Genomic DNA, 56,695 nt, shown 5'->3' on the forward strand with positions numbered 1-56,695 from the left:
GACGAGCAGGAGGCGACGAGCAGCGACGTGGCCGGCCAGGTCACGAAGATCTCGCCGCTCGAGACGACCTCCGGCAGCACGGTCACCGTCACCTACTACGGGGCGTCCACCACGCCCTCGGCCCCGAAGTCGGCGCCGACAACGGCGAGCAAGACCGTCGCGCCGGGGCAGACGTTCACGGTCAACTGGCCGACCTACAACTGCCCGGCGGGCTCCGGCGGATCGCTGTCCGGCTACACGCTCCGGGTCGCGGGCGCCGCGGCGGACACCGGCGACACCGCCCTCGACACCGTGCAGAGCGCGCCGGTCACCGCGGGCCAGAACCCGGGCACGATCACGATCAGCTACTCCGCGAACTGCGGCGCGGTGGAGACCGCGGGCTACTCCCCGACGCTGCGCGTGACCGTCAAGGCCCCCGCCTCCGCCTCGACCCCGCCGTCGACGGACCCGAGCCCGACCCCGACCGACACCGCCGCCCAGCAATGAGCACCGACGAGGGCACCCCGACCGCCGCGCTGACCGGGCCGATCCTGGCCCTCACCGGCGGCGAGCGCCTGCTCGCCGGCCGCTACCGCGTCGAGCAGCACATCGGCCGGGGCGGCATGGCGGAGGTGCACGTCGGCACCGACACGCGCCTCGGCCGCAAGGTCGCGATCAAGCTGCTGAAGTCCTCCCTCGCGAACGATCCGACGTTTCGGATGCGGTTCCGGCAGGAGGCGCAGGCCGCCTCGCGGATGACCCACCCGACGATCGTCCGCGTCTTCGACGCCGGCGAGGAGACGGTGCTCGAGTCCGGCGGCGGCGAGGCGCAGCTGCCGTTCATCGTGATGGAGTTCGTCGACGGCAAGCTGCTGAAGGACCTCATCAAGGACGGCCCGATGACGGCGCAGGAGGCCGGCCACATCGTCGGCGGCATCCTCACCGCGCTCGAGTACTCCCACCGCGCCGGCGTCGTGCACCGCGACATCAAGCCCGGCAACGTGATGGTCACCCGGTCCGGGCAGATCAAGGTCATGGACTTCGGCATCGCGCGGGCGATCAGCGACTCCTCCGCGACCGTCGCTCAGACGAGCGTCATCCTCGGCACCGCCCAGTACTTCTCGCCGGAGCAGGCGAAGGGCGAGACCGTCGACCTCCGCAGCGACCTCTACTCGACGGGCGTCGTGCTCTTCGAGATGCTGACGGGCCGGGCGCCGTTCCGCGGCGACAGCCCCATCGCGGTCGCGTACCAGCACGTGTCGGAGCGGCCCGAGGTGCCGAGCCGCCTGAACCCGGCCCTCACGGAGGCGATGGATGCCGTCGTCCTCCGCTCCCTCGAGAAGGACAAGGCGCGCCGCTACCAGTCCGCCGAGGAGTTCCGCGACGACGTCGACGCGGTGCTCGCGGGCCGGACGCCGACCGCGCGCCTTCCCACGGTCGAGATCCAGCAGGAGCTGTTCGGCGGGGCCGACTCGACGCCGGAGTCGACCGTGCGTCGCCTCGCGTTCGACGACCCCGGCCCCTCGGGCACGACGAGCCGGCCGCCCGCCGCGTGGATCTGGGCCGGCGTGGTCGTCGTCGCGGCGATCGTGCTCGCCGTCGCGCTCTGGGTGGTCTCGATCGCGACCGGCGGGTTCGGCGCGGACAACCGCACCGTGCCGAACGGCCTCGCGGGCGCGACGAGCGCGACCGCCGAGAAGGCGCTGACGAGCCTCGACCTCCGCGCGCTCATCCACGAGCAGGCCAGCAGCACGGTGCAGAAGGGCGTCGTGATCCGCGCGACCCCCGGCGCAGGGACGGTGCTCACGAAGGGCGACGCCGTCACCCTCGTCGTGTCGACGGGTGTGCCGCAGGCCACCGTGCCGAAGCTCGAGGGCCTCTCGCTCGACGCGGCCAAGCAGGCGCTCAGCGAGGCGAAGCTGCAGCTCGGGGACGTCACGACGGAGCACTCGAAGGACGTGCAGCAGGACGTCGTCATCTCGGCGGCGCAGAAGTCGGGCGCCACGGTCGACGAGGGCACGAAGGTCGACCTGACGGTCTCCGACGGCAAGGTCGACCTGCCCGACCTCACCGGGCAGACCATCGCGGCTGCGCAGTCGACGCTCACCGGTCTCGGCCTGTCCGCGGACGTCCAGCAGGCGCAGAACTGCGGGACGCCCGGCGACACGGTGATCTACCAGGGCACGCCCGCCGGGCCGGTGGACCAGGGCTCGCGGATCGTGCTGCAGCAGTGCTCGGGCAACTCCGTGCCGACCCCGGATCCGACGGACACGGCCACCACGCCGCCGCCCGCCGGTTAGGAGGCGATGCGGGGGCTCAGGCCCTCGGACAGCGCCACGGCCTCCTCGTCGCCCACGACGGCGAGCCAGTTCGCGAGCATCCGGTGCCCGCCCTCGGTCATCACCGACTCCGGGTGGAACTGCACGCCGTACACGGGTGCGTCCTTGTGCTGCAGCGCCATGATCACGCCGCCCTCCGTGCGCGCGGTGATCTCCAGCTCCGCGGGCACGGTGCCGTCGACGACCGCGAGCGAGTGGTAGCGGGTGGCCGTGAACACGTCCGGCACGCCCTCGAACAGGGTGCTCTCGGCATGCACGACGCGGGAGGTCTTGCCGTGCATCAGCTCCTCGGCGTTCGTCACGACGCCGCCGAACGCCTCCGCGATGGCCTGGTGCCCGAGGCAGACCCCGAGCAGCGGGATCCCGGCCTCCACGGCCGCGCGGACGATCGGGATGGAAACGCCCGCGTCGGCCGGCTTCCCCGGGCCCGGGGACACGAGCACGCCGTCGTAGCCGCGGATCGTCGCGGGGAGGTCCTCCTCGGCGACGACGTCGTTGCGGACGACGTCCGTCTCGGCGCCCAGCTGACGGAGGTAGCCGTTCAGCGTGTAGACGAAGCTGTCGTAGTTGTCGACGACGAGCACACGGGTCATCCGAGGGATCCTACGCACCGGCGGTCGGCCCGTCCGTCGGCTCGGCCGGTACGCTGTCGGCCATGGCCCGAGTGAAGACGTCTCCTGCCCGTCGGGAGGAACGCCGAGCCGCGGGCGACGGCGCGAACCCCGTGTGGTTCAAGCCCCTCATGTTCGGCTTCATGCTGCTCGGCCTGCTGTGGATCGTCGTGTTCTACATCTCGGGCGGCACGCTGCCCATCCCGTTCCCGGCTGACCAGTCGAGCTGGAACATCCTCATCGGATTCGGGATCGCCTTCGTGGGCTTCCTCATGACCCTGTGGTGGAAGTAGCCCGAGCCCTCGGCTCCCGCCCCGACCGGGGGCTTGCGCGCCTGCGCGGAAAGACAGGCCTGTGATTCTCCACATGGTGCAGAAGCCTGTGGATAACTCCGTGGACTGCCCGTGGATGAAGCGGGGATGAACCGTGGAGGACCGGCCGTCGACGCCTGACGGACGGTCCTCGGATCAGACGACGGCGGCGGGGACGAGGGCGAGCGCGAGCAGCACCGTGGTGATGCCGACCGCGCCGATCCGCGCCCGCGCATCGCGGCGAGGGCCGCGGTTCGCCACGAACAGCCAGCCCGTCGCCGCGCCGACGACGAGGCCGCCGACGTGCGCCTGCCACGCGATCCCGCTGACCACGAAGCCCAGCGCGAGGTTGACCGCGATGAGCACGACGAGCATCCGGACGTCGATCCCGAGCCGCCGCTGCACCACCGCGACCGCGCCGAGCACCGCGAACACCGCGCCGGACGCCCCGTAGACGCCCGTGTTCACCCCGATGAGTCCGAAGAACGCCGCGTACAGGACGCCGACGGAGCCGCCGAGCGCTCCGATCAGGTAGATCGCCACGAGCCGCGGCGCCCCGATGACGTGCTCCAGCGGGCGCCCGAACGAGACGAGCGCGATCATGTTGAACGCGATGTGGGTGAGGCCGATGATCGATCCCGGGATCGCGATCGGCTGGTGGATGAGCGCCGAGGTGAGCATCCGCCAGGGCTCGAAGGGCGCGCCCGTCGACGGCAGCGAGTAGACCGCGGCGTAGAGGAGCGCGTTCTCGAGCACCGGCGCCGTGAGCAGCTGCACGATGTACGCCGCGACGGTGACGACCGCGATCCAGCCCGTCGCGGTCCGCGGGCGGTACCGCGCGGACCGGCGCCAGACGCGTCGGAGATCGGCGCGGACGTCGCTCATCGGATCAGGTGAGTCGCTGCACGTCCACGCTCGAGAGCACCTGCTGCTCGAGCGGGCGGTCCGCGCGATCGGTCGGCACGGAGCCGAGCTTGTCGACGACGTCGCGGGAGGCCTGATCCGCCACCTCGCCGAAGATCGTGTGCGCGCCCTGCAGCCAGGTGGTCGCCCCGGTGGTGATGAAGAACTGCGAACCGTTCGTGCCGCGTCCGCCGCGCTTGCCGGCGTTGGCCATCGCGAGGATGTACGGCTTCGTGAAGTCGAGGTCCGGCGCGATCTCGTCGTCGAACTCGTAGCCGGGGCCGCCGGTGCCGTTCCCGATCGGGTCGCCGCCCTGGATCATGAAGCCCGGGATGATGCGGTGGAAGACGATGTCCTTGTAGAGCGGGCCCGACTCCTGCGCTCCGGTCCGCGGGTTGCGCCAGGTCTGCTCGCCCGTCGCGAGGCCGATGAAGTTCTTGACCGTCTTCGGCGCGTGCAGCCCGAAGAGGTTGACCGTGATGTCGCCCTGGGTGGTGTGGAGGACTGCGGTCGCGGTGACGTCTGCCATGCCGCCAGTCTGGCATCGACCCGAGCGGCGGCCTGCGCCGCGGACCTCGGCACGAGGGGTCCCCTCAGGCCGGTCGGAGGTCGCTCCCAGCGCACGACCGTCACATCGCGGACTTTCAGGTCGCACGCAGCGCACTCGATGGGAGGATGCTCGTACCCGCGTCGACGACACCGTCGGCGCGCACCGACGACGCCGAGGAGCGCAGGGATGGTCTCGCACAAGAAGCAGGTGAAGCGGTTGAAGAAGGACGCGCAGCGTCTCTGGGACGACCAGCAGGCGCTGTTGACGCGTGCGAACGGCGTCGCGCGCGACGCCTGGCCGCACGCCCAGAAGGCGGCGAAGGACCTGCTCGACCAGGGCGTGCCCGGCGTCCGCACCGCGGTCGTCGACCGCGCGGAGAAGGTCGCGCCGGTCGTCGGCAAGGCGGGCAAGGCGGCCGGCGCGTACGCCGCGTCTACCTCGAAGGACGCGCTCAACGGCGTGCTGCTGCCGGCCGTGACGAGCGCCGTCTCCGCCGCCGTCGCGATCGCGGAGGAGGCGGGCAGTCGGCTCGGGCTCTCCGACGGCGTCGTGAAGCAGGGCGAGAAGGTCACGAAGCGCCTCGACTCGGTGACGAAGTCGGGCCACAAGGCGGGCGTCAAGGGCGGCGCCAAGCTGCGGGCGGCCGCGAAGGCCGGCGGCAAGGCGGCGAAGCACGCGACCGGCCGCGACAAGGGCATCGGCGCCGGCGGCGTCATCGGCATCCTGCTCGGCGTCGGCCTGCTGGCGGGCATCGGCTACGCGGTGTGGCAGACGCTCCGCGCCGACGACGACCTCTGGGTGGCCGACGAGGACCCGGACACCACGTCCAACAGCTGAGCGGTCCGAACGGCTTCGAGGAGGGTCCGGCGCGGTGCGCCGGGCCCTCCTCCGCGTCCGGGGTCAGGCCGCGGCGCGCTCCAGCGCTGCGCGCAGCGCTGCCACCGCGGGCCGGTCGGCGCCGGACACGCGCGCTGCGGTGAACACCTCCCGCTGCGGCGCGCCCTCCGGCACGATCATCCGCCCCGGAGCCCGGCGACCGGACCACACGAGGTCCGGCAGCATCGCCACCGCGTTCCCGGACTCGACGAGTCGCATGTGCACCTCGAGGTCCGCCGACTCGTAGCGCACGTCCGGCTCGAACCCGGCGAGCCGGCACTGCTGATCGGCCCAGTGGCGCGACGCCGCACCGCGGGGTTCGAGCACCCAGGCCTCCCCCTGCGCGTCCGCGAGGGCGCGGACGCCGGAGGCGGCGGGCACCGCCAGTCGCAGCGGGTCGAGCACCAGCGGCCGGTGGTCGAGCCCCTCGTGCCAGGCCGTCGCGTGCCCCGGGTACTGCTCGGCGACCACGAGGTCGAAGTCCCGCGTCGCCGTCCGCTGCAGCGCGGACTCGGGCTCGTGCTGCACGACCTCCACCCGAAGCCGCGGGTGTTCCGTCGCCACGACGCTGAGCGTCTGCGGCAGCAGGGCGAGCGCGGCGGACTGGAAGATCGCGAGCCGCACCGTGCCGGCGACGCTGACGGTCCGCGCCGCGACCTCCGCCTCCGCGCGCTCGAGCAGGTCGAGCACCTCGCCCGCCCGCGCCGCGAGCGTCTGCGCCTCGGGGGTGAGCACCACCCGACGGCCGGACGGCATGAGCAGCGGCACCCCGACCTCGCGCTCGAGCAGCGCCAGCTGCTGCGACACCGTCGACGGGCTGAAGCGCAGCGCGGCGGCGACCTCGGCGAGCGTGCCGCGGTCCGCGAGCTCCTTCAGCAGGCGCAGGCGCCGCACGTCGTACATCGCTTCCCTTCGGTTTCGTCGAAGAGTACTCGTGGTGAATCATCACTGTTCCCGATGCGTCGCTGAGCGGAGAATGCAGCGATGAGCAGCACCGCTGTGGAGACGACCCCGTCCACCGGCCCGGCCTCGTCCATCGAGCAGGTGGAGGCGCTCGTGCGCCGCTGGCTCACCGCCGCGGCCGCGACCCCCGCCGACCCCGCTGCAGCGCGGCTGGCCGGCGTGCTCCGCGACCCGAGGGGCCTCGCGTTCACGGTCGGCTTCGTCGACGGCGTCGTGCGGCCGGAGGACCTCCGCGCCGCCGCCCACCGGCTCGCGGTGCTCGCCCCGGACGTGCCGCGCTTCCTGCCGCTGCCCCTCCGCCTCGCGGTCCGCATCGGCGGCCTCGCCGCCCCGATCCTCCCGTGGGTCGTCGTCCCGATCGCCCGCACCGCACTGCGCCGGATGGTCGACCACCTCGTGATCGACGCCACGCCCGCCCGGCTCGGTCGCTCCATCGCCCGCATCCGATCGCGTGGCGTGCGACTCAACCTCAACCTGCTGGGCGAGGCGGTGCTCGGGCAGAAGGAGGCCGACCGCCGGCTCGCCGGGACGCTCGCCCTCATCGAGCGGCCGGACGTGGACTACGTCTCGATCAAGGTCTCGGCTGCGGTCGCGCCGCACGCGGTGTGGGCGTTCGACGCCGCGGTCGACGACGTGGTCGCCCGCCTCACGCCGCTGTACGAGTCCGCCCGCCGGACCGGCACCTTCATCAACCTCGACATGGAGGAGTACAAGGACCTCGACCTGACCATCGCGGTCTTCCAGCGCATCCTCGACTCGCCGCGCTTCCTCGACTACCGCGCCGGCATCGTCCTCCAGGCATACCTCCCGGACGCACTGTCCGCGATGATGCGCCTCCAGGCATGGAGCGCCGCTCGACGGGCCCGCGGGGGCGCAGCCATCAAGGTGCGGCTCGTGAAGGGCGCGAACCTGCCGATGGAGCGCGTCGAGGCGGCGATCCACGACTGGCCGCTCGCGACCTGGCACGAGAAGGTCGAGAGCGACACCAACTACAAGCGGGTGCTCGACTGGGCGCTGACGACGGAGCGCACCGACGCGGTGCAGCTCGGCGTCGCCGGGCACAACCTCTTCGACGTCGCCCACGCCTGGCTGCTCGCCGGCGAGCGCGGCGTCACGGACGCCGTCGAGTTCGAGATGCTGCTCGGGATGGCGACGGGTCAGGCCGAGGCCGTCCGGAAGGACGTCGGCGGCCTGCTCGTCTATACGCCGGTCGTGCACCCGCGCGAGTTCGACGTGGCCATCGCCTACCTCGTCCGACGCCTCGAGGAGGGCGCGAGCGAGGACAACTTCATGTCGAGCGTCTTCGACCTCGCCTCGAACGAGCGCCTCTTCGCCCGCGAGCGCGACCGGTTCGCGGCCTCGCTGGCCGCGCTGGACACGAGCGTCCCGCCGCCGCACCGCGTGCCGCGCACGACCACGCCCATGCCCCCGGGGGCACCGTTCCGCAACGCGGTCGACACCGACCCGGCCGTGCCCGAGCACCGTGCCTGGGCGTCCGCGCTGCTCGAGCGCGCCGCGCGGTCGGACGAGGGCGCGCGGACGCTCGCCGAGCACACCGTCACCGACGAACGCGCGCTCGACGCCGTGCTCGCCTCCACGCAGGAGGCCGGTCGCGCCTGGGGCGCGGTGCCCGCCGCCGAGCGCGCCGCGATCCTCCAGCGGGCCGGTGACGCGATGGAGGCCGCCCGCGGCCGGCTCGTCGAGGTCATGGTGAGCGAGGCCGCGAAGACGGTCGACCAGGCCGACCCCGAGGTGAGCGAGGCGATCGACTTCGCCCGGTACTACGCGGCGCGGGCGCTCGAGCTCGAGGCCGTCGACGGCGCCCGGTTCATTCCGGCCGCGCTCACCCTCGTGACGCCGCCGTGGAACTTCCCCGTCGCCATCCCGGCGGGCGGCGTCCTCGCCGCGCTGGCCGCGGGCAGCGGCGTCGTGCTGAAGCCCGCCGGGCCCGCGAGCCGCTGCGGCGCCGTGCTCGCGGAGGTCCTCTGGTCGGCGGGCGTCCCCCGCGAGGTGCTCGCGCTCGTGCAGGTCGACGAGGACGGTCTCGGCCGGCGCCTCGTCTCGGACGAGCGCATCGACCGGGTCGTGCTCACGGGCGCCTGGGAGACGGCGCGGCTCTTCCGCGACTTCCGCGCCGACCTGCCGGTCCTCGCCGAGACCAGCGGGAAGAACGCGATGGTCGTCACCCCGTCGGCCGACCTCGACCTCGCGGTGAAGGACCTCGTCGCGAGCGCGTTCGGCCACGCCGGCCAGAAGTGCAGCGCGGCGAGCCTCGCGATCCTCGTCGGCCCGGTCGCGAAGTCGAAGCGCTTCCTCGGCCAGCTCGTCGACGCGGTCGGCTCCCTCGAGGTCGGCGCGCCCTGGGTCTCGACCTCGCGGATGGGTCCGCTCATCGAGCCGGCGAGCGGCAAGCTCCTGGAGGGCCTGGCGGAGCTCGGCCCCGGCGAGCACTGGCTGCTCGAGCCGAAACGGCTCGACCGCGAGGGCCGGCTGTGGACGCCGGGCATCCGCACCGGCGTGCGCCGCGGCTCCGCCTTCCACCTGACCGAGTACTTCGGGCCGGTGCTCGGCATCATGGTCGCCGCCGACCTCGACGAGGCGATCGCCATCCAGAACGAGGTGGCCTACGGGCTGACCGCGGGACTGCAGTCGCTCGAGCCCGCCGAGATCGGCCGCTGGGTCGACGGCGTGCAGGCCGGCAACCTCTACGTCAACCGCGGCACGACCGGCGCCATCGTCGGTCGTCAGCCGTTCGGCGGCTGGAAGCGCTCCTCCGTCGGCGCGGGCACGAAGGCGGGCGGCCCGAACTACCTCGTCGGACTCGGCGAGTGGGTGCGTGCCGATGAGACCGCTCCCGTGAGTGCGCGCCTCGACCCGACCGTGGCCCGCGTCGTGCGCGCGGCGTCGGCGATCGGGGATGAGGCGCGCGCCTTCGTTTCCGCGGGCGCTGCGAGCGACCAGGCGGCATGGGAGGCGGAGTTCGGTGCGACCCACGAGCTCGCCGACCTCGGCGTCGAACGCAACCTCCTCCGCTACCGGACGGTCCCGGTCACGATCCGCGCCGCCGCCGACGCCGACCCCGGGGACGTGCTGCGGGTCGTCGCAGCCGCCGTCCGGGCGGGCGCGCCCGTCTCGGTGGTGGCCGAGGAGGCGCTGCCCGCGACGCTCACCGGCCCGCTCGACGACCTGGGCGTCGCGCACCGTGTGGAGGCCGCACCGGTCCTCGCCGGCCGCGTGCGTCTGATCGGCGGATCGGCCGCCGACCTCCTCCGCGCCGCCGGCGGCGACCCCGACCTGGCGGTGTGGTCGAACGAGGTGACGACGGCCGGCCGCATCGAGCTGCTGCCGTTCCTCCACGAGCAGTCGGTGAGCATCACCGCCCACCGCTTCGGCACCCCGACGAACCTGACCGACGACCTCGTCTGATCCGCGGATCCGGATTCCTCCCACGGATCCGGAGATCCGCGGCGACACCCCGCGTTCCGTGCGCCCGCGGCGGCGTGTCGGGCGGGATCTCCGGATCCGCGAGTGGTTCCGGGAGACGGAGATCCTCAGGTGCATTCCAGGTCCGAGGACAGAATTCCCCCTATCGCACCCGGCCGATAAGGGGATCTCGTTGCCCGATTCGCTCCTCCAGCTTCCCGTTGCGACGCCGACGGGCCTCCGCACCAGATGGCGCGACCGCCGTCGCCTCCAGCGCATCGATCGGCTGGGGGCCAGGCTCGCCCGCCTCGACGCGGTCGGCGACCTCCTCGACCGCACCCGGGCGCGCCTCGCCGCCGGCTGGGTGCAGGACGCCTGGTTCACGACCATCGACGAGCAGGGCGTCCGGCTGCACGTCGGCACCCTCCGGGCGCACGACGGCGAGCGCAGCGAGCGGGCCTGCCTGGTCGCTGCGGTCGCGATCGAGGCCCTGCCCGGCAGCATCACCGGGCCGGTGGGCCAGCGCGCGGTCGGCACGATGTGGAACGTGCTGCACGGCGGTGTCCCCGCCGGCGACTGGAGCACGCCGCCCGGCGTGACCGCGGCACGCGCGTACGACCTCGTCCGGTGGAACGACGCCGCGGACCGCCGCCACGACGACGTGCTCGCCCTCGTCGACGCGTCCCGGTCGTCCGTCGGCCGGTCCGCGGAGTCGCTGCGCTCGGAGCTCGCCGGCGCCTGACGCGCCTCAGTGCCCGCGCGCGAGGATCGGCGTGGGATCGACGACCGCGCCGTAGACCTGCGTCTCGTCGAGCATGCCCTGGAACTGCTGACGCGATGTCGCTCCCGTCCACTTGGACGACGTGACGGCGTCGTATCCGAAGCGCCAGTAGCCGCTGTAGGCGTTCAGGACCGCCACGGTGAGCGGCGGCGTGGGTGTCGAGACGGACGAGCCGTCGACCGTCAACGTGCACCCGTCGCGGTAGCTGAACGAGGCCACCGCCAGATGCCAGCCGTTGTCCGCATACCCGGTGGGCTTCGCGCTCGTGCAGAAGATCGGGTTCCCGAGCAGGCCGGCGACCGACGTGGTCGTCGCGCCGAACGCGAGGTTGCCGTCCGCCTGCATGAAGAGCACGCGATCGATCTGCGTCGAAGGGGACGGGCTGGCGACCGAGCTGGACCCGCCGAAGTCCGCGAGCACGCCGCCGGGGTTCGCCGTCTTGAACCACGTGGCGACGGTGACCGTCCCCGGGTAGGAGCGCGACGTCTTCTCGACGATCAGGCCCTTGCTCGTGCCGCTCGACATGCCGACCTGCGCTGCCGGCGTGAACCCGTCGACGCACGTGACCGGCGCCGCATCGCTGCCGGACGGGGACGTGCCCGCGTCACCCTGACCGCTCAGGTCGGTCACGTCCGAGCCGCTGAGCGTGCCGTAGCCCCAGTAGAGGACGGGGCCGGCGCCGAGGTTCGTCGGCGTGCGGTCCGCGCAGGTCGTGCCCCAGGTGTTCCCCGACACGCTCGACACGGCCGAGTACGCCGCGCGGGCCGGCGCAGGAGATCCCGCAGCGACGGCACCCGCCGGGAGCACGAGGATCGCGACCCCGAGCGCAGTCGCACGATGCGCTCCCGGGAGCCGGACGCCGCGATGGCGGCGCCGCGACCGGTCCTCCGGGTCCTCGAGCAGCCGTCCGAGCCGCACGCCGGCGAGCAGCAGCGCGACCACCCCGCCGCCGACGAGCAGCGGGACCGGCTGATCCGTCCGGACCCAGTAGTTCGGCAGCCCTGCGAAGGGGATGCGCAGGAACGCAGCACCGTGCACCGCGCCGGACCCGACCGTGGTCGAGTCCGCGGCATCGTTCGCGTCCCCCTTGGTCACCAGCTCACCGTCCGACCGCACTCGGACGAGCCGGTGCATCCGGAGCGCGCCCGCGCGATCCGGATCGTCGAACAGCAGCACCTGCCCGTCCGAGAGCTGCCCGGCGTCGACCGGGCGGACGACGACGGCGTCGCCGACCTCCAGACGCGGCGTCATGGAGCCGGACATGACGGTCGTCGTCTGGAAGCCGACGAGATTCGGGAGCACGCCCCAGAGGAGCAGGGCGACGATCGTCGAGAGCGTCGAGCGGCAGACGACCGTGACGATCGCGACCGTCCACGCCGCGCCCCGCGGGAGCACGGGCTGCTCGTCCCGGCGGTGCGCCGGGACGCGGCGCCGGAACGAGCGGACTAGCTGCCCTGCGTTTCCCACGTGAAGGTCGCGGCGGCGGTGGAGCTCATCGGCGTCGTGGAGTCGTAGTTCCAGGTGAACTGGAACTGCTTCGTCTCGGCGGTGGTGCTGGCGGCCTGGGGAGCCCACGTCGTCACGATGCCCGAGGCGTAATCGGTGTGCGCCGATCCGCCCGTCACCAGGTTCGCAAGGCTGCCGGTGTAGACCGTGCTGGCTGCCGTGAAGCCCGAGCAGGTCGACGCGTTCGTCGAACCCGACCCCATCTTCACGACCAGGTTGATGTGCTGACCGAGCGAGTTCGAGTCGCTGAAGCCGGTCGCGTAGAAGCGGACCGTGCTGGCGAGGGTGCCGTCCGACGTGACCGTCACGCACTTCGTACCGGTGGCGTTCATCTGCTGATTCGTGCCCGTGAACATCGCGGTTCCGATGTCGTTCGTCAGGTGCACCGATCCCGTGTTCCACGAGTTTGCCGACACCGAGGTCGGGCTGCTGAAGGCCGAGTACGAGGCGGCCATCACGCCGCTGCCCGTTCCGACGATCGCGACACCGGCCGCGATCAGGCCGGAGAGCCGCCCGATGCGGCGAGTCATCTTCAGCATTGCTTCCCCCGAGAACGTCCGTGCCACCGGCCACCCCTCGCGGCCTGCGTGCATGGACGATGGCAGGCGGGACGACGCGAGGACACGGTGGAACCGCGACTTGCACGAATTGACGCGTGCCCCCCGCGCTGATGCGCGTGGCGACCCCCCATACTTCGCACTCGCGTCCCCCGGAGGGGCGGCACCTGTTCGGGAGGGGGCGGGAGCACGCGGAGCGGCGCGCCGTGCCGTCGAGGAGCGGCCCGAGGAGGGCCGGCGGCGTGCTCATCAGCACGAAGCCCCCTCGACCGAAGCCGTCGACCGGGCGAGCGTGCAGCGAGCCGGTGCGGCACGCTGCACGGCAGCGGCGCAGCCGTCGGCACGGTGGAGACTAGGGGACTCGAACCCCTGACCCCCTGCTTGCAAAGCAGGTGCTCTACCAACTGAGCTAAGCCCCCGAAGGGAAGACCGGGACGAGCCTACGCGACCGGCGCGCGACGTCGTCGTCCCAGGGGCCTGAGCAGGCGGACCGAGCCGGCGCACGCCGCAGCGACGCTGCAGGGGACCTGAGGTGCGACGCCGTCAGCCGAGCGGGCCGTTCAGGCCCGCCGGTACGGCACCGTCTTGGATCCGCTTGCGGATCCAAGACCATGAATGCAGTGGGGCTACCAGGACTTGAACCTGGGACCTCTTCGTTATCAGCGAAGCGCTCTAACCGCCTGAGCTATAGCCCCGTGGGTGGTGCTCTCGGAGCACCGTGGCCCGAAGGCCGCAGACGAGCCTATCAGCCCGTTCAGCCGTTCTTGAATCCGACGAGGATCCCGCCCGTGATCCGGACCGACAGGTTGTAGAGCACGCAGGCGATCGCGCCGAGGACGGTGCCGACGACGACGTTCAGCGCGGCGATGACGAGCGTGAAGCCCATCACCTGCGCGAACGAGACGACGTTGCTGACCGTCAGGCTGTCCTGCCCGGACACGTCCTTCAGGAGCGTCGAGATCTGGTCGAAGACGCCGGTGGAGGCGAGCACCGTCCAGATCAGCAGCACGGCCACGAAGATCACGACCCCGACCGCGGCGGCGATCAGGAACGAGAACTTCACGGCCGACCAGAAGTCGATGTAGACGAGCTTCAGGCGGACCTGCTTCGTCTGAGCCTGCTTCGGCGTCTTCTCGGACAACTTGTCCGCCACGCTATCCTTCGGGCCCGTCTCCGACGGTCGACTGGGGGTCCTGACCGAGCTCATCTGCTGCGTTCTCCTCCACAGTCGTCTCGCTGTTCCGCGCGATGGCGATGATTCTGTCATCCGCTGCGAATCGAGCGAAGACCACGCCCATCGTGTCGCGACCCTTCGCAGGGACCTCGGACACGTTGGAGCGCACCACCTTGCCACTTTCGAGGACGACGAGCACCTCATCGGTCTCACCGACGATCAGCGCGCCGGCGAGATCGCCGCGGGCCTCCTGCAGCTTCGCGACCTTGATGCCGAGTCCGCCCCGGCCCTGCACGCGGTACTGGTCGACCGCGGTGCGCTTCGCGAACCCGCCCTCGGTGACGACGAAGACGAAGCCCTGATCGGTCACGACGCGGGCCGCGAGCAGCTGGTCGTCGTCGCGGAAGTGCATCCCGATGACGCCGGACGTGCTGCGCCCCATGGGCCGGAGCACGTCGTCGGATGCCGTGAAGCGGAGGGACATGCCCTTCTTCGACACGAGGAGCAGGTCGCTCGACTCCTCCACGAGCAGCGCCTGGATCAGCTCGTCGTCCTCGCGGAGATTGATCGCGATGATGCCGCCCGACCGGTTCGTGTCGTACTCGGCGAGCGCGGTCTTCTTCATGAGCCCGCCGCGGGTCGCGAGGACCAGGTACGGCGCGACCGTGTAGTCGCGGATGTCGAGGATCTGCGCGACCTTCTCGTCCGGCTGCATCGCGAGCAGATTCGCGATGTGCTGCCCCTTCGCGTCCCGCGCGCCCTCCTGCACCTCGTACGTCTTCACGCGGTACACGCGGCCGGCGTTCGTGAACACGAGCAGCCAGTGGTGCGTGGACGTGATGAAGAGGTGGTCGACGATGTCGTCGGCGCGCAGCTGCGCACCGCGCACACCGCGGCCGCCGCGGCGCTGCGACCGGTACTGGTCGCTGCGGGTGCGCTTGATGTAGCCGCCGCGCGTGACGGTGACGACGACCTCCTCCTCAGGGATGAGGTCCTCGATGCTCATCTCGCCGTCGTAGCCGGGGAGGATCTGGGTGCGGCGGTCGTCGCCGAAGCGGTCGACGATCTCCGTCAGCTCCTCCGCGACGATCGCGCGCTGGCGCGGGACCTTCGCGAGGATGTCCTTGTAGTCGGCGATCAGGCGCTCGAGCTCGGCGGCCTGGTCGATGATGCGCTGACGCTCGAGGGCCGCGAGACGACGCAGCTGGAGGCTCAGGATCGCGTTCGCCTGCACCTCGTCGACGTCGAGCAGCTCGATCAGGCCGGTACGCGCGTCGTCGGGGGTCGGGGAGCGCCGGATCAGCGCGATGACCTCGTCGAGCATGTCGAGGGCCTTCAGGTAGCCGCGCAGGATGTGCGCGTCGGCCTCGGCCTTCCGCAGGCGGTACTCCGTGCGGCGGCGGATGACCTCGAGCTGGTGCTCGATCCAGGCGGAGATGAAGCCGTCGAGCGCGAGCGTGCGCGGCACGCCGTCGACGAGCGCGAGCATGTTCGCACCGAAGTTCTGCTGCAGCTCCGTGTGCTTGTAGAGGTTGTTCAGCACGACCTTCGGCACCGCGTCGCGCTTCAGCACGATCACGAGGCGCTGCCCGGTGCGGCCGGAGGAGTGGTCCTGGATGTCGGCGATGCCGGCCATCCGCCCCTCCTTGACCATCGTCGCGATCTTGTCGGCGAGGTTGTCGGGGTTGACCTGGTACGGCAGCTCGGTGATGACGAGGCAGGTGCGGCCCTGCAGCTCCTCCACGCTGACGACGCCGCGCATGGTGATCGAGCCGCGGCCCGTCCGGTACATGTCGTGGATGCCGCGCGTGCCGAGGATCGTGGCCGCCGTGGGGAAGTCCGGGCCCTTGACCCGCTCCATCAGCCCGGCGAGCAGCTCCTCGCGCGAGGCGTCGGGGTGCTCCAGCGCCCAGAGCGCGGCGTCCGCCACCTCGCGGAGGTTGTGCGGCGGGATGTTCGTCGCCATGCCGACCGCGATGCCGGCCGAGCCGTTCACGAGCAGGTTCGGGAAGCGCGCGGGCAGCACCACGGGCTCCTGCGTGCGGCCGTCGTAGTTGTCCTGGAAGTCGACGGTGTCCTCGTCGATGTCCCGGACCATCTCCATCGCGAGCGGGGACATCTTCGTCTCCGTGTACCGCGGTGCGGCGGCGGGGTCGTTGCCCGGCGAACCGAAGTTGCCCTGCCCGAGCGCGAGCGGGTACCGGAGGCTCCAGTCCTGCACGAGCCGGACGAGGGTGTCGTAGATCGCGGTGTCGCCGTGCGGGTGGAACTGGGCCATGACGTCGCCGACGACGCGGGCGCACTTCGAGAACGCGCGGTCCGGGCGGTAGCCGCCGTCGTACATCGCGTAGATCACGCGCCGATGCACCGGCTTCAGGCCGTCCCGCACCTCGGGGAGCGCCCGCGCCACGATCACGCTCATCGCGTAGTCGAGGTACGACCGCTGCATCTCGAGCTGCAGGTCGACCTGCTCGATGTTGTCAACCATGTGGAGTCCTATCGGTGGTGCTCAGGCGCCCCGTCCGGTTCACGGATACGGAGACCCGGCGGGCCGGGTCTCCGTATCCGTGAACTGGACGGGGTCAGATGTCCAGGAAGCGGACGTCCTTCGCGTTCTGCAGGATGAAGTTCCGGCGGGACTCGACGTCCTCGCCCATGAGCGTCGCGAAGATCTCGTCGGCCGCCGCGGCGTCCTCGAGCGTGATCTGCCGCAGGGTCCGCGTCTCCGGGTCCATCGTGGTCTCCCAGAGCTCGGAGAAGTCCATCTCGCCGAGGCCCTTGTACCGCTGGACGCCGTTCTCCTTCGGGATCCGCTTGCCGGACGCGAGCCCGTCCGCGAGGAGCGCGTCGCGCTCCCGGTCGCTGAACACGTACTCGTGGTGCGCGTTGCTCCACTTGAGCCGGTACAGCGGCGGCTGCGCCAGGTACACGTACCCGAGCTCGATCAGCGGACGCATGAACCGGAAGATCAGCGTCAGCAGCAGGGTCGTGATGTGCTGGCCGTCGACGTCCGCATCGGCCATCAGCACGATCTTGTGGTAGCGGACCTTGTCCGGGTTGAAGTCCTCCCCGATGCCCGATCCGAACGCCGTGATCATCGCCTGGACCTCGGCGTTGCCGAGCGCCTTGTCGAGCCGCGCCTTCTCGACGTTCAGGATCTTGCCGCGCAGCGGGAGGATCGCCTGCGTCTCCGGGTTGCGGCCCCGCACGGCTGAACCGCCGGCCGAATCGCCCTCGACGAGAAAGATCTCCGCCTTCGACGCGTCGCGGGTCTGGCAGTCCTTGAGCTTGCCCGGCATCGACGCCCGGTCGAGCGCCGTCTTCCGCGTCGCGTCGCGGGCCTTGCGTGCGGCGAGGCGGGCGGTCATCGCCTGGATGCCCTTCCGCACGATGTCCCGCGCCTGGTTCGGGTTCGACTCGAACCAGTGCGTCAGCTCCTGCGTCACGACGCGCTGCACGAACGGCTTCGCCTCGGTGTTGCCGAGCTTCGTCTTCGTCTGGCCCTCGAACTGCGGCTCGCCGAGCTTGATCGAGATGACGGCCGTGAGGCCCTCGCGGACGTCGTCGCCCGTGAGGTTCTCGTCCTTCTCCTTGATGAAGCCCTTCTCCCGGCCGTACCGGTTGATGAGGCCCGTCAGCGCGGCGCGGAAGCCCTCCTCGTGGGTCCCGCCCTCGTGCGTGTTGATCGTGTTCGCGAAGGTGTGCACGCTCTCGGAGTACGAGCCCGTCCACTGCATGGCGACCTCGAGCGAGATCACCTTCTCCTTGTCCTCGGAGTCGAAGGCGATGACGCCCTCGTGGACCGGCTCCGCCTTCTTCGCGCTCGACTTGTTCAGGTACTCGACGTAGTCGACCAGGCCGCGGTCGTACCGGAACACGTTCGTCCGCACCTCGGGCGTCGCGTCCACCTCGCCCTCGACGGGCTCGGTCGTGCGCTCGTCCGTCAGGGCGATGGTCAGCCCCTTGTTGAGGAACGCCGTCTGCTGGAACCGGGTGCGCAGCGTCTCGTAGTCGAAGTCGACGGTCTCGAAGATCTCCGCGTTCGGCCAGAAGGAGACCGTCGTGCCGGTCTCGTCGGTCGCCTCGTTCTCGACGAGCGGCGCGTTCGGGACGCCGTCCGTGTACGACTGGCGCCACACGTGGCCCTGGCGGCGCACCTCGACGTCGAGCTTGTGCGACAGCGCGTTCACGACGGAGCTGCCGACGCCGTGCAGGCCGCCGGAGACCGCGTACCCGCCGCCGCCGAACTTGCCGCCGGCGTGGAGGACGGTCAGCACGACCTCGACGGTCGATCGGCCCTCGACCGGGTGGACGTCGACCGGGATCCCGCGGCCGTTGTCGGCCACGCGGATGCCGCCGTCGGCGAGGATGCGGACGTCGATGTGATCGCAGTAGCCCGCGAGCGACTCGTCGACGGCGTTGTCCACGATCTCGTAGACGAGGTGGTGCAGACCGCGGGGGCCCGTCGATCCGATGTACATGCCGGGGCGCTTGCGGACGGCCTCGAGACCCTCCAGCACCTGGATCGATCCGGCGCCGTAGTCGTCGCCCGCCGCCGCCCGGCGTCGGCTGCCCTCGGCGTCGTCGTCGACCTCCGCCAGGGACTCCCCGTCGGCGCCTGCCGCAGGCCCGGTCTCAGGACCGAGATCGCCGCCGACCGGGTCCGTCGCGCCGTTGGTGTCGCCGTCGTCGATGGGCCCGTTCGCGTCGCTCGTCACTGATCCGTACTCCCGTCATCGGTAACCGTCCGAGTCTACCGTGCGAGAGGGGCGTCGAGGGCCGAGAACGCGCTTCTGCGGCCTCAGAATCGGCGCGGGTACCGAATCACCCGTCCGGATCCGCGACACGCGCCCGTCCACGGCCTCACGCCGGATTGCGCGCCGTTTGCGGCGGAGGCTGAAGTCGCCTCCGCCGGCGTCATCCGTAGGTGTCCCTCGGACCGCGCCCCTGGACGGTCCTCGGACCGTGGTTCCAGCTGGGGGTGTTCGGGCCCAGGAAGCGCAGCGAATCGACGCCCGCGTCCGGGAAGTCGCGGGCGATGCGCTCGCTGATCTGGGAACGCATCAGCGACAGCTGCGTCGCCCAGGCGGTCGAGTCGCACCGGATGAGCAGCACGCCGTCCGCGTACCCCTCGACGGTCGCGTGCTTCGCCGTCTCCGCGCCCGCGATGGAGCGCCAGGCCGCCGCGAGGTCCGTGCGGGCGAGCGGCGTCCGCCAGCCCAGCTGGTCCGTGACGCCGTCGAGGACGGAGGAGACGGAGAGCGGGTCGCGCCCCTTCGCGAAGGGGGTGCTGCCGGGCCGCTGCTCCAGCACGCGGCGTCGCGACCGCGGCGCGCCGAACACGGTGCGCAGCCGGGCCCAGACCCGCTGCGCCTCGGGGAGCGCGCGGTCGTCGTGCTGGTCGGCCGGGGTCATCCGAGCGAGTCTGCCGGATCCCCGGCGGCCGGCCCGGCCGCCTCCGGCTCCCCGTCCACGACGTGTCCGGCGCGGATCCGCGTCACCCGACCGGCGAGCGCCGGCGGGATGTCCGCCTCCACCGCGGCCGTGACGATGACCTGCTCGTAGCGCGCCACCCGGTCCGCGAGCCGGATGCGGCGCCACTCGTCGAGCTCGGCGAACACGTCGTCGAGGATCACGATGGGATCGCCGGTCTGCAGCGCGTGCCGGAGCAGCTCGACGGCGCCGAGCCGAAGGGCGAGGGCGAGCGACCACGACTCGCCGTGACTCGCGTAGCCGCGCGCCGGCAGCCCGTTCACGGTGAGCAGCACCTCGTCCCGGTGGGGGCCGACGAGGGTGATGCCCCGCTCGATCTCGCGTCGGCGGACGCGGGCGAGCGCGGCGGTGAAGCGCTCGACCGTGGTGCCCTCCGCCGCCTCCTCGTCGATCGTGCGCTGCGCCTCGATCGCGACGCGCTGATCGGCGCCCGCGACGACCGCGTACTGCTCGGCGACGAGGGGCTCGAGCGCCGCGAGCAGCTCCGTCCGCGCATCGAGGAGGTCGGTGCCCGTCGCGACGAGGCGCTCGTCCCAGACGGCGAGCGACTCCGTGTCGACCATCCCGCGGCTGCCCCGCAGCAGGCCGTTGCGCTGCCGGAGCGCCTTCTCGTAGTCCGAGACCGTGCCCGCGAGGCGCGGGGTGCGCTGCACGAGCAGCTCGTCGACGAACCGGCGGCGGGCCGACGGCTCGCCCCGCACGAGCGCGAGGTCCTCCGGGGCGAACAGGACGCTCGACACGTTCCGCGTGATCTCCCGCGGGCGCACGGCCGAGCGGTTCAGCTGCGCCCGGTTCGCCCCCACCTTGTTGATGAGGACCTCCGCGAGCACCTCCCGGTCCGCGCTCGACACGGTGGCGCGGATCACGGCGGACTCGGCGCCGGCGCGGACCAGCGCCGCGTCGCCCGAGACCCGGTGCGACCCGAGGGTCGTCAGGAAGCCGATCGCCTCGACGAGGTTCGTCTTGCCCTGACCGTTGCTGCCCGCGAGCACGTTCGCGCCGGGCTCGAAGACGACGTCGGCCGTCTCGTAGTTGCGCCAGTCGGTGAGGCTGAGTCGGTTGATGCGCATGGTGCGGCGGTGGCGTCCATCGATGCGGAGGTCCGTCGGGCCGGACCTCCGCATCCGCGGACTGCGACGATCAGCGCTTGGTCGGGTGCTGCTGCTGGGCGGACTCGACCTCGGCCGCCTTGACCGCGTGGCCGCCGAACTGGTTGCGGAGCGCGGCGACGGCCTGCATCGCGGGCGACTGCTCCTGGCGCGAGACGAAGCGGGCGAAGATCGACGCGCTGATCGCGGGCATCGGCACCGCGTGGTCGATCGCCTCCTCGAGCGTCCAGCGGCCCTCGCCGGAGTCGTCGACGTACCCGTCGATGTCGCGGAAGTCCGGATCCTGCTCGAGCGCGCGCACCATCAGCTCGAGCAGCCAGGAGCGGACCACCGTGCCGCGCTGCCACGCCTTGAAGGTGCCGGTCACGTCGATGCCACGGTCCGACGCGTGGAGCAGCTCGTAGCCCTCGGCGTACGCCTGCATGATCGCGTACTCGATCCCGTTGTGGACCATCTTCGTGTAGTGGCCGGCGCCGACCGGGCCCGCGTGCACGAAGCCCTCGTCGCGGGGGCCCTCCGGGCGCAGCGCGTCGAAGACCGGCATGACCCGCTCGACCTGGTCGTCGCTGCCGCCGACCATGAGGCCGTAGCCGTTCTCGAGACCCCAGACGCCGCCGGAGACGCCGACGTCCATGAAGGAGATGCCCTTGGGGTCGAGCTGCTTCGCGTGTTTCTCGTCCTCCGTGAAGCGCGAGTTGCCGCCGTCGATGATCAGGTCGCCCTCCTCGAGGACCTGCTCGAGCTGGTCGATGACCGACTGGGTGATCCTCCCGGCCGGCACCATCACCCACACCACGCGCGGTGCGGGCAGGGCCGCTGCGAGGGCCGCGTAGTCCGGGACGTCGCTGACATCCGGGTTGGTGTCGTAGCCGACGACGTCGATGCCGCTCTTCTTGAGCCGGGCACGCATGTTGTTGCCCATCTTGCCCAGGCCGACGAGACCGATCTTCATGCTGGTGTCCTCACGTCCGAGATGCTTGCGGTGCCGGGCCGCGGCGGATCAGCGCAGCAGCAGGTTGGGCTGCAGCAGGTAGCGGAACTCCTCGCTGCTCGCGTCGTCCTTCGACTTCTGCCCGCTGATGAGCACGGGACCCGGCTTGTTGGGGTTCTCCGTCTTCGTGAACGAGATTCGCACGAAGTCCGTGTGGACACCCGAGAGCCCGTCCAGCAGGAACTGCGGCTTCAGCGAGACGACGATGTCGTCGCCGACGAGCACCGCGTCGAGCTGCTCGGAGGCCTGGGCCTGCTCGGAGCCGGCGGCCTCGAGCGTCAGGCCCTCGGATGAGAAGGAGTAGCGGAGCGCGGCCTCGCGCTCGAGCACCAGCTGCACGCGCCGCGTCGCCTCGACGAGCTCGGCGGTCCCGATCACCGCGTAGTGCTCGGTGGTGTCGGGGAAGAGGCGCTTCACGGGCGGGAAGTTGCCCTTGATGAGCAGGGAGGTGACGGTGCGGCGGTCGGAGGCGAACGCGATGAGCTCGCGGTCGCCGCCGCGCGTGATGCCGATGCTGACGTCGCCGCTGCCGGCGAAGGTCCGGCCGACCTCCTGCAGCGTCCGCGCCGGGACGAGCGCGCTCACGGGCTCGTCCCCGCCGCCGTTCCACGGCAGCTCGCGCACGGCGACCCGGTAGCGGTCCGTCGCGGTGAGGGAGATCGAGCCGGCCGTCGCCTCGAGCTGCACGCCCGTGATGACGGGCGTCACGTCGTCGCGCGACGCGGCGACCACGACCTGCGCGATGGCGCCCGAGAAGGTTCCGGCCGGGACGACTCCCGTGGACTCGCCGATCGCCGGGAGGCTCGGGTACTCGGCCACAGGCATGGAGAGCAGCGTGAACTTCGCGCTCCCGGCCGTGACGAGCACGCGGTTGTCCTGCGTCGAGACCTCGACGGGGAGGCCGGGCAGGCGGTTCGCGATGTCGGCGAGCAGACGGCCGGAGACGAGCACGCGGCCCGGCTCCTCGACCTGCGCGTCGATGCGCACCCGAGCGCTGACCTCGTAGTCGAAGGACGACAGGGAGAGGCCGTCGTCGGTGGTCTCGATCAGCACGCCCGAGAGGATCGGCAGCGTCGTGCGCTGCGGCAGCAGACGGACGGCGAACGAGACGGCGTCGCTGAAGACGTCCCGGTTCGCGTGGAATCGCACCGTCGCACTCCTTGGTTCATCGCAGGCCCCGGATCGTTCCGGGCGACTCCATCGGTCAGGTCGCTGAGCATGCTAGCGGGTGACCGCAGCAGCCCCTCCCGGCCCTGGACCCCGGACGGGGGCCGCAGTCCACAGCGCGGAATCGAGTGGAGGAGAGAAGGAGAAGAGAAGGACAACCACACTCTTAACAGGTGTGCACACTGTGGATAACTCGGTGGAACCGGCCTGGCGAGCGGGAACTACAGGCCTGTCAGATGTCGAAAGCGTGCGGACGGACGGCGGAGACCGTCGCCCCTCCATGTTGACGTCCCCGACCCGACTCCACATCGCCCCAGGGGGAGGGGGCCTCGGACGGGGGTCCTGGACGGAGTTATCCACATCTCCCTCACATGGGGGTGGATTCCCGCCCCACCCGTGGCAAACCGCCTGATCCGACGCCGATGTGCCTTCGCCGGCCGCTGTCGGACCCCTCCTGTACGTGCTCCTCGGAGTGGGGGCGACGCCGGTCCGCTCGCGGGGCCTCCCGCTGCAACTTCGACGGTGCGCACCGCCCGATCTGCAGCGGATGGCCCCTTTTGGGTGCGCCGGTGCTCCGTCGAAGGAGGGACGGGCCGTGGGACGGGGGTCAGCGCCGGAAGCGCTGCTCCTGCTTGATGCGGCTCGTCAGCTCCGTGACCTGGTTGTAGATCGAGCGGCGCTCCTTCATGAGCTCGCTGATCTTCTTGTTCGCGTACATCACCGTCGTGTGGTCGCGGCCGCCGAAGAGCTGGCCGATCTTCGGCAGCGACAGGCTCGTCAGCTCCCGGCAGAGGTACATCGCGATCTGACGGGCGGAGGCGATCTGCTGCGACCGGCTCGAGCCGAAGAGGTCGTCCGTCGACAGCTTGAAGTAGGACGCGACCGCCTCGATGATGTCGCCCGGCGCGATGATGTTGTCCTCGTCGAGCGTGATGAGGTCCTTCAGCACCGTCTGGACGAGGGCCATGTCGACGGGCGCCCGGGTGAGGCTCGCGAAGGCCGTGACCCGGATCAGGGTGCCCTCGAGCTCGCGGATGTTGCTCGAGACCTTCGAGGCCATGAACTCGAGGATGTCGTCGGGGACCTGCAGCTGGTCGTTCTGCGCGCGCTTCCGGAGGATCGCGATGCGCGTCTCGAGGTCCGGCGTCTGCACGTCGGTGATGAGGCCCTGCTCGAAGCGGGACCGCATCCGGTCCTCGAAGCCGGTCAGCTGCCGCGGCGCGAGGTCGGAGGTGATGACCACCTGCTTGTTGTGGTCGTGCAGCGTGTTGAACGTGTGGAAGAAGGCCTCCTGCGTGGAGTCCTTCCCCGACAGGAACTGGATGTCGTCGATCAGGAGGACGTCGACGTCGCGGTACCGGGCCTGGAACCCCTGCGTGCGGTTGGTCGCGATCGAGTTGATGAAGTCGTTCGTGAACTCCTCGCTCGACACGTACCGCACCCGGATGCCCGGGTAGAGGCCCATCGAGTAGTGCCCTATGGAGTGCAGGAGGTGCGTCTTCCCCAGCCCGGAGTCGCCGTAGATGAAGAGCGGGTTGTACGCCTTCGCCGGCGACTCGGCCACCGCGAAGGCGGCCGCGTGCGCGAACCGGTTGGACGAGCCGATGACGAAGGTCTCGAACGTGTAGCGCTCGTTGAGGCGCGACTCCGTGCCGGGCGTGATCACCGGCGTCTCGGGCGCCGACTCGATGGGCGCGACGGGCGCGCGGACGGGCGCCGGTGTGGGATCGGGTGCCGGAGGAGGCGGCGAGCTCTCGTACTCCGGGACGATGTCCGGGTTGACGGTGACCGCGAACGTGTGGATCTCGAACTCGTCCGACAGCCCCGAGACGGCGTCCGCGAGCGGGACGCGCCCGCGCTGCTCGAGCATCGAGCGCGAGAAGTCGTTCGGCACCTCGAGGTAGAGGACGCCCGCCATCACGCCCTTGGGCTCGACGAGGTTGATGAAGCCGCGCAGCTGGGGGCCGACGCGGGAGTCGTCGGCGAGCACGGCGCGGATCCGTGTCCACGCTGTGGTGGCGACATCGGCCATCGGCTGCTCCCCTCCCCTCACGTTTTCGGGCGCGTCCAATCGGGGACGGACGCGCAGGAGCGCCGTGCCGGAGACCTGTCGCTCCTGTCGGGTGCCGGGAGGACGAGGGCCAACCGTAACGCCCGTCTGATTCCGTCGGCAAGTCTCCACAGGCGTGTTACCGATGTGTGGAGAAACGCCGACCGGGACCGCACGGGGACGCGCCCAGACCTGGGGACAACGACGAATCACACCTGTGGAATTCGCCCCTCGTCCGAGGGGCCGGGGACCCGTGGTGTACTGTGTTCCGGTTCGCGGCGCACGTTCCTGGCGCCCCACGACTTCGCGTCTCCCCCGGGCCCGGCCCGGTGCGGTTCCGGCGCATCCGACCCAAGAGGTGACCTCAGTGACCAAGCGCACGTTCCAGCCGAACAACCGCCGCCGGGCCAAGGTGCACGGCTTCCGTCTCCGCATGCGCACCCGCGCCGGCCGCGCGATCCTGTCCGCCCGCCGCGCCAAGGGTCGCACCGAGCTCTCCGCGTAGGGGCTCGCGCCCTTCCTCGTGCTCGCTCGCGCGAACCGCATCGTGGCGGCGACGGACTACCGTCGCCTCGTCCGCTCCGGCCGCAGGGCCGGAGGCAAGCTGACGCTCGCCTACGGTCGTCGGTCCGATCCCGATTCGCCGATGCGGATGGGGGTCATCGTGGCGCGCAACGTCGGCAAGGCCGTCGTCCGGAACACCGTCCGACGGCGCATCAAGGCCGTCGGCTGGTCGCTCGCGCGCGACACGCGTGGTCTCGACGTCGTGGTGCGGGCCCTCCCGTCCGCGGCGTCCGCCGACTTCGCGGACATCGACGCGGAGGTCCGGCGCCTCGTCGTCCGGCTGCAGGAGCGGTCGTGAAGGTCCTCCTCCTGCTGCCGCGGAACATCGAGATCGCGGTGCTCCGCTTCTACCGCGCCGTGATCTCGCCCCTCTACGGCGACGTCTGCAGGTACCATCCCTCCTGCTCGCGCTACGCGCTCGAGGCCGTCCAGCAGTCGGGGGCGGTCGTCGGAACCGCCCTCGCGGTCTGGCGCGTCCTTCGCTGCAACCCGTGGTCACGGGGCGGGGTGGACGACCCGCCCGCACGGCTGAGCACCTCGTACCGCATCACCACGCACGGCTTCGTTCGGCCGGCAGAGCAGCCCGGAGGCTGAATCCATGGGCATCGTCGACATCTTCGGCTACGTCCTGTGGCCGTTCAAGTGGGTGATCGAGGCCATCCTCGTCGGCTTCCACGGCTTCTGGAGCGCGATCGGGCTCGACCCCAACGACGGCCTCACCTGGATCCTCTCGATCCTCGGCCTCGTGATCGTCGTCCGTTCGGCGCTGATCCCGCTCTTCGTGCGGCAGATCAAGAGCCAGCGCAAGATGCTCGAGCTCGCGCCGCAGCTGAAGAAGATCCAGGAGAAGTACAAGGGCAAGCGCGACCAGTTCTCCCGCGAGGCGATGAGCCGGGAGACGATGGAGCTCTACCGGCACCACGGCACGAGCCCGTTCTCCTCCTGCCTGCCGCTCGTCGCGCAGATGCCGATCTTCTTCAGCCTGTTCCAGGTGCTGGAGACCGCGCAGCGCAACCCGAACGCCGGCGGCGTCGGTCTGCTCACGCCCGCCCTCGCGAACTCCTTCGGCGCCTCGAAGCTCTTCGGCGCCCCGCTGCACGAGACGATCGGCAGCGGCGTCAACGCGCTCGGCAAGGGCGGGACCGCGGGCGACGTGCTCGTCGTCGTCATCGGCATCTTCATGGTCGCGCTGATGACGATCACGCAGTTCGTCACGCAGCTGCAGATCATGTCGAAGAACGTCTCGCCGGAGACGAAGGCCAGCCCCATGTACCGGCAGCAGCGCATGCTGCTGTACGTCCTGCCGCTCGTCTTCATCTTCTCGGGCATCGCGTTCCCGCTCGGCGTGATGTTCTACTGGGTCTTCTCGAACCTCTGGACGATGGGCCAGCAGTTCATCGTGATCCGCAACTCGCCGACGCCCGGCAGCGAGGCCGCCAAGGCCCGCGAGGTGCGGCTGGCGAAGAAGGCGGAGCGCAAGCGCGAGCGCTCGGGCGAGCCGCTCGAGGCGCCCGTCGTCGAGGCCCCGCATCCGAAGGTCAACACGCAGCGCACCCAGCCGGTCGGCCGGGCGCGTGCGAAGCGGACGGGAGAACGACGGGCATGACCGTACGAGAGCCGGAGGAGGGCGCGGTCGCGCCCGTCGAGGACGACGTCGTGGGTCTGCAGGCAGCCCTCGACGGCGCCCGTCGAGCGTCCGAGGAACCGGGTGGTGAGGACGTCGGCGACATCGCAGCGGACTACATCGAGGAGCTCCTCGACATCGCGGACCTCGACGGCGACATCGAGATCGAGGACGAGGGCGGCCGGACCACCCTGAAGGTGACGGGCGGCGACCTCCGCCTGCTCTCCGATGCCGACACCGTCGGTGCGCTGCAGGAGCTGACACGGCTCGCGGTGCAGACCCGCACCGGCGGGTTCGCACGCCTGACGCTCGACATCGGCGGCAGCCGAGACCAGCGCGCGCGCGAGCTCGCGGCCCTCGTCGAGAGCGCCGTCGCGGCGATCGGCGACGGCGCCGCCGGCGTCCCCCTGGCGCCGATGTCCTCCTACGAGCGCAAGCTCGTCCACGACCTCGCCGCCGAACGCGGGCTGCAGTCGCACTCCGAGGGCGAGGGCGGCGACCGGCACATCGTGCTGACGCCGGCGTGACCCTGCCCGACGCAGCAGATCCGGCAGCGCCCGAGGTCGAGTCCGAGCCGGCGGAGGCCGCAACGGTCTTCGGCGACCGGCTGTCCGCGGTCCGGCGGTACGCCGCCGATCTCGCGGAGCACGGCATCGTGCTCGGCCTCATCGGCCCGCTCGAGCCACCCCGGCTCTGGTCGCGGCACGTCCTGAACAGCGGCCTGCTCGCCCCGTTCCTCCCCGAAGGGGCGTCGGTCGCCGATGTGGGCAGCGGCGCAGGCCTCCCCGGACTCGTGCTGGCCGCCGCTCGCCCGGATCTCGCGGTGACGCTCATCGAGCCGATGGAGCGCCGCGTCGCGTGGCTCGAGGTGGAGCGCGCCCGGCTCGGACTCGACAACGTGGTGGTCGAGCGGGTCCGGGCTGAGGACGCCGCGCCCGGCCGCTTCGACGTCGTCACCGCGCGGGCGGTCGGAGCGCTGACCGGTCTGCTGCCCATCACCGCACGGCTCGCGCGACCGGGCGGGCGTCTCGCCCTCCTGAAGGGGGCGGCCGTGGAGGCCGAGCTCGCGAAGGCCGAGAACGTCGTGCGGCGCCTCCGGCTCGCGGATGTCCATGTGGAGATCGCGGGACTCGGCATGGCGTCCCTGGAAACGCGAGTCCTTCTGGCTACTGTGCCCTGACCCCTGTTCGGGGGACACCGTCCGACATCGAGGATCGAAGTGACACCCAGCTCAGCGCTCGACTCGCGAGGGTCGGGATTCGACGAGTCGACGCCCCTCGCCCGGGAGCTCGCCGACCTCACCGCGCGCCGCGCCCGCCTCAAGGGGAACGCGCTGCCGCGCCCCCGCACCACCCGCGTCTTCACGGTCGCGAACCAGAAGGGCGGCGTCGGCAAGACGACGACCACGGTCAACCTCGCCGCCGCCCTCGCGAAGTCGGGGATGCGCGTGCTCGCGATCGACCTCGACCCGCAGGGCAACGCCTCCACGGCGCTCGGCGTCGAGCACCGCCACGACACGATCAGCGTCTACGACGTGATCGTCGGCGACGCGCCGCTGTCGGACGTCGTGCAGAAGAGCCCGGAGTTCGACACCCTCTGGTGCGCGCCGGCGACGATCCACCTCGCGGGTGCGGAGATCGAGCTGGTCTCGCTCGTCGCGCGGGAGCAGCGGCTCCGCACCGCGTTGAACGCGTACCTCCAGTCCGCGGAGGAGCGCTTCGACTACGTCTTCATCGACTGCCCGCCGTCGATCGGCCTGCTCACCATCAACGCGTTCGTCGCGGCGACCGAGGTGCTGATCCCGATCCAGTGCGAGTACTACGCGCTCGAGGGCCTGTCGCAGCTGCTGCGGAACGTCGACCTCATCGAGAAGCACCTCAACCCGGCCCTGCGGGTGTCGACGATCCTGCTGACGATGTTCGACGCGCGGACCCGCCTCGCGAACGACGTCGCCGACGACGTGCGCAAGCACTTCCCGGAGCAGGTGCTCGGCAGCGTCATCCCCCGCGCGGTGCGCATCTCCGAGGCGCCGAGCCACGGGCAGAGCGTCATCACCTACGACCCGAACTCCCCCGGTGCGCTCTCGTACCTCGAGGCGGCCGGCGAGATCGCGCGTCGCGGGGTCGCGGCATGACCACGCCGAAGACCTCCGGCGCCGCGCCCGCGCGCCAGCAGCGGCTCGGCCGGGGCATCGGCGCACTGCTGATGCCCGACGACGACCGGCCGCTCGACCAGACGCGGCCGTCGGACGTCTACTTCGGGCGGGCGAACGAGCCCGCAGACGACCTGCAGGCCGCGCCCGGGCTCCGGCTCGTCGCGCTGGCCCCGGGCGACATCAGCCCGAACCCGCAGCAGCCCCGTCGCGAGTTCGACGAGGAGGCGATGGCCGAGCTCGTCGTCTCCGTGCAGGAGAACGGCGTCCTGCAGCCGATCGTCGTCCGCCCCCTCGCGGAGACGCAGGGCAAGTACGAGCTCGTCATGGGCGAGCGGCGACTGCGGGCGGCCAAGGAGGCCGGCCTCCGCACGATCCCCGCCGTCATCAAGCAGGCCGGCGACGACCAGATGCTGCAGGAGGCGCTCCTCGAGAACCTCCACCGCGTGCAGCTGACGCCGCTGGAGGAGGCGAGCGCGTACCAGCAGCTCATCGAGGACTTCGGCGTCACGCACGAGGAGCTCGGGATGCGGATCGGGCGCAACCGCACCACGATCACGAACACGATCCGCCTGCTGCGCCTGCCAGAGCACATCCAGCGGAAGGTCGCGTCCGGTGTCATCACGCCAGGGCACGCCCGCGCGGTGCTGTCGGTCGTCGACCCCGAGCTCATGGACCGGCTCGTCGAGAAGATCGTCACCGAGGACCTCAACGTCCGGCAGTCCGAGGCCGCCGCGATCCGCCTCGCGGGTCCGACGAAGCCGAAGAAGGCGACCGGGCGCCGCCATGAGGGGCTCGACCACATCGCGGACAAGCTCGGCTCGCGCTTCGACACCCGCGTGCGCGTCGACCTGAACGCGAAGAGCGGCCGGATCGTCATCGACTTCGGCTCGGTCGCGGACCTGAACCGCATCCTCGAGGAGATCGGCGAGGAGAAGTGGGAGGAGGGCGAGGCGCGCGAGCGCATGCTCGCCCAGCGCACGGCGGCCCTCCGCCGCAAGTAGGTCACCGCCGTCCCGTTTCTGGTCAGATGGGTCGATGGGCCCACGCATCCGGTTCGAGCAGGGGCTGCAGGGCGGCCTGGCCGTCGCGCGCGGTGCGGGCCTGCTGATCGTCGTCGTCGACGTGCTGTCGTTCTCCACGTGCGTCACCGTCGCTGCCGACCGGGGGATCGAGGTCCTGCCCGCGCGGTGGCGGGACGGGCGGGCGGAGGAGCTCGCGCTGGAGCACGGCGCGGTCCTCGCCGGTCCGCGCGGCGGTCCCGGCGTGAGCCTGTCCCCCGGCTCGATCCGGCGGGCGTCGGGCGTCCGGCGCATCGTCCTCCCCTCGCCGAACGGAGCGACGTTGAGCGCCGAGTTCGCCCGCCGGGGCAGCGTCGTCGCGGGTTGCCTGCGCAACGCCCGCGCGGTCGGAGCCGCGTGCGCGCGTCATCTCGAGCGCTCGACCACCGCGGAGGTCGTCGTCGTCGCCGCGGGAGAGCGGTGGCAGGACGATTCGTTGCGTCCGGCGCTCGAGGACGTCTGGGGCGCCGGGGCCGTCCTGGAGGCCGTCGGACGGGAGGACCTCGCGACGCCCGATGCCCTCGCGGCCGCCGACGCCTTCCGCTCCGGTCTGCGGCGCGGGCTGCCGCTCGCAGACCTGCCGAGCGGGGGCGAGCTGACCGACGCGGGCTTCGCGGAGGACGTCGCGATCGCCGGTGAGCTGGACGCGAGCACCGCCGTTCCCGTCCTCGTCGACGGCGCCTTCTCCGCCCTGCAGGACGGGAGGTGAGGTCAGGCGCCGGCGAGGGCGCGCTGCGTGATCGCCGCGTAGGCGCTCGACAGGTCCCGGCCCGTCGAGAGCAGGGCCTGCGGCAGCAGGCTCGTCTCCGTCAGCCCCGGCATGACGTTCGACTCGAGGAACCACGGGCGGCCCTCGCCGTCGATCACGAGGTCGGCCCGCGAGAGGTGCCGGAGGCCCATCGCGCGGTGCGCCACCACGGCGAGGTCGCCTGCGGCCTCGGCGACCTCCGCGGGCACGCGGGCGGGCGTGTAGAACCGCGTCGCCCCGGCCGTGTAGCGCTCCTCGAAGCCGTAGAAGCCGCTCCGCGGGACGATCTCGACGGCGGGCAGAGCCTCCGCGCCCTCGTCACCGTCGAGGACGCCGACGGCGACCTCCGTGCCCGTGATCCGTTGCTCGATGAGCGCCTCGTCCGCGTACGTGAAGGCGTCCATGAGGGCTCGGGGCAGCTGCTGCGCCTCGTCGACCACCGTCACGCCCTGCGCGGAGCCGCCCCGGGCCGGCTTCACGACGAGCTGCTCCGACATCGATCCGAGGATCGTGTCGATCGCGCTGCGCGCACCGATCTCGCGGAAGACCTCCCGCGTCAGCGTCACGGAGGCGGGCGTCGTGCCCCCGGCGTCGGACACGATCCGCTTCGCTGTGGGCTTGTCCCACGCCAGTCGGGCGGCCGGGCCGCGGCTGCCGATGTACGTGAGCCCGGACACGTCGAGGAGCGCCCGCAGCGAACCGTCCTCACCGCTCGCGCCGTGCAGCGCCGGCCATACGACGTCGGGTCGCTGCTCGAGCAGGGCGGTCAGCAGGCGCGCGTCGGGTTCGGCCGTGGTCACCGCCCAGCCGAGCCGGGCGAGCGCGTCGACCACGCGCCGGCCCGACCGGAGGGAGACGTCGCGCTCGTGCGAGATGCCGCCCGACAGCACCACCACGGAAGGGGTCGTTCCGGCCATGAGGTCTCCTCGTCGCTTCGGTGGCGGGTCGGTCGGTGCGGGTCGGTCAGCGGAGGTCCGGCGGCGGAGCGCCGACGGCGCGGTCGTCGCGGCGGGGTGCGAGCGACACGGTGCCGGCGAACGCGCGGACCAGCTCGAGCTCGCCGTTCACCACCGTCGCGAGCCGCTGGATGCCGACCTCGATGTCCGCGGGCGTCGGGTAGCAGAACGAGAGCCGCATCTCCCTCCCGCCGGAGCCGTCCGCGTAGAACCCGGTGCCGGGCGTGTAGGCGACCAGCTCGCGGACGGCGCGGGGCAGCATCTGCTTCGAGTGCAGCTCCTCCGGCAGCCCGACCCACACGTAGAACCCGCCGTTCGGCTCGTTCCAGGTGAGGTTCGGCAGGTACCGGCCGAGCGCGGCGAGCATGGCGTCGCGCCGCTCCCGGTAGACGTCGCGGAACCGGCTGATCTGCGCGCGCCAGTCCACGGTCTCCAGGTACTCGGAGATGAGGTGGTGGTTGAAGCTCGACGGCGAGAGGATCGCGGACTCGGTGGCGAGCACCAGCTTCTCGCGGATGGCGTGCGGGGCGACCGCCCAGCCGACGCGGAAGCCGGGGGCGAACGTCTTCGAGAAGGAGCCGAGGTAGACGACGCCCTCGGGGTTCAGCGTCTGCAGCGGCTTCGGCGGCGCCTCGTCGAACCAGAGGAGCCCGTAGGGGTTGTCCTCCACGATCAGCACGCCGAGCCGCCGGCAGGTCTCCACGATCCGCGGGCGGCGCTCCGCGGACAGCGTGGTGCCGGCCGGGTTGTGGAAGGTCGGGATCGTGTAGAGGAACTTCACGGTGCGACCGAGCGACCGCTGCTCGAGGATCGCGGCTTCGAGGACCTCCGGCACCAGGCCGTCCGCGTCCATCGGCAGGTGCACGACCCGCGCCTGGTACGACTTGAAGACGCCGAGCGCGCCGACGTAGCTGGGCCCCTCGGCGAGGATCACGTCGCCCGGGTCGATGAACAGCTTCGTGACGAGGTCGATCGCCTGCTGCGACCCGGTCGTCGTGACCACGTCGTCCGGGGAGGCGGCGATGCCCTCCTCCGCCATCACCTCGACGATGTGCTCGCGGAGCCGCGGCAGCCCCTGACCGGAGCCGTACTGCAGGGCCGCGGGCGCGTCCGTGAGCAGCATGCGGTCGATCGCACCGGCGACGAGCTCGCGCGGGATGGCACGCACGTACGGCATGCCGCCGGCGAGGGAGACGACCTCGGGGCGCGAGGCCACGGCGAAGAGCGCCCTGACCTCGCTGGCGGCCAGGCCGGAAGCTCGCTCGGCGTACGTGGCGAGCCACGGGTCGAGGTCGGTGCCGGTTCCGGTCGGGCGGAGGTCGCTCACGTCAGTGCCTTCTCAGTGCTCCCTCGCGCGCGGTGCGCGCACGAGGCCCCAGCAGGACGAATGCACCGGAGGCAGGAGGGATCCAAGACTGGTCTCGTCCTGCTGGAGTCGATTCGTCCTGCCGGGGTGCTGGCCCCCGCCCGTGGATCCCTCCTGTCGCGCTGCGACGGGAGGGCCGATCGGATCGGGGGCTGTCAGGCCAGGACGGCAGCGAGGTCGGCCTCGATGGCGGGCTTCGGCTTGGCGCCGATGACCGTCTTCACGACCTCACCGTTCGAGTAGAGCTTCATCGCCGGGATCGACGTGATCTGGTACTTCATCGCGGTCTCGGGGTTCTCGTCGACGTTCAGCTTGACGATCGAGATCTTGTCCGCGTGCTCCTCGGCGATCTCCATGAGCACGGGCCCGACCCGGCGACACGGGCCGCACCAGGCCGCCCAGAAGTCCACCAGCACAGGCTTGTCCGACTTGAGGACTTCCTGCTCGAAAGTCGCATCGGTCACTTCGCGCATGGCGTCGATCACTCCTAGGCGTATGGATGGATGAGGAACGGAGGGGAACTCTACGCCCGGCCGACCAGTTCGCCGTCCGGCGTGAAGGTCGCGCCGGCCGCGGGGGACTCGCCCGGGGCGTTGTCGCCTCGCGCCCGGCCGAGCAGCTCGGCGGGCAGGGCGGCCAGGTAGTGCTCGGCGTCGAGCGCGGCGACCGTGCCGGAGGCGGCCGCGGTGACGGCCTGGCGGTAGGTCGGGTCGATGACGTCGCCCGCGGCGAAGACGCCGGGGAGGGAGGTCCGGGAGGACCGGCCGTCGACCTTGATCGTGCCCTCGGGCGTGAGCTCGAGCACGTCCTTCACGAGGTCGGTGCGCGGGTCGTTGCCGATCGCGATGAACACGCCGTCGACCGGGAGGTGCGTGTCCTCGCCGCCGTTCGTGGATGTGAGCTTCACGCCGTCGACCAGCGAGCCGCCCTGGATCTCCTCGATCCTCGCGTTCCACTGGAACTCGATCTTCGGGTCGTCGAACGCGCGCTCCTGCATGATCTTCGAGGCGCGGAGCGAGTCGCCGCGGTGGATCAGGTGGACCTTCGAGGCGAACTTCGTGAGGAACGTCGCCTCCTCCATCGCGGAGTCGCCGCCGCCGACGACCGCGATCTCCTTCCCGCGGAAGAAGAACCCGTCGCAGGTGGCGCACCACGAGACGCCGTGGCCGGACAGCCGGTCCTCGCCCTCGACGCCGAGCCTCCGGTACGCGGAGCCGCTCGCGACGATGACCGTCAGCGCCTCGTAGACCTTGTGCGACCTGCCCTCGCCGACGTGCACGCGCTTGACCTCGCCGTCGAGCTCGACCGCGGTGGCGTCCTCGAGCACGATCTCGGTGCCGAACTTCTCGGCCTGGAGCCGCATGTTCTCCATGAGGTCGGGGCCCATGATGCCCTCCGGGAAGCCCGGGAAGTTCTCGACCTCGGTCGTGTTGACGAGCTCGCCGCCGGCCTCCACCGAGGAGGCGATCAGCAGGGGCTCGAGCTGGGCGCGCGCGGCGTAGATCGCGGCCGTGTACCCCGCAGGGCCTGAACCGATGATGATCACCTGACGCATGTCTCGCTCCTTGACGTCCACGGGGGGTCAAACGGTAATCGCCGTGGGCCTATTCCGGGTCAGCGACGCAGCCGGGCGCGGACGAATCCGGTCGCGAGCCGGATCTCCGGCGCCCGCATCAGCGCCAGGACGATCCCGTAGACGACGAGGCAGGTGAGCGCCACGACGACCGCGCCCACGAGGCCGCCGATGCGGGACGCGACGGGCCAGCCGTCCGCGAAGCCCCCGAGCGCCCAGAGGAGGAGCAGCCCCGCGCCGAGTGCCGGGAGACCCGCGACGACCAGCCGGCGGAGCGTGCCGACCAGGTGCGGATCGAGCAGGGGCCCGAGGCGCCGACGCAGCAGCACGACGGCGACGACGAGCTGCACCGTCCCGCCCACCGAGATCACCGCGGCGATGCCTGCCGCGGTCCACGCCGGCGGCAGCAGGAAGCAGAGCAGCAGGCCGGGCACCACGACCACGAGCTGGACGATCGTGAAGCGGAACGGCGTCCGGGTGTCCGACAGGGCGTAGAAGCAGCGCTGGACGACGTAGAGCACGGTGAACGGCAGCAGGCCGAGGACGTAGGCGACGAGGACGGGCGCCACCACGTGCGCCTGCTGCGCGGTCGTCAGGTACCTGTTGGTCTCGCTGAAGAAGGCCGTGATCGGCAGGGCGACCGCGAGCAGCGCGACCGTGGCGACGCCCATCGCGATCAGGGTGACGCGGAGCACGGCGCTGAGGTCGTCGCGCACGGCGTCGAGCCGGCCGTCCGCGGCGTGCTCGCTCATCCGCGGGTAGAAGGCGGTCGCGAGCGACACCGTGATGATCGAGTGCGGGAGCATGAAGAGCAGCCACGCGTTCAGCAGCGCGGTCGACGACGGGTGGAGCGGGCTGCTCGCGGTCGTCGCCACCTGGCTCTGGAGGAATCCGGCGGCCTGGGTGAGGACGAGCATCGCGAACGTCCACCCCGCGGCCTGCCCGGTCGCGCGCAGGCCGACGCCGCGCCACCGGAAGTCGGGCCGGTAGTCCAGGCCCGTACGGCGCCACACCAGCGCGAGCACCGCCGCCTGCACGACGAGGCCGAGCGTGGTCCCGCCGGCGAGCAGCGCCGTCTGCTCCGGCGGCAGCGCAGTGCCCCGGCCGGGATCGACCGTGCCGAACACGGCGAGGAAGAGGCCGAGCACCGCGATCGAGACGACGTTGTTCGCGACCGGCGCCCACGTGTAGGCGCCGAACCGCTTCCGGGCGTTCAGCACCTCTCCGAGCACGGCGTACATCCCGAGGAAGAAGATCTGCGGCATCGACCAGTACGCGAACGGCACCGCGGCGTCGTAGGTCGCTCCGAGCGGGACGGACAGGCGCATCACGAGCGGGGCGGCGATCGTGAGCGCCGCCGTCAGGACGCCGAGCATCACGATCGCGATGGTCACGAGCTTGTTGACGTAGGCGGCGCCGCCGTCCGCGCCTCGGCTGGCGCGGATCGTCTGGGGCACGAGCACCGCACTCACCAGGCCGCCGCCGATCAGCGCGTACAGGCTGGTGGGCATCTGGTTCGCGACGGTCAGGGCGTTCCCGACGATGTTCGCCTGCCCGATGAACACGACCGTGAGCACGAAGCTCCGGACGAACCCGAGCACGCGCGACACGATCGTGCCGGAGGCGAGCAGCGCGCTCGCCCTCCCGAGGCCGGAGCTCACGCGGCGGCCGCCCGGGGCTGCCGGCGCCGCTTCACGTTGCGGTACACCCCGATCGCCAGCAGCACGGCCAGCGCGCCGAGCAGGCCGATCGCGACGATCGTGTCGAAGCCGGCGCGCACCGTGGCGCCGCGGTTCAACGTGGTGCCGATCGCCGTGCCGTCCGGCGTGGTGAGGCTGAGGGTCAGGTCGGTGCGGCCGTTCCGGATCGACTTGAACGGGAGGATGCCCGGCGCGCGGCCCTTCGCCGGCACCGTCACCTGCACCGTCCGGTCCGTGAACTGCACCGCGCCGTTGCTGACGCTGCCGTGGACCACCACCCGCACCGGCACGGACAGCGCGTTCGTGACGAAGATCTTGAGGTTCCCGTCGTTGCCGATGAAGTTGAAGTCGGAGCCGTTCGCGAGCGCCACCTCGTCCAGCAGGCCGTCGAACGCCGTGGTCGCGGCGGTCGCGGCGGTCCGCCAGCCGGCGTCGTCCTGACGCCACGCCGTGGACAGGGTCGCGAGGAGGGCGAGCCGGTTCGGGGCCGTCACGGTCGCCGCGCCGGCGACGACCGCCTTCCCGAGCTCCTGGACGCCGCGCTCGCCGGCGACGAGGGCCTTCGCCGTCGCGACCTGCGACCGCTGGACCGTCCCCGCCTTCAGCTGCACGGTCACGGCGTCCGAGGCCGAGCCGAGCCCCGCGAGCGTCGTCGGGCGCACCCAGGGTTCGTCGCCGAGCCGCCGGAGCACGTCGTCGAGGTGCGGAGCGGTCGTCCCGCGCGCGACCGCCGCGAGCAGCGCGGAGGTCTCCCCGTTCACGGCGGACGTGGCGAGCAGGCCGCTGAGCTCCGCGAGCGCCGCGTCCGCCGCGACGCCCGTGCCGCCCGCGGTGGCGAGCAGGGACGAGACGGTCGGGTCGGCGACGAGCACGTCCGTCGAGCCGATCCGGGCGAGGGGGCCGGAGGCGCGGCGGGTGGCGGTGTCGCTCAGGTCGTTCGACGACAGCAGCACCGACGACGATCCGAGGGCCGTGAGGTCGGCCCCGCTCGTCGTGCCGGGGACGGGCCATGCGACCTCCCGGTCGGACCAGTTCCACTCGGTGAGGTCGGCGGCGGTGCTCGGCGTCGCGGCCGGCGTCGCGGTCGGTGCCGGCGTGGGGCCGTCGGTCGCGGTGCTCGCGAGCCCCACGCCGGCGAAGCTCGTCGGCTCGAGCGAGGAGGGCGCGCCGGCGGCCCGGGCGAGCGTCAGGTCCGTGTCCGCGTACGGCAGGCGCAGGAACTCGTTCGGCAGGCCGCGGAGGGTCGACAGGAAGCCGGCGACGTCCGGCGGGGCGGCGTCGCCCGCGAGCCGGATGGACGCGAGCACCTCCGGGTCCAGCGCGACCGCCGCCTGCGGGTCCGCCTGCGCGGCGCGCAGCGCGATGCCCCACGCGCCGTCCGGGGAGACCAGCTCCTCCTGCTTCGCCGCGTCGACCACGCCGGTGCCGTTCGGGGGAGCGCCGAGCGGGATCACCGCGGCCAGCCCGACCGAGGCCTTCGACCCCTGCATGTTGACGATCGCGGACTGGGCGAAGACCTTGGCGGCCCTGCCCGACGGGCCCGCCGCGTACTGCACGTACAGCGTGCGAGCCCCGCTCGGCGCGGTGAGGATGCCGGAGAGGTCGTCGTACTTCTCGGTGAGGCGGACGGTGGTGGAGTCCCCGGCACCCAGCGCCTTCACCGACGCGTGCGCGCGGAGGAGCTTCCCCTGGAGCGCCTCGAGCGGAACGGCCGGAGCGATCGACGTCAGGAGGGACGCGGTGCTGGCCGCAGGCGCCGCATCGACCGCCAGGCTCACCAGCCCGGACGGCAGCGCCGCGGTGCCGGTGTTCGTGACGACGACCGTCACGCCCAGGTCCTTGCCGCTCCGGACCACGCCGCCGCCGTCCGGGGCGACGACGACCGAGGCGGGCTCGGTCGCGGCGCGCGCCGACGGCGCGGCGACCGGGGCCGCGGCCAGGCCGACGGTGGCGACGACCGAGGCGAGCAGGGCCGCGAGCACGCGGCTCGCGGTCACCGACCGATGCCGGGCGCGCGCTCGCTGGGCTCCGACATGCGGGCGAGTGTACGGAAGGCGTCCCCCGGCCGGGGGATGCCGCGCCCACCTCCATAGGCTGGTCCCATGCACCCCGTGGCCGCCGCCGCGCCGCGGCTGACGGCGCTCGCCGAGCGCGAGTCGGTGCGTCGGGTCGTCGAGGCGTTCACCGCCGCGGGCCAGGAGATCGCGCTCGTCGGCGGTCCGGTCCGGGACGCGCTGCTCGACCGCCCGGTGACCGACATCGACCTCACGACCTCCGCGCGGCCCGACGACTCGGCGGCCGTGCTCCGCCCCGTCGCCTCGGCGATGTGGGACGTCGGCCGGGCGTTCGGCACGGTCGCCGTGCGCGTCGCGGGCGACTCGGTCGAGGTGACGACCTACCGCCAGGACGCCTATGTGCCGTCCTCCCGGAAGCCGGAGGTCGTGTTCGGCGACACGCTCGACGGCGACCTGCGGCGCCGCGACTTCACCGTCAACGCCATCGCGGTCCGTCTGCCGTCGCTCGCCATCGTCGACCCGACCGACGGCATCGCCGCCCTGATGGACCGCCGGCTCACGACGCCCTCGCCCGCCGTGGAGTCGTTCGACGAGGACCCGCTCCGCATGCTCCGCGCGGCCCGCTTCACCGCGCAGCTCGGGTTCACGCTCGACGACGAGGGGCGCCGGGCGATGACGGCGCTGGCGCCGCGCATCGAGGTCGTGTCGGCGGAGCGCGTCCGCGAGGAGCTGGTGAAGCTCGTCTCCACCGACCGCCCCGGGGAGGGCCTCGAGCTGCTCGTCGACACCGGGCTCGCGGACCTGGTGCTGCCGGAGCTGCCCGCGCTCCGCCTGACGAAGGACGGCGAGCACCGGCACAAGGACGTCTACCAGCACAGCCTCCAGGTGCTGCAGCAGGCGATCGACCTCGAGCACGAGCGCTTCCCGGGCGCCGCGCCCGACGTCGTGCTGCGGATCGCGGCGCTGCTGCACGACATCGGGAAGCCGGCGACTCGGCGGTTCGAGGCGGGCGGCGTCGTCACGTTCCACCACCACGACGTGGTCGGGGCGAAGCTGGCGCGGAAGCGGCTGAAGGCGCTGCGCTTCCCCAACGCCGACATCGACCGGATCGCGAAGCTCATCGAGCTGCACCAGCGCTTCTTCGGCTACGGCGAGGGCGCGTGGACGGACTCCGCGGTGCGCCGCTACGTGCGCGACGCCGGCGATCTCCTGCCGCAGCTGCACATCCTCACGCGCGCCGACGTGACGACGCGCAACGAGCGCAAGGCCCGGCGCCTCGCCGCCGCGTACCAGGACCTCGAGGAGCGCATCGAGCGCCTGCAGGAGCAGGAGGAGCTCGACGCGATCCGACCCGACCTCGACGGCGAGGCGATCATGCGGATCCTCGGCGTGCGCCCCGGACCCGAGGTGGGTGCTGCCTACCGCTTCCTCCTCGACCTCCGCCTCGAGGAGGGGCCGCTCGGCGAGGAGGAGGCGGAGCGCCGCCTCCGCGCGTGGCGGGCGGAGCGCTCGGGCTGACCGGGCCCGCACCGCACCTCCGAGACGGAGCACGCCCCCGCATGGGCTACGCTGTTGCGGTTGCCCGGGCGGCGTCAGCATGCCCGGACACGGTTTCACACCCTCCTGCCACGGATCGTCCGTGGCCGTTCAGACCAGAGGAGGTGGGGTAGTGACGCAGAAGTACGAGCTCATGGTCATCCTGGACCCGAGCATCGATGAGCGGACCGTCGCGCCCAGCTTGGACCGGTTCCTGGGTGTCATCCGCAATGACGGTGGCACGGTCGACAACGTCGACATCTGGGGCCGACGCCGGCTGGCGTACGAGATCGCGAAGCACACCGAGGGCATCTACGCCGTCGTGCAGCTGACCGCGACCAGCGAGACCACGCAGGAGCTCAACCGGCAGCTGGGCCTCTCCGAGGCCGTGCTCCGCACGAAGGTGCTCCGCGCGGACGAGGCGGTCGCGTCGATCGGCAAGCCGAACGACAACGCCGGCGAGCCGCGCCCCGAGCGCAGCGAGCGTCCGGACCGGGGCGACCGCGGCTCCCGCGGTCCCCGCGCGCCCCGCCCCGCGACCGCGAGGTAGTCGGTCGTGGCGGGCGAGACCATCATCACGGTCGTCGGCAACCTGACCGCCGATCCGGAGCTGCGCTACACGCAGAACGGGCTCGCGGTCGCGAACTTCACGATCGCCTCGACGCCGCGCAGCTTCGACCGCGCGAGCAACGAGTGGAAGGACGGCGAAGCGCTGTTCCTCCGCGCGAGCGTGTGGCGCGACTTCGCCGAGCACGTCGCCGGCTCGCTGACGAAGGGCTCCCGCGTCATCGCGACCGGGCGCCTCAAGCAGCGCAGCTACCAGGACCGCGAGGGCCAGAACCGGACCTCGATCGAGCTGGAGGTCGACGAGATCGGCCCGTCGCTCCGGTACGCGACCGCGCAGGTCACGCGCGCCAGCGGTGGTGGCGGCGGAGGCCGCGGCCAGGTCGGCGGCGGTGGTGGCGGCGGCGGTCGTCCGCAGTCGGCGCCGCAGGACGACCCGTGGGGCGCTCCTTCGGGCGGCGGCACCAGCGGCGGTGGCAACACCGGTGGCGGCAACGACGGGTGGAGCACCCCCGGCGCCTACGACGACGAGACCCCCTTCTGAGTCCCGTCCCCTCTCAACAACTTCTTCTGACGTAAGGAAACGAACATGGCTGGCAAGTCGCGCGGCGACAGCCGCAAGCCCCGGACCAAGGGCGGCAAGCCCGTCGCTCCGGCGAAGCGCATCAAGGTCGGGGTGATCGACTACAAGGACGTCGCCACCCTGCGCAAGTTCATCTCGGAGCGCGGCAAGATCCGCGCCCGCCGCATCACCGGCGTCTCGGTGCAGGAGCAGCGGCTCATCGCCCGCGCGGTCAAGAACGCGCGCGAGATGGCGCTGCTCCCCTACTCCGGCTCCGGCCGCTGATCGGGGGCTGATCTCATGGCAACCACCAAGCTGATCCTGACGCACGAGGTCTCCGGCCTCGGCAGCGCCGGCGACGTCGTCGAGGTGAAGGGCGGCTACGCCCGCAACTACCTCGTCCCGCAGGGCTTCGCGACCCCGTGGACCCGCGGCGGCCAGAAGCAGGTCGACCAGATCGCCAAGGCCCGCAAGGCGCGCGCCGCGGCGTCGCTCGAGGAGGCGCAGGCCACGAAGGCTCGCCTCGAGGCGCAGCCCGTCCGCATCCAGGTCCGCACGGGCCAGGCCGGCCGGCTCTTCGGCTCGGTCTCCACGGCCGACGTCGCCGACGCGGTGTCGGCCGCGGGCCTCGGCAGCATCGACCGCCGCACGGTCGAGTTCGCCGCACCGGTGCGCTCCACGGGCACGCACGAGGCCACCGTCCGCCTCCGTGAGGACGTCACCGCGTCCCTCACGCTGGAGGTCGTCGGCAAGCGCTGACCCGCTCTCCGCACGAACGGCGCCGACCCGGTCAGGGGCGGCGCCGTTCGTCGTCTCCCGGGGCCTCCACGGCCGCGCGAGCCGTTCCCGATTCGTCGACACGCGTTCATCCGTGCGCTCGGCACCGGACCCCGACACGCCGTCCGCGTTGTGTGCGGAAAACTCCGCACGAGTTATCCCCAGGACTTCCTGTGCAGTTCTCCGTCCCTGATCAGGGGCGGTTTCAGGCTGGCTTCCAGGGTTCTTCAGCCCGACTTCTCCACAGGGCTTCCACATGGGTACAACCGGTTCCCGCGCGCGTCGTCCACAAGGCCGTGCACAGGGCCTCGCGTACCTTCTCCCGGATCCGGCACGCCGCTCTCGGGATGTCCGGGCCCGGTGCTAGACCACGGAGGCGGGCGGGCGGCGGAGCGGCCGACGCGGCGACCGGAGTGAAGGGGGAGACGGACCGGCATGTCGATGACGGAGTGGGACACCGCTGCGCCCGAGAGCGGGCCGTGGGACGACCAGGACGGCAGGAGGAAGGAGCGGACGCCTCCGCACAACCTCCTGGCGGAGCAGAGCGCCATCGGCGGCATGCTGCTCTCCACCGACGCGGTCGCCGACGTGCTCGAGGTCGTCGTGGGGGCCGACTTCTACGTGCCGAAGCACGAGGTCATCTTCCAGGCGATCCTGAGCCTCTACTCCCGCGGCGAGCCCACCGACGCGATCACCGTCGGTGACGAGCTGGGGCGCACGGGCGACGTGCAGCGGGCCGGCGGCGAGGCCTACCTCCACACGCTGACGAACATCGTCCCGACCGCGGCGAACGCGGGCTACTACGCCCAGATCGTCGCGGAGCAGGCGGTCCTGCGCCGGCTGACGGAGGCCGGCACGCACATCGCGCAGCTCGGCTACCAGGCCGAGGGCGACGCGATGGACCTGCTGAACCAGGCGCAGGCGGAGGTCTTCGCGATCGCCCGCGAGTCGGCGACGGAGGACTACGCGCCCCTGTCCGAGGCCGTGACGATCGCCATCGACGAGATGGAGGCCGCCAGCGGCCGCGACGGCGAGCTCACCGGAGTCCCGACCGGGTTCCGCGGCCTCGACGAGCTGACGAACGGCCTGCACCCGGGCCAGATGATCATCATCGGCGCGCGGCCCGCGATGGGGAAGTCGACGCTCGCGCTCGACTTCGCCCGGCACGCGAGCGTGAAGGCGAACATGCCCACGATCTTCTTCTCCCTGGAGATGGGGCGCAGCGAGATCGCGATGCGCCTCATGGCCGCCGAGGCCACGATCTCGATGCAGGACATGCGCAAGGGCCGGCTCAGCTCCGACGACTGGACGAAGATCGCCGCGACCCGCGGGCGGATCAACGACGCGCCCCTGTACATCGACGACAGCCCGAACATGACGCTCGTCGAGATCCGGGCGAAGTGCCGCCGGCTGAAGCAGAAGGTGGGCCTGAAGCTCATCGTCATCGACTACCTGCAGCTGATGTCGAGCGGCAAGCGCGTGGAGAGCCGCCAGCAGGAGATCAGCGAGTTCTCCCGCGCGCTGAAGCTGCTCGCGAAGGAGCTCGGTGTCCCGGTCATCGCGCTCTCGCAGTTGAACCGCGGTTCGGAGCAGCGTGCGGACAAGCGCCCGGCCATCTCCGACCTCCGCGAGTCCGGCTCGATCGAGCAGGACGCGGACATCGTGATCCTGCTGCACCGCGAGAGCGCGTACGACCGCGACCAGCCGAACCCGGACGCCGACCTGATCGTCGCCAAGCACCGCGCCGGCCCCACGGACACGATCACGGTGGCGTTCCACGGCCGCTACTCCCGATTCGCGGACATCGCAGCCGTCTGAGCGGCGTCCCACCCCGAGACCCCGCGCGCAGTGGTTTCGACACGGGCGCGGAGCGCCCGGCTCAACCACCGAGGCCTCCGCGCTCGCCCCTTCTCCTGGTGGTTGAGGTGCGAGCGAAGCGAGCCTCGAAACCACCCCGGACCCGCGGTACCGACCTGGCCCGCCGCGCCTTCCGGAGGACGGAAAACACCTGACCCAGATCGGGTTCGAATGTCGGTGCCCCGTGCTCGAATACGGTTATGACCCGGACGGCGGAGGCGCTCCTCGAGCAGGCGGACGCCTACGTCCGTCTCGCCGATGATGCCCTCCGGTTCGTCTCAGATCAGGCGCTGCTGGAGCGGCTGTCCGCGGTCGCGAGACTGCGTCGCCTCGCGCAAGCAGAGGAGACGGCCGTGGCCGGGGAGGTCGCCCGCCGGTCCGAGAATCGTGACGATTCCCTCGCCCGCAAGCAGGGTGCCTCGAACGCGGCGAACTTGGTCTCGCAGGTCACGGGGATGCCGCGGTCGACCGCCGCGTGTGTGGTCGCCTCCGGGGAAGCGCTTCGGCCGCGGGAAGCGATGAGCGGCGAGGTACTCCCGGCGACCTGTCCGCAGATCGCCGAAGCGTTCGCGGCGGGGCTGCTGGACCCGGAGATCGCGGCGGCGATGCGGCGCACCCTGGCCGACTGCGCGCCCGGGCTGGCGCCGTGGGAGCTCGACGACCTCGAGCGGAGCCTCCTCGACACCGCAGCCGAAGGCTGGGCACCGAACGACCTGCTCCGCTGGCTCAAGCGCGTCCCGGAGCACGCCAACCCCGACGGCGGACGCCCCGACCGGGGCGAACCGACCCCGATCCCGACGGTCAAGCGGCGGCACCTCCGCAACGGGCTGGTCCGGTGGACGCTCGACCTCGACACCCTCACCGACGGGTTCCTCAAGACCGCGGTCGAGGCCAACAGCCCCACCCGGCGCCCGATCCTCGTCACCCCGGACCAGGACGGGGCCGATCTGGCCACAACCGACCGGCGGCCGGTAGAGCAGCAGTGGGTCGACGGCATCCGCCTGATCGCGAAGAAAGCGATCCAGGTCGACGACGGCCAGATCGCCGGCACCGCCGTCACCCTCCTCGTCACCATGACCGAAGAAGCCCTCCGCACCGGGCTCGGCACCGCCGAGCTGCCGGACTGCGGCACCCAGATCAGCGCCTCCGTCGCCCGGATGCTCGCCGCGGATGCCGAGATCATCCCGGTCGTGCTCGGCGGGAAGTCCCAGCCGCTGGACCTCGGCACCGGGCGCAGGTTCTTCACCGAAGCCCAACGACGGGCCATGGCCGTCCGCGACGGCGGGTGCGCGGGTCCGGGCTGCGACGCACCACCGTCCTGGTGCGACGGGGCGCACATCCGACCCGCCGGTCGCGGCCCCACGAGCATCGACAACGGGGTCCTGCTCTGTTGGCGGTGCCATCTCCTGCACGACGAACAGGGGTGGCAGATCGACCGGGACGACGACGGCAGGTGGTGGTGGACACCACCGCCGTGGATTGACCCGACCGGGCGCAGACGGCCCGGCGGACGGATACCGCCGGTCGCGGCATGACGTCTTTTGGGCGTGGTCTCGAGGCTCGCTTCGCTCGAACCTCGACCAACGGGGGAAGGAGCGCCAGCGGGACGGGACGTGGCGGGGACCGGGCGTCTCGAGGCTCGCTTCGCTCGTACCTCGACCACCGGGCCGGGGAAGGGAGACAGGACCGCGAGCACGACAGCCCGCGTTCTACAACCGGTAGAGCACCCCGGCCGCGGGCCGTACCCTTGATCCTCGGCTGCGCTGCTCGCGGGCCGGGAGGAACCACGTGACCACGACCAGACCGGGCCGCCCCGCCGTCGCGACGCCGGTCGCGGTGGCCGCGCGCGCCGCCGCAGCCGCCGTGCTCGCCCTGGTGGTGACCTTCGCCCTGGACCACGGCGACCCCGCCGGGTTCGGCCTCGCCGCCCTGGGCGGCTACCTGCTGCTGCAGGCGGTGGTGCTGGCCGTCTGCACGACCGGCCTCGCATGGACGCGTGCCGGCCGGATCCTGGTGCTCGTCCGGGCCGCGGTGTCGCTCGTCGGCGGCGTGATCGCGCTCGCCGGTCTCGGCTCCGGGATCGGCCTGCTCCGCCCGCTCGAGGCCCTCGTCTTCCTCGCGGTCGGCGTGCTCGAGATCGTCGGCGGCCTCCGCCGCTCCGAGCGCGCGGAACTGAGCGGCGACGCGGTCGTCGTCGGCGGCCTGCAGGCGCTCGTCGGCGTACTACTCATCGTGCTGAACGAGGACGCGCTGCTCGCGACCGGCGTCCTCGGCGCGTGGGGAGCGATCGTCGCCGTGTACCTCGGCATCTCCGCCGCGAACCTCCGCCGCCGGAAGGGTCGGGCGTGAGCTGCCCGCCGCTGCGGCAGCGGCTCAAGCCCCTCGAGCTCGTCGGCTTCGCCGCGGTGCTCGGCGTCTTCGCGGGCGTCGTCACCCTGGTCGGCAGCCGGTCGATCGACGGTGCGCTGATCCTCGCCGGGATCGCCTTCATCGTGGCGCTGCTCGTCCTCGCCATGCTCGCGCTGGCGGCCGGGGATCAGCCGGAGCAGGACCCGGACGTGCCGGTGCTGGACCGTGAGAGGCCCCCGAAGCGGTCCAGGCGGCCCGGGAAGGACGTCGGCTCGGGCGACTGAGCCGACAGGCTCAGCCGACGAGGGCGGCGTCCAGCCAGCCGGCGGCGGACGTCGCGCGCCGGATGACGGCCTCCGCTCGCACCGCGTACTCGCGGAGGCGCTCGAGGTCGACCGACTCCGCCGCGCGGGGGAAGCCGTTGTTCAGGCACATCGAGCCGATCACGGTGCCGTCCTCGGCGTGGATCGGCACCCCCGCGTAGAACGGGGCGTGCACGAGGTCGAGGAAGGCGTTCTCCGCGAACCGCGCGTCGCGCTTCGCGTCCTCCACCACCAGCTCCTCGCCGGTGGCGACGACCGTCTCGCAGTAGCTGAGCGCCCGCGGCATGGCGACCGGCGCGGCGCCCGTGGTCGCGACGTGCCAGGCGCGGTCGCCGTCCAGCAGGGACACCATGGCCTCTGAGACGTGGAACTCCGCTGCGGCACGGACCACGAGGTCGTGCAGCTCGCCGACGTCCTCGGCGCGCGGCGACTCGACGATCGCCCGCACCTCGGGCCGGTCGAAGCGCTCGGCGCGGACGAACGGGCTCGGCGCGATGCGGCTCTCCCGGATCGCGGACGCGACGGCGGCGGCGATCGGCAGGGTGAACGCCGCGTACAGGTCGCTGTTCGGGCGGAGGCCCGCGTACCGGCCGAGGCGCGGGGCCGGCAGGAAGGTGACGTCGGCGCGGACGGAGGCGAGGCGGTGCGCGACCTTGTCCAGCCGGCGGGCGTGCCGCAGCGCGAGCGGGTTCATGGACCGGACCCGGTTCGGGACGTGCACGTCGGGGATGCCGACGAGGATGACGGGTGCGCCCTTCGGCAGCCCGGTCTGGACCGCGTTCAGCAGGTTGACGAGCCGTGCGCCCCAGTCGGCGACGGGTGTGAGCCGCATGGCGTCGTTCGCGCCGATGGAGACGACCGCGCCGTGGAACGTGGTGTCCGCGCGGCCGGCGAGCCAGTCGAGGGCCGTCGCGGCGCTCATGGCCTCGTCGCCGACGAGCTCCACCTCGCACGCGGTCCCGCTGATGGCCCGGATCGCCCGAGCGAGCTCGCCCGTCGGGGCGGAGCGGTGGCTCGAGACGCCCCACCCGTGCGCCAGCCCGCTCCCGATGAAGAGGAAGCGGAGCGCGTCGCCGTTGCCGGTGCGCACCCAGGGCAGGTCGACGGGGCGCGCGAGGGTCCGGCGCCGGTTGTGCATGGCCGCGTACAGCAGCTCCGCCGGGCGGCGGATGAGGGCTCTCGGCCCGCGCTGATCGATCACGTCGAGAAGTGTGACTGAACCGATCCGAACACGCGTCCCCCACATGTCGGGGGACGAGGAATGCAGGTAGACGTCGACGATGCGTGCATCGGTGCGCGGGCCGGCCGCGCTCCGGGTCAGCGCACGTGGTCGACGAGCGCCTCCGCGAGCCCGGTGTAGCCGGCCGGCGTCAGGGCGCCGAGCCGTGCCGCGGCGTCCTCCGCGAGGCCGAGCCCGGCGACGAACTCGCGCATCCCGTCCGCGGTGACCCGCCGTCCGCGCGTCAGCGCCTTCACGAGCTCGTAGGGGTTCGCCGCCGCGCTCCGGCCGGCGACGATCTCCGCGCGGACCACCGTCTGGATCGCCTCGCCGAGCACCTCCTGGTTGGCGTCGAGGTCCGCGAGCAGGCGCTCGCGGTCGAGGTCGATCTCACCGAGCCCGCGGCGGAGGTTGTCGAGCGCGACGAGCCCGTGCCCGAGCCCCACGCCGATGTTGCGCTGCGTCGTGGAGTCGGTCAGGTCGCGCTGCCACCGGGAGGTGACGAGGGTCCGGCGGAGCGTGCCGAGCACGCCCTCCGCGAGCTCGAGGTTCGCCTCCGCGTTCTCGAAGCGGATCGGGTTCACCTTGTGCGGCATCGTGGAGCTGCCGGTCGCGCCCGCCTGCGGCACCTGGATCAGGTAGCCCTCCGCGATGTACATCCAGACGTCGGTGCAGAGGTTGTGGAGGACGCCGCCCGCGTGCTCGACGCGGCCGTAGAGCTCGACCTGCCAGTCGTGCGACTCGATCTGCGTGGTCAGCGGGTTCCAGACGAGCCCGAGGCCCTCGACGAACCCGCGCGTGAGCGCCTGCCAGTCGACCTCGGGGGCGGCCACGACGTGAGCGGCGAAGTCGCCGCTCGCGCCGTTCGCCTTGCCGGTGATCTCGACGGCGAGGACGCGGTCGCGCAGCCGCACGAGCCGGTGCACGAACACCGCCAGCTCCTTGCCCATCGTCGTCGGGGTCGCGGGCTGCCCGTGGGTGCGGGCGAGCATCGGCGCGTCCGCCCACCGCACGGCGAGGTCGCGGAGACGGTCGATCACGGCGTCCAGCGCCGGCACCCACACGTCCCGGACCGCGGCCTGCACGGTGAGGGCGACCGCGAGGTTGTTGATGTCCTCACTGGTGCAGGCGAAGTGCACGAGCTCGGCGAGGTCGCTCAGCCCGAGGGCCTCCAGCCGGTCCCGGAGGAAGTACTCGACGGCCTTGACGTCGTGGCGCGTGACCGCCTCGTGCGCGGCCAGCTCCGCGACGTCGTCGGCGCCGAAGCCGGTCACGATCGTCCGCAGGGCCGTCCGCTGCGCCGTCGGGAGCGGGGCCGTGCCGGCGACGCCCGCGTCGGTCAGCGCGATCAGCCACTCGACCTCGACGTGCACCCGCGCGCGGTTCAGGCCCGCCTCGGAGAGGTGGGCGGCGAGCGGCGCGGTCGCGGCGCGGTAGCGCCCGTCGAGCGGGGAGAGCGGCTGGTCGGCCAGGTCGGTCATCGGGCCTCCTTCGATGCCTCCATTGTCCCCGGGGGCTCCCGGTCCCCGGACCACGGTCCAGCGACGGTCCCTCCCCAGGTCGATCCGGCCCGCTCGCCCGCCGCCGGGCTGCGGGAGGACCGTCCTCCCGCAGCAGGATCCCGGTGTGCTCCCCTCCGAAGCGGTCCCCGGCGACGACCAGGCCCTCGAGCTCGCCCGCCTCGAGCAGCTCGTCCGGGAGGTGCCGCTTCCCTCCCCGGACCTGCCGGGCTGGCAGTCGCTCACCGCGGGCGAGTACGCCGCGGCGGTCCGCGAGCTGACCGCCCTGCTCGGGACCGTGGCGACGGCGCTCGCCGCGGCCAGGTCCGCCGGATGAGCGGGGACGGATCGGGCGGGTCGTCGGTCCGGGGCGGCGGGACGATCGCCGTCGAGACCGCGGCGATGGTCGAGGCAGCGCAGGCTCTGTCCTGGACCGAGCAGCGCCTCGGCGAGCTCGCCGCGCGGACGGGTGCGTGCGTCCCGATGCTCACAGGCGCGACGCGGCGGATGCGCGCCGAGGAGGCGCTGACCCTGCTCCTCCGCGCCCGTGAGCGCGCTGTGGGGGTCGCGAGCGCGCTCGTGATCGCCACGAGGCGCTACGGCGCCGTGGAGCACGCCGTGCTGGACCTGCAGCAGGGGCTCGCGGCGGGGCTCGCCGCCGGGACGGGCGGGTCGATGCGGGCGCTCTCGGTGGTGTTCGGTCCGCTCGGGGCGCTGCTCGTGGCCGGTGGCGTCGTCGAGGTCGCCGGCGCGCTCGTGCTGCTCCGCACCGCGCAGCGCTGGATGGAGACCGGGCGGATCGCGCCGCAGGCCGACCCGGTGCTGCTGCGCGGTCTGGCGCTCGTGCTCTCCTCGCTCGACGACGGCGTCCGCGGCGCGCTCCTCGCCGAGACCCCCACCGATCTCGTCCGCGACGACCCGGCCGGCCGCTTCGGGCGGGAGGACACGGCCGCCCTCCTCGCCGCCCTCCTCCTCCACCCGGCGGGCGCCCCGCTGACCGTGACGAGGACGGAGGAGCGGAGCACGCGCACGCCGCGTCGTCTCGTCGACCTGCTCGACCGGCTCCCGGACGGGCACGACCCGGGCGGCCAGATCCGGATCGAGCGCTACGGGTCCGGGTCGGACGCGCGCTGGATCGTCTACATCGCCGGCACGGTCACCTTCGCCCGGGACAGCGGCGACGAGCCGTTCGACCTCGCGTCCGACGTGCTCGGCGTCGCGCACCGGCCGAGCGACTCGGAGCGGGCGGTCCTGACCGCGATGCAGGAGGCGGGCGTCGGGCGGGACGAGCCGGTGCTCCTCGTCGGGCACTCGCAGGGCGCGCTCGACGCCGTCCGCGTCGCGGAGGACGGCGGGTACGCGGTCGGCGGCGTCGTGCAGGTCGGGGGTCCGACCGGACAGATCGTCCTCCCCGAGGCCGTGCCGGTGCTGGCTGTCGAGCACGACGAGGACCTCGTGCCCGTCCTCGGCGGCACGGCGGCGACCGGATCGGCGGGGCTGCGCCGCCTCGTCGTCCAGCGGTCGCTGCCGGACGGCGGGTTCGGGGTCAGGACGTCGGCCGCGACGGCCGCCTTCCCCGCGCACGACCTCGGCGCCTACCGGCGGACGCTCGCGGGCGCGGAGGCGTCCGGGGACGCGCGGGTCGCCGCCTTCTCCGAGCGCATCGGCGCGTTCCTCGACGGCGAGCAGGGCACCGCGACGCGGTGGCGCGCGCGACGGGTCAGCTCGGGTCCCGCCCGGCCAGGGGACGCAGGAGCAGCGCCACGATCCACCCGATGACACCGGTCACGAGCGCGCCGAGCACACCCCACCAGAAGCCGTCGACGGTGAGCCCGAACCCGATCACGCTGCTGATCCAGCCGACGAGCAGGAACAGGAGGCCGTTGACCACGAGGGAGATGAGCCCGAGCGTCAGGAGGTAGAGGGGGAACGCGACGATGCGGATCGCGGTGCCGAGCACGCCGTTGACGACGCCGAAGATGAGCCCGAGCAGCAGGTAGGTGAGCACGGCGGCCACGGGGTCGTCGGCGCGGTACGGGATCACCCGGACGCCGCCCTGCCCGAGGGCCGCGAACAGCAGTGTCGCGAGCCAGAGCGCGATCGCGTTGACGACCGCCCGCACGACGAACCTGCGCATCCGACCACTATGGCAGGACGGCCCCCGTGCGCGCCGGGAGGCTCGACCGAGGCTCCGAGCGGTCACTGTGGCCGTCGTGCACGGATTCGGCCTCGGCTTTGTGGATGTGCTCCACCCGTGGGTCCGCGTCCGCTCGATACTGTCCACGGATACAGTGATCGCCGGGCCGCAGGGCCCGGTGCGCGGGCTCCCGGGGGGACCCGCGCCGACGACGTGAGGAGCGCCGGTGGCCTCAGGCTCGGAGACCGTGAGCGTGCTCGACGAGCACGGCTCGATCCGACCGACCGCGGCGGCGGAGCCGTACGCGGACCTGGCGCTCGCCGTCCCGCTCGAGGACCGGGTCGCGTTCCTCCGCGACATGGTGCGGACGCGGGCCTTCGACGTCGCGGCGGCGAACCTGCAGCGGCAGGGGCATCTCGCGCTCTGGGTGCCGAGCTACGGCCAGGAGGCCGCGCAGGTCGGGTCCGCCCGGGCTGCGCGCACGCAGGACGCGATCTTCCCCGCCTACCGCGAGCACGCCGTCGCGATGATCCGCGGGCTCGACCCGATGGCGATCATCCGCTTCTACCGGGGCATGACCCACGGCGGATGGGACCCGGCGGAGAACGGCGGCTTCCGGCTCTACACGCTCGTGATCGGCTCGCAGACGCTGCACGCGACCGGGTACGCGATGGGGATCCGGCTCGACGGCGCCTCCGGTACGGGGGACCCTGAGCGGGACGAGGCCGTCGTCGTCTACTTCGGCGACGGCGCGACCGCGCAGGGCGACACGAACGAGGCGCTCGTCTTCGCGGCGAGCTACGACACGCCGCAGGTCTTCTTCATCCAGAACAACCACTGGGCGATCTCCGTGCCCGTCGAGCGGCAGTCGAAGGTCCCCCTCGCGCAGCGCGCCGCCGGCTTCGGCCTGCCCGGCGTCCGCGTCGACGGCAACGACGTCCTCGCCTCCTACGCCGTGACGCGCCGTCACCTCGACGCGGCGCGCGCCGGCGAGGGCCCCGCGCTCATCGAGGCGCTCACCTACCGGATCGGCGCACACACGTCGTCCGACGACCCGACGAAGTACCGCTCGGAGGACGAGCTCGCGCGGTGGACCGAGCGCGACCCGATCCTCCGGCTCCGCCGCCACCTCGAGTCCGAGGGCGTGGGCGCCGACGTCTTCGAGGGGATCGACGCGGAGGCCGCCGAGCTCGCGGCGGACGTGCGACAGCGGACGGTCGAACTCGAGGAGCCGCCGGCCTCCCTCATGTTCGAGCACGTCTACAGCGAGCCGCACCCGCTCACGACCTCGCAGCAGGAGTGGCTCGCCCAGTACGAGGCGTCGTTCGGAGGCGCCTCGTGACCGCGATGCCGATGGTGAAGGCGCTGAACGCCGGGTTGCGCAAGGCGCTCGCCGACGACGACAAGGTCCTCCTCATGGGGGAGGACATCGGCACGCTCGGCGGCGTCTTCCGGGTCACCGAGGGGCTGCAGGCCGAGTTCGGCGAGAAGCGGGTGTTCGACACCCCGCTCGCCGAGTCGGGCATCGTCGGGACTGCGATCGGACTCGCGATGCGCGGCTACCGGCCCGTGTGCGAGATCCAGTTCGACGGCTTCATCTACCCCGGCTTCGACCAGATCACCTCGCAGCTCGCGAAGCTCACGAACCGCTACGGGGGCGCGCTGCAGCTGCCGGTCGTGATCCGGGTGCCGTACGGCGGCCACATCGGCGCGGTCGAGCACCACCAGGAGAGCCCCGAGGCGCTGTTCGCGCACACCGCCGGCCTCCGCGTCGTGAGCCCGTCGACGCCGAACGACGCGTACTGGATGATCCAGCAGGCGATCGCCTCGAACGATCCCGTCATGTTCTTCGAGCCGAAGGGGCGCTACTGGCCGAAGGGGGAGGTCGACCTCGACCGTCCCGCCGTCGACCTGCACGCCTCCCGCGTCGTGCGCACGGGCACCGACGCGACGCTGATCGGCTACGGCCCGATGGTGAGCGTGCTGCTCACCGCCGCGGAGATCGCGGCCGAGGAGGGGCGCAGCCTCGAGGTCGTGGACGTGCGCTCCCTCTCCCCCGTCGACTGGGAGCCGATCGTCGCGTCGGTCGAGAAGACGGGGCGCGCGGTCGTGGCGCACGAGGCGTCCGGGTTCCTCGGCCTCGGGTCCGAGATCGCGGCGCAGGTCACCGAGCGCGCGTTCTACTCCCTGGAGGCGCCGGTGCTGCGGGTGACGGGCTTCGACATCCCGTTCCCGCCTGCGAGACTCGAGAAGCTCCACCTGCCCGACGCGGACCGCGTGCTCGAAGCCGTCGACCGCACGTTCTCGTACTAGCCGAGCCGCGTACTAGGAGAGATGTGACCACGTCCCACTTCGCCCTGCCCGACGTCGGCGAGGGGCTCACGGAGGCCGAGATCGTCTCCTGGAAGGTGGCGCCCGGCGACGAGGTCACCGTGAACCAGGTGATCGTCGAGATCGAGACGGCGAAGTCGCTCGTCGAGCTGCCCTCGCCGTACGCCGGCACGGTGGCCGAGCTCCTCGTCGCGGAGGGGGACACCGTCGCGGTCGGCACGCCGATCGTCGCGGTCGCGTCCGGCACGGCCGAGCAGCTGGCCGCGCCGCTGCGCACGCCCGCGCAGGCCGCCTCGCCGGTCGAGGTGCAGGTCCGGGAGCCCGCGGAGCAGGTCGACGAGGGCTCGGGCTCGGTGCTCGTCGGGTACGGCACCGACACGCACGCCAAGAGCCGTCGCGGGCAGCGCCGCGGCCCCGTCGCGAGTCCGGTGCCGGTCCGCACGCCGGTCGCCGCTCCCGTGAAGCCGCCGATCCGGAAGCTCGCGAAGGACCTCGGCGTCGACCTCGGCCGGGTCGCCCCGAGCGGGACGTCGGGCGAGGTGACGCGGGACGACGTGCTGCGCGCGAAGCAGCAGGAGAGCGTCTTCCGCAACGTCGAGACGCCGGCGTGGCCCGACAGCCGCGAGGAGCGCGTCCCCGTCAAGGGCATGCGCAAGGCGATCGCGAACGCGATGGTCTCCAGTGCTTTCACCGCGCCGCACGTGAGCGTCTTCGTCGACGTGGACGCCACCCGCACGATGGAGTACATCAAGCGGCTGAAGGCCTCCCCGGACTTCGCGAACGTGCGCATCTCGCCGCTGCTCGTCATGGCTCGCGCGGTCATCTGGGCGGTGCGCCGCAACCCGACCGTGAACTCGAGCTGGACCGACAGCGAGATCGTGGTCCACCACTACGTGAACCTCGGCATCGCGGCCGCGACGCCGCGCGGGCTCATCGTCCCGAACGTCAAGGACGCGCAGTCGCTGTCGATGCGGAACCTCGCGTCGTCCCTCGAGCAGCTCGTCATCACCGCCCGCGACGGCAAGACGCAGCCCGCGGAGATGGCGCAGGGGACCATCACGATCACGAACCTCGGCAGCTTCGGGATGGACACCGGGACGCCGATCCTCAACCCGGGGGAGGTGGCGATCGTCGCCCTCGGCACCATCAAGCAGAAGCCGTGGGTCGTCGACGGCGAGGTCGTGCCCCGCTACGTCACGACGATCGGCGCGAGCTTCGACCACCGCGTCGTCGACGGCGACGTCGCGAGCCGCTTCACGGCCGATGTCGCGGCGATCCTCGAGGAGCCGGCCCTGTTGCTGGACTGAGGGGTGACCTCGGCGCCCCACCGGAGGCGGAGGCGCGCTCCACCACTCCTCCGAGTTGAGAATGATTCCCACTAGCGAGTAGCGTCCGTGACATGAAGCGGCTGCTCCCCCTCGTCCTCGTCCCGGTGCTGGCGCTCGCGGGATGCTCGGCGGCCGGCGGGGGATCCACGGCGGACGGTCGGATCCGCGTCGTCGCCTCGACCGACGTGTGGGGCGACGTCGTGGAGCAGGTCGGCGGCTCGGCGGTGCAGGTGGACTCGATCATCAGCGACCCGGACCGCGACCCGCACGAGTACCAGGCCGACCCGCGCGACCAGCTCGCGGTGTCGCGGGCGAAGCTCGTCGTCGTGAACGGCGGCGGCTACGACGACTTCCTCGAGCAGCTGCTGAAGAACGCGCCGGCGTCCACGGAGACGGTGAACGCCGCGGAGTCGTCCGGGCTCGACCTGAAGCCGTCGACGGGGCAGTTCAACGAGCACCTCTGGTACGACCTCCCCGTCGTCAGCAGGGTCGCGGGCGTGATCGCCGACGAGCTGACGAAGGTGGACCCGTCGAAGAAGGCGGACTTCGCCGCACGCCTGCGGACGTTCCGCGACTCGCTCGCGGCACTGGAGGCGACCGAGGCGTCGATCCGGACCACGGCCGCCGGCGAGGGCGTCGCCATCACCGAACCGGTCCCGCTGTACATGACCGCGGCGCTCGGACTCGTGAACCGCACGCCGCCCGCGTTCAGCGAGGCGATCGAGGAGGGCGACGACGTCGCGCCCGCCGTCCTCCGGGAGCAGCTCGCGCTCCTCCGCGAGCACCGCGTGCAGGTCCTCGCGTACAACGAGCAGACGACCGGCGCGACGACGCAGCAGGTCCTCGCCGCGGCGAAGGAGGCGGACGTCCCGGTCGTCGGCGTGCGGGAGACGCTGCCCGACGGGCAGGATTACCTCCAGTGGATGCAGCACGACCTCGCGGCGCTGCGAACGGCGCTCGAACGGTGACGCCCGCGATCGAGCTCTCCGGCGCGCGGCTCGCCTTCGGCGACCGCACGCTGTGGCGCGACCTGGACCTCGCCGTCGCGGCCGGCGAGTTCGTCGCCGTCCTCGGCCCCAACGGTTCCGGCAAGACGACGTTGCTGAAGGCCGTGCTCGGCACGCAGCCCCTGTCGGGCGGCACGCTCCGCGTGCTCGGGAGACCGCCCGCCCGCGGCGACCGCCGGATCGGATACATCCCGCAGCAGCGGCTGCTCGACGCGTCGACCCCGGTGCGCGGTGCCGACCTCCTCGGCTTCGGCGTCGACGGCGCTCGCTTCGGCCTCCCCGTCCGTCGCCGGGCCGACCGCGAGCGGGTGGCGCGCCTGATCCACGACGTCGGGGCGGACGCGTTCGCCGACCGGGCCGCGTGGCGGCTCTCCGGCGGCGAGCAGCAGCGCCTCCGCGTCGGGCAGGCGATCGCCGACGACCCCGCGCTGCTGCTCTGCGACGAGCCGTTGATCTCCCTCGACCTCGCGAACCAGGCGGCGGTGAGCGGGTTGATCGACCGGCAGCGCCGCGAGCACGGGGCCGCCGTGCTGTTCGTGACGCACGACGTGAACCCCGTCCTCGAGTACGTCGACCGGGTCGTCTACCTCGTCGACGGGCGGGTGCGGATCGGTCCGCCCGACGAGGTGCTCACGTCGCCGGTGCTGAGCGAGCTCTACCGCAC

Annotated in this window: 54 protein-coding genes and 2 tRNA genes (2 of these 56 only partly in view); 31 read left to right on the top strand and 25 right to left on the bottom strand. The window is 72.1% G+C overall.

Annotated elements, in window-relative coordinates; all coding sequences use genetic code 11:
• Positions 1–486: the final stretch of a serine/threonine-protein kinase gene (locus tag CLV52_RS01770; protein WP_133764296.1), read on the top strand. 1,338 nt of this gene lie to the left of the window's left edge; the window shows 486 of its 1,824 coding nt (coding positions 1,339–1,824); the start codon falls outside the window, past its left edge; its stop codon occupies positions 484–486.
• Entirely contained in the window at positions 483–2,279 is a 1,797-nt protein-coding gene (gene pknB, locus CLV52_RS01775; RefSeq protein ID WP_133764298.1) for a Stk1 family PASTA domain-containing Ser/Thr kinase, read from the top strand. The genes CLV52_RS01770 and pknB overlap by 4 nt, the downstream gene beginning before the upstream one ends.
• On the opposite strand, the gene CLV52_RS01780 is transcribed toward pknB, so the two are convergent.
• Complete coding sequence (locus tag CLV52_RS01780; RefSeq protein ID WP_133764299.1) at positions 2,276–2,911, bottom strand: aminodeoxychorismate/anthranilate synthase component II; 636 nt, start codon at positions 2,909–2,911, stop codon at positions 2,276–2,278. The genes pknB and CLV52_RS01780 overlap by 4 nt on opposite strands.
• 62 nt (positions 2,912–2,973) lie before the next feature.
• On the opposite strand from CLV52_RS01780, the gene CLV52_RS01785 reads away from it, so the two are divergent.
• Positions 2,974–3,222: a cell division protein CrgA gene (locus CLV52_RS01785; protein WP_133764301.1), complete on the top strand. Its 249-nt coding sequence runs from the start codon at positions 2,974–2,976 to the stop codon at positions 3,220–3,222.
• 174 nt (positions 3,223–3,396) lie between these two features.
• On the opposite strand, the gene CLV52_RS01790 is transcribed toward CLV52_RS01785, so the two are convergent.
• Together CLV52_RS01790 and CLV52_RS01795 are read right to left on the bottom strand one after the other, a co-directional pair.
• Positions 3,397–4,125: a rhomboid family intramembrane serine protease gene (locus CLV52_RS01790; protein ID WP_133764303.1), complete on the bottom strand. Its 729-nt coding sequence runs from the start codon at positions 4,123–4,125 to the stop codon at positions 3,397–3,399.
• A gap of 4 nt (positions 4,126–4,129) precedes the next feature.
• Complete coding sequence (locus CLV52_RS01795) at positions 4,130–4,672, bottom strand: peptidylprolyl isomerase (RefSeq protein ID WP_133764305.1); 543 nt, start codon at positions 4,670–4,672, stop codon at positions 4,130–4,132.
• Positions 4,673–4,879: 207 nt separating this feature from the next.
• On the opposite strand from CLV52_RS01795, the gene CLV52_RS01800 reads away from it, so the two are divergent.
• Positions 4,880–5,530: a hypothetical protein gene (locus CLV52_RS01800; RefSeq protein WP_133764307.1), complete on the top strand. Its 651-nt coding sequence runs from the start codon at positions 4,880–4,882 to the stop codon at positions 5,528–5,530.
• A gap of 63 nt (positions 5,531–5,593) precedes the next feature.
• Here the strand turns inward: CLV52_RS01800 and CLV52_RS01805 are convergent, their stop codons facing one another.
• Positions 5,594–6,472 (bottom strand): LysR family transcriptional regulator, encoded by an 879-nt coding sequence (locus CLV52_RS01805; RefSeq protein WP_133764309.1) that lies wholly within the window; start codon positions 6,470–6,472, stop codon positions 5,594–5,596.
• 81 nt (positions 6,473–6,553) lie between these two features.
• On the opposite strand from CLV52_RS01805, the gene CLV52_RS01810 reads away from it, so the two are divergent.
• Complete coding sequence (locus CLV52_RS01810) at positions 6,554–9,958, top strand: bifunctional proline dehydrogenase/L-glutamate gamma-semialdehyde dehydrogenase (RefSeq protein WP_133764311.1); 3,405 nt, start codon at positions 6,554–6,556, stop codon at positions 9,956–9,958.
• Positions 9,959–10,148: 190 nt separating this feature from the next.
• Positions 10,149–10,697 carry a DUF6197 family protein gene (locus CLV52_RS01815; protein WP_133764313.1) on the top strand — a complete coding sequence of 183 codons (549 nt, stop codon included), beginning with the start codon at positions 10,149–10,151 and terminating at the stop codon, positions 10,695–10,697.
• A 6-nt stretch (positions 10,698–10,703) separates the two neighbouring features.
• On the opposite strand, the gene CLV52_RS18230 is transcribed toward CLV52_RS01815, so the two are convergent.
• The 12 genes from CLV52_RS18230 to dnaA all read right to left on the bottom strand — a co-directional run bounded on the left by CLV52_RS18230 (position 10,704) and on the right by dnaA (position 24,765).
• Entirely contained in the window at positions 10,704–12,131 is a 1,428-nt protein-coding gene (locus tag CLV52_RS18230; protein ID WP_162850673.1) for a signal peptidase I, read from the bottom strand.
• A gap of 50 nt (positions 12,132–12,181) precedes the next feature.
• Positions 12,182–12,808 (bottom strand): hypothetical protein, encoded by a 627-nt coding sequence (locus tag CLV52_RS18235; protein WP_162850674.1) that lies wholly within the window; start codon positions 12,806–12,808, stop codon positions 12,182–12,184.
• A 337-nt stretch (positions 12,809–13,145) separates the two neighbouring features.
• Positions 13,146–13,218 (bottom strand) — tRNA-Ala (locus CLV52_RS01825).
• A gap of 202 nt (positions 13,219–13,420) precedes the next feature.
• Positions 13,421–13,494 (bottom strand) — tRNA-Ile (locus CLV52_RS01830).
• A 59-nt stretch (positions 13,495–13,553) separates the two neighbouring features.
• Positions 13,554–14,006, bottom strand: a complete 453-nt coding sequence (locus CLV52_RS01835) for a DUF3566 domain-containing protein (protein WP_133764317.1) — start codon at positions 14,004–14,006, stop codon at positions 13,554–13,556.
• Positions 13,954–16,461 carry a DNA gyrase subunit A gene (gene gyrA / locus CLV52_RS01840; RefSeq protein ID WP_133764319.1) on the bottom strand — a complete coding sequence of 836 codons (2,508 nt, stop codon included), beginning with the start codon at positions 16,459–16,461 and terminating at the stop codon, positions 13,954–13,956. Before gyrA ends, CLV52_RS01835 begins: the two co-directional genes overlap by 53 nt.
• Before the next feature lie 94 nt (positions 16,462–16,555).
• A complete protein-coding gene (gene gyrB / locus CLV52_RS01845) occupies positions 16,556–18,574 on the bottom strand; it encodes a DNA topoisomerase (ATP-hydrolyzing) subunit B (protein WP_133765787.1) in 2,019 nt (672 codons plus the stop codon).
• Between the two features lie 316 nt (positions 18,575–18,890).
• Entirely contained in the window at positions 18,891–19,388 is a 498-nt protein-coding gene (locus CLV52_RS01850) for a DciA family protein (protein WP_133764321.1), read from the bottom strand.
• Positions 19,385–20,536 (bottom strand): DNA replication/repair protein RecF, encoded by a 1,152-nt coding sequence (gene recF / locus CLV52_RS01855; protein ID WP_133764323.1) that lies wholly within the window; start codon positions 20,534–20,536, stop codon positions 19,385–19,387. Before recF ends, CLV52_RS01850 begins: the two co-directional genes overlap by 4 nt.
• A 70-nt stretch (positions 20,537–20,606) precedes the next feature.
• A complete protein-coding gene (gene gnd, locus CLV52_RS01860) occupies positions 20,607–21,527 on the bottom strand; it encodes a phosphogluconate dehydrogenase (NAD(+)-dependent, decarboxylating) (protein ID WP_133764325.1) in 921 nt (306 codons plus the stop codon).
• Positions 21,528–21,575: 48 nt separating this feature from the next.
• Positions 21,576–22,715 carry a DNA polymerase III subunit beta gene (gene dnaN, locus CLV52_RS01865; RefSeq protein WP_133764327.1) on the bottom strand — a complete coding sequence of 380 codons (1,140 nt, stop codon included), beginning with the start codon at positions 22,713–22,715 and terminating at the stop codon, positions 21,576–21,578.
• Between the two features lie 625 nt (positions 22,716–23,340).
• Positions 23,341–24,765: a chromosomal replication initiator protein DnaA gene (dnaA, locus tag CLV52_RS01870; RefSeq protein WP_133764329.1), complete on the bottom strand. Its 1,425-nt coding sequence runs from the start codon at positions 24,763–24,765 to the stop codon at positions 23,341–23,343.
• 385 nt (positions 24,766–25,150) lie between these two features.
• Between dnaA and rpmH the strand changes: the two genes are divergently transcribed.
• Genes rpmH through CLV52_RS01915 form a run of 9 tightly spaced genes read left to right on the top strand, consistent with a single transcriptional unit; the run spans position 25,151 to position 30,893 of the window.
• Entirely contained in the window at positions 25,151–25,288 is a 138-nt protein-coding gene (rpmH, locus tag CLV52_RS01875) for a 50S ribosomal protein L34 (protein ID WP_119480445.1), read from the top strand.
• A 42-nt stretch (positions 25,289–25,330) separates the two neighbouring features.
• Positions 25,331–25,645 (top strand): ribonuclease P protein component, encoded by a 315-nt coding sequence (gene rnpA, locus CLV52_RS01880; RefSeq protein WP_246017893.1) that lies wholly within the window; start codon positions 25,331–25,333, stop codon positions 25,643–25,645.
• Entirely contained in the window at positions 25,642–25,941 is a 300-nt protein-coding gene (yidD, locus tag CLV52_RS01885) for a membrane protein insertion efficiency factor YidD (RefSeq protein ID WP_133764333.1), read from the top strand. Before rnpA ends, yidD begins: the two co-directional genes overlap by 4 nt.
• Before the next feature lie 4 nt (positions 25,942–25,945).
• The gene (gene yidC, locus CLV52_RS01890) at positions 25,946–26,953 is read left to right on the top strand and encodes a membrane protein insertase YidC (protein ID WP_133764335.1); all 1,008 of its coding nucleotides are present in this window, start codon (positions 25,946–25,948) and stop codon (positions 26,951–26,953) included.
• Complete coding sequence (locus tag CLV52_RS01895) at positions 26,950–27,498, top strand: Jag family protein (protein WP_133764337.1); 549 nt, start codon at positions 26,950–26,952, stop codon at positions 27,496–27,498. The genes yidC and CLV52_RS01895 overlap by 4 nt, the downstream gene beginning before the upstream one ends.
• A complete protein-coding gene (gene rsmG / locus CLV52_RS01900; protein ID WP_246017895.1) occupies positions 27,495–28,151 on the top strand; it encodes a 16S rRNA (guanine(527)-N(7))-methyltransferase RsmG in 657 nt (218 codons plus the stop codon). Before CLV52_RS01895 ends, rsmG begins: the two co-directional genes overlap by 4 nt.
• A 39-nt stretch (positions 28,152–28,190) precedes the next feature.
• Entirely contained in the window at positions 28,191–29,105 is a 915-nt protein-coding gene (locus CLV52_RS01905) for a ParA family protein (RefSeq protein ID WP_133764339.1), read from the top strand.
• Positions 29,102–30,127, top strand: a complete 1,026-nt coding sequence (locus tag CLV52_RS01910) for a ParB/RepB/Spo0J family partition protein (protein WP_133764341.1) — start codon at positions 29,102–29,104, stop codon at positions 30,125–30,127. The genes CLV52_RS01905 and CLV52_RS01910 overlap by 4 nt, the downstream gene beginning before the upstream one ends.
• A 34-nt stretch (positions 30,128–30,161) precedes the next feature.
• Positions 30,162–30,893 (top strand): 2-phosphosulfolactate phosphatase, encoded by a 732-nt coding sequence (locus CLV52_RS01915; RefSeq protein ID WP_133764343.1) that lies wholly within the window; start codon positions 30,162–30,164, stop codon positions 30,891–30,893.
• A gap of 2 nt (positions 30,894–30,895) precedes the next feature.
• Here the strand turns inward: CLV52_RS01915 and CLV52_RS01920 are convergent, their stop codons facing one another.
• From CLV52_RS01920 to CLV52_RS18245, 6 genes are all read right to left on the bottom strand, one after another.
• Positions 30,896–31,849, bottom strand: coding sequence for a D-alanine--D-alanine ligase family protein (locus CLV52_RS01920; protein ID WP_133764345.1), 954 nt, complete (start codon positions 31,847–31,849; stop codon positions 30,896–30,898).
• 46 nt (positions 31,850–31,895) lie between these two features.
• Positions 31,896–33,215, bottom strand: a complete 1,320-nt coding sequence (locus CLV52_RS01925) for an aminotransferase-like domain-containing protein (protein WP_133764347.1) — start codon at positions 33,213–33,215, stop codon at positions 31,896–31,898.
• A gap of 194 nt (positions 33,216–33,409) precedes the next feature.
• Positions 33,410–33,727: a thioredoxin gene (gene trxA / locus CLV52_RS01930; RefSeq protein WP_246017897.1), complete on the bottom strand. Its 318-nt coding sequence runs from the start codon at positions 33,725–33,727 to the stop codon at positions 33,410–33,412.
• Positions 33,728–33,777: 50 nt separating this feature from the next.
• Positions 33,778–34,809, bottom strand: a complete 1,032-nt coding sequence (gene trxB / locus CLV52_RS01935) for a thioredoxin-disulfide reductase (RefSeq protein ID WP_133764349.1) — start codon at positions 34,807–34,809, stop codon at positions 33,778–33,780.
• A 59-nt stretch (positions 34,810–34,868) separates the two neighbouring features.
• Complete coding sequence (gene murJ / locus CLV52_RS18240) at positions 34,869–36,488, bottom strand: murein biosynthesis integral membrane protein MurJ (protein WP_162850675.1); 1,620 nt, start codon at positions 36,486–36,488, stop codon at positions 34,869–34,871.
• Positions 36,485–38,524 carry a DUF6049 family protein gene (locus CLV52_RS18245; protein ID WP_162850676.1) on the bottom strand — a complete coding sequence of 680 codons (2,040 nt, stop codon included), beginning with the start codon at positions 38,522–38,524 and terminating at the stop codon, positions 36,485–36,487. Before CLV52_RS18245 ends, murJ begins: the two co-directional genes overlap by 4 nt.
• A 105-nt stretch (positions 38,525–38,629) precedes the next feature.
• Between CLV52_RS18245 and CLV52_RS01945 the strand changes: the two genes are divergently transcribed.
• The 9 genes from CLV52_RS01945 (at position 38,630) to CLV52_RS01985 (ending at position 46,471) form a co-directional block, all read left to right on the top strand.
• Entirely contained in the window at positions 38,630–40,060 is a 1,431-nt protein-coding gene (locus CLV52_RS01945; RefSeq protein WP_133764353.1) for a CCA tRNA nucleotidyltransferase, read from the top strand.
• Positions 40,061–40,211: 151 nt separating this feature from the next.
• Positions 40,212–40,628: a 30S ribosomal protein S6 gene (gene rpsF, locus CLV52_RS01950; RefSeq protein WP_211342584.1), complete on the top strand. Its 417-nt coding sequence runs from the start codon at positions 40,212–40,214 to the stop codon at positions 40,626–40,628.
• Positions 40,629–40,634: 6 nt separating this feature from the next.
• Positions 40,635–41,186: a single-stranded DNA-binding protein gene (locus tag CLV52_RS01955; protein WP_133764355.1), complete on the top strand. Its 552-nt coding sequence runs from the start codon at positions 40,635–40,637 to the stop codon at positions 41,184–41,186.
• 45 nt (positions 41,187–41,231) lie between these two features.
• Complete coding sequence (rpsR, locus tag CLV52_RS01960) at positions 41,232–41,489, top strand: 30S ribosomal protein S18 (RefSeq protein WP_119480461.1); 258 nt, start codon at positions 41,232–41,234, stop codon at positions 41,487–41,489.
• A 15-nt stretch (positions 41,490–41,504) separates the two neighbouring features.
• On the top strand, positions 41,505–41,963 hold the full coding sequence (gene rplI, locus CLV52_RS01965) for a 50S ribosomal protein L9 (protein WP_133764357.1): 459 nt from the start codon (positions 41,505–41,507) through the stop codon (positions 41,961–41,963).
• Between the two features lie 459 nt (positions 41,964–42,422).
• Complete coding sequence (dnaB, locus tag CLV52_RS01970) at positions 42,423–43,799, top strand: replicative DNA helicase (protein ID WP_133765791.1); 1,377 nt, start codon at positions 42,423–42,425, stop codon at positions 43,797–43,799.
• Positions 43,800–44,038: 239 nt separating this feature from the next.
• Positions 44,039–45,373 carry an HNH endonuclease signature motif containing protein gene (locus CLV52_RS01975; RefSeq protein WP_133764359.1) on the top strand — a complete coding sequence of 445 codons (1,335 nt, stop codon included), beginning with the start codon at positions 44,039–44,041 and terminating at the stop codon, positions 45,371–45,373.
• A 253-nt stretch (positions 45,374–45,626) separates the two neighbouring features.
• Positions 45,627–46,187, top strand: coding sequence for a hypothetical protein (locus CLV52_RS01980; RefSeq protein WP_133764361.1), 561 nt, complete (start codon positions 45,627–45,629; stop codon positions 46,185–46,187).
• Positions 46,184–46,471 carry a hypothetical protein gene (locus tag CLV52_RS01985; RefSeq protein ID WP_211342585.1) on the top strand — a complete coding sequence of 96 codons (288 nt, stop codon included), beginning with the start codon at positions 46,184–46,186 and terminating at the stop codon, positions 46,469–46,471. Before CLV52_RS01980 ends, CLV52_RS01985 begins: the two co-directional genes overlap by 4 nt.
• Before the next feature lie 10 nt (positions 46,472–46,481).
• Here CLV52_RS01985 and CLV52_RS01990 read toward each other — a convergent pair whose 3' ends face one another.
• Positions 46,482–47,711: a GAF domain-containing protein gene (locus CLV52_RS01990; protein WP_162850677.1), complete on the bottom strand. Its 1,230-nt coding sequence runs from the start codon at positions 47,709–47,711 to the stop codon at positions 46,482–46,484.
• 116 nt (positions 47,712–47,827) lie between these two features.
• Positions 47,828–49,210: an adenylosuccinate lyase gene (purB, locus tag CLV52_RS01995; protein ID WP_133764365.1), complete on the bottom strand. Its 1,383-nt coding sequence runs from the start codon at positions 49,208–49,210 to the stop codon at positions 47,828–47,830.
• Positions 49,211–49,355: 145 nt separating this feature from the next.
• On the opposite strand from purB, the gene CLV52_RS02000 reads away from it, so the two are divergent.
• Both CLV52_RS02000 and CLV52_RS18250 read left to right on the top strand, forming a co-directional pair.
• Positions 49,356–49,565, top strand: coding sequence for a hypothetical protein (locus CLV52_RS02000; RefSeq protein WP_133764367.1), 210 nt, complete (start codon positions 49,356–49,358; stop codon positions 49,563–49,565).
• A complete protein-coding gene (locus CLV52_RS18250) occupies positions 49,562–51,007 on the top strand; it encodes a hypothetical protein (protein ID WP_162850678.1) in 1,446 nt (481 codons plus the stop codon). The genes CLV52_RS02000 and CLV52_RS18250 overlap by 4 nt, the downstream gene beginning before the upstream one ends.
• Here CLV52_RS18250 and CLV52_RS02010 read toward each other — a convergent pair.
• Positions 50,949–51,365 (bottom strand): phage holin family protein, encoded by a 417-nt coding sequence (locus CLV52_RS02010; RefSeq protein WP_133764369.1) that lies wholly within the window; start codon positions 51,363–51,365, stop codon positions 50,949–50,951. The genes CLV52_RS18250 and CLV52_RS02010 overlap by 59 nt on opposite strands.
• Before the next feature lie 226 nt (positions 51,366–51,591).
• On the opposite strand from CLV52_RS02010, the gene CLV52_RS02015 reads away from it, so the two are divergent.
• The 5 genes from CLV52_RS02015 to CLV52_RS18780 form a co-directional block, all read left to right on the top strand.
• Positions 51,592–52,707 (top strand): thiamine pyrophosphate-dependent enzyme, encoded by a 1,116-nt coding sequence (locus tag CLV52_RS02015; protein WP_246017901.1) that lies wholly within the window; start codon positions 51,592–51,594, stop codon positions 52,705–52,707.
• Between the two features lie 5 nt (positions 52,708–52,712).
• Positions 52,713–53,678, top strand: a complete 966-nt coding sequence (locus CLV52_RS02020; protein WP_133765792.1) for an alpha-ketoacid dehydrogenase subunit beta — start codon at positions 52,713–52,715, stop codon at positions 53,676–53,678.
• 23 nt (positions 53,679–53,701) lie between these two features.
• Positions 53,702–55,003: a dihydrolipoamide acetyltransferase family protein gene (locus CLV52_RS02025; RefSeq protein WP_133764371.1), complete on the top strand. Its 1,302-nt coding sequence runs from the start codon at positions 53,702–53,704 to the stop codon at positions 55,001–55,003.
• 92 nt (positions 55,004–55,095) lie between these two features.
• On the top strand, positions 55,096–55,992 hold the full coding sequence (locus tag CLV52_RS18775; protein WP_133764373.1) for a metal ABC transporter solute-binding protein, Zn/Mn family: 897 nt from the start codon (positions 55,096–55,098) through the stop codon (positions 55,990–55,992).
• Positions 55,989–56,695, top strand: partial view of a metal ABC transporter ATP-binding protein gene (locus tag CLV52_RS18780; RefSeq protein ID WP_133764375.1) — the 5' portion only. Its footprint extends 88 nt past the window's final position; 707 of the gene's 795 nt are visible here — the first part of the coding sequence; the start codon lies at positions 55,989–55,991; its stop codon lies beyond the right edge, outside the window. Before CLV52_RS18775 ends, CLV52_RS18780 begins: the two co-directional genes overlap by 4 nt.

It is taken from the genome of Amnibacterium kyonggiense (assembly GCF_004364555.1).
In the GTDB taxonomy this organism is placed as follows: Bacteria; Actinomycetota; Actinomycetes; order Actinomycetales; family Microbacteriaceae; genus Amnibacterium; species Amnibacterium kyonggiense.

Bases quoted from the DNA above. Each gene is read 5' to 3' on its own strand.
- purB (WP_133764365.1), bottom strand. From the start codon at position 49,210: ATGACCGACCTGGCCGACCAGCCGCTCTCCCCGCTCGACGGGCGCTAC.
- trxB (WP_133764349.1), bottom strand. From the start codon at position 34,809: ATGCGTCAGGTGATCATCATCGGTTCAGGCCCTGCGGGGTACACGGCC.
- CLV52_RS01790 (WP_133764303.1), bottom strand. From the start codon at position 4,125: ATGAGCGACGTCCGCGCCGATCTCCGACGCGTCTGGCGCCGGTCCGCG.
- CLV52_RS01835 (WP_133764317.1), bottom strand. From the start codon at position 14,006: ATGAGCTCGGTCAGGACCCCCAGTCGACCGTCGGAGACGGGCCCGAAG.
- CLV52_RS01780 (WP_133764299.1), bottom strand. From the start codon at position 2,911: ATGACCCGTGTGCTCGTCGTCGACAACTACGACAGCTTCGTCTACACG.
- gnd (WP_133764325.1), bottom strand. From the start codon at position 21,527: ATGAAGATCGGTCTCGTCGGCCTGGGCAAGATGGGCAACAACATGCGT.
- CLV52_RS01785 (WP_133764301.1), top strand. From the start codon at position 2,974: ATGGCCCGAGTGAAGACGTCTCCTGCCCGTCGGGAGGAACGCCGAGCC.
- CLV52_RS02010 (WP_133764369.1), bottom strand. From the start codon at position 51,365: ATGCGCAGGTTCGTCGTGCGGGCGGTCGTCAACGCGATCGCGCTCTGG.
- CLV52_RS01945 (WP_133764353.1), top strand. From the start codon at position 38,630: ATGCACCCCGTGGCCGCCGCCGCGCCGCGGCTGACGGCGCTCGCCGAG.
- CLV52_RS01975 (WP_133764359.1), top strand. From the start codon at position 44,039: ATGACCCGGACGGCGGAGGCGCTCCTCGAGCAGGCGGACGCCTACGTC.
- CLV52_RS01910 (WP_133764341.1), top strand. From the start codon at position 29,102: ATGACCACGCCGAAGACCTCCGGCGCCGCGCCCGCGCGCCAGCAGCGG.
- dnaA (WP_133764329.1), bottom strand. From the start codon at position 24,765: ATGGCCGATGTCGCCACCACAGCGTGGACACGGATCCGCGCCGTGCTC.
- gyrA (WP_133764319.1), bottom strand. From the start codon at position 16,461: ATGGTTGACAACATCGAGCAGGTCGACCTGCAGCTCGAGATGCAGCGG.
- trxA (WP_246017897.1), bottom strand. From the start codon at position 33,727: ATGCGCGAAGTGACCGATGCGACTTTCGAGCAGGAAGTCCTCAAGTCG.
- CLV52_RS02020 (WP_133765792.1), top strand. From the start codon at position 52,713: ATGCCGATGGTGAAGGCGCTGAACGCCGGGTTGCGCAAGGCGCTCGCC.
- CLV52_RS01800 (WP_133764307.1), top strand. From the start codon at position 4,880: ATGGTCTCGCACAAGAAGCAGGTGAAGCGGTTGAAGAAGGACGCGCAG.
- CLV52_RS01795 (WP_133764305.1), bottom strand. From the start codon at position 4,672: ATGGCAGACGTCACCGCGACCGCAGTCCTCCACACCACCCAGGGCGAC.
- dnaB (WP_133765791.1), top strand. From the start codon at position 42,423: ATGACGGAGTGGGACACCGCTGCGCCCGAGAGCGGGCCGTGGGACGAC.
- rplI (WP_133764357.1), top strand. From the start codon at position 41,505: ATGGCAACCACCAAGCTGATCCTGACGCACGAGGTCTCCGGCCTCGGC.
- yidC (WP_133764335.1), top strand. From the start codon at position 25,946: ATGGGCATCGTCGACATCTTCGGCTACGTCCTGTGGCCGTTCAAGTGG.
- CLV52_RS01810 (WP_133764311.1), top strand. From the start codon at position 6,554: ATGAGCAGCACCGCTGTGGAGACGACCCCGTCCACCGGCCCGGCCTCG.
- CLV52_RS01915 (WP_133764343.1), top strand. From the start codon at position 30,162: ATGGGCCCACGCATCCGGTTCGAGCAGGGGCTGCAGGGCGGCCTGGCC.
- CLV52_RS01895 (WP_133764337.1), top strand. From the start codon at position 26,950: ATGACCGTACGAGAGCCGGAGGAGGGCGCGGTCGCGCCCGTCGAGGAC.
- CLV52_RS01805 (WP_133764309.1), bottom strand. From the start codon at position 6,472: ATGTACGACGTGCGGCGCCTGCGCCTGCTGAAGGAGCTCGCGGACCGC.
- CLV52_RS18250 (WP_162850678.1), top strand. From the start codon at position 49,562: ATGAGCGGGGACGGATCGGGCGGGTCGTCGGTCCGGGGCGGCGGGACG.
- CLV52_RS01850 (WP_133764321.1), bottom strand. From the start codon at position 19,388: ATGACCCCGGCCGACCAGCACGACGACCGCGCGCTCCCCGAGGCGCAG.
- CLV52_RS01920 (WP_133764345.1), bottom strand. From the start codon at position 31,849: ATGGCCGGAACGACCCCTTCCGTGGTGGTGCTGTCGGGCGGCATCTCG.
- CLV52_RS18775 (WP_133764373.1), top strand. From the start codon at position 55,096: ATGAAGCGGCTGCTCCCCCTCGTCCTCGTCCCGGTGCTGGCGCTCGCG.
- recF (WP_133764323.1), bottom strand. From the start codon at position 20,536: ATGCGCATCAACCGACTCAGCCTCACCGACTGGCGCAACTACGAGACG.
- pknB (WP_133764298.1), top strand. From the start codon at position 483: ATGAGCACCGACGAGGGCACCCCGACCGCCGCGCTGACCGGGCCGATC.
- rpsR (WP_119480461.1), top strand. From the start codon at position 41,232: ATGGCTGGCAAGTCGCGCGGCGACAGCCGCAAGCCCCGGACCAAGGGC.